We start from the raw sequence: 57,671 nt of genomic DNA, 5'->3' as shown, positions 1-57,671 counted from the left end.
GGCCGCAACGTCTTTCTCGAAATCCGCGCCGGTACCGGTGGTGACGAGGCGGCGATCTTCTCCGGCGACCTGTTTCGGATGTATTCACGTTATGCCGAGCGGCAGGGCTGGCGTGTCGAGATCCTGTCCGAGAGCCCTGGCGAGCACGGCGGCTATAAGGAAGTCATCTCGCGCGTCGAAGGCGACAACGTCTTTGCCAAGCTCAAGTTCGAATCTGGCGCGCATCGCGTGCAGCGCGTCCCGGAAACCGAATCCCAGGGGCGTATCCATACGTCGGCCTGCACCGTTGCGGTATTGCCGGAGCCGGATGAGCAGATCGCCATCGAGATCAACCCGGCCGACTTGCGCGTCGACACCTACCGGGCTTCCGGTGCCGGTGGCCAGCACATCAATAAAACCGACTCGGCGGTGCGCATAACCCACTTGCCCAGCGGCATCGTGGTGGAGTGCCAGGAAGAGCGCTCGCAACACAAGAACCGCGCTCGTGCCATGGCCTGGCTGGCCGCCAAGCTGCAGGACGTGCAGGACAGCGCGGCCCACAAGGAAATCTCCGATACGCGCAAGTTGCTGGTCGGCTCGGGCGATCGCTCCGAACGCATCCGTACCTACAATTTTCCGCAGGGGCGGGTCACCGATCACCGTATCAACCTGACCCTTTATTCGCTCAATGAAGTGATCGGAGGCGCAGTCGAGCAGGTGATCGAGCCGCTGCTGCAGGAATACCAGGCGGACCAGCTGGCGGCACTGGGGGATTGACCGGGGCTCGTGAGTGACGGTGCCGGGCCCCGTTCATCTCCCTCCGTTGACCATACTGACTTGATCCCGGCAGGCCGCATCTGCCGCCGCCGGGCCCCTACGGAAGCGCCATCATGGCCACCATCGAATCATTGCTTCGTACTGCCGTTCTGTCGGAGTCACCGTCCGCCAAGCTAGATGCCGAATGGCTCCTGGCGGCTGCGCTGGGCAAGCCGGCCAGCTATCTGCGTACCTGGCCTGAGCGGGAGGTGCCTGCAGAGTGCGAGGCGCGCTTCGTCGCTGACCTGGCGCGGCGTCGGCGCGGTGAACCGGTGGCCTACATACTGGGCCGCCAGGGCTTCTGGAGCCTTGAACTCGAGGTCGCCCCGCACACCTTGATCCCGAGGCCGGACACCGAGCTGCTGGTGGAAACCGCGTTACAGCTCTTGCCAGCGACACCGGCTGACATTCTGGATCTGGGGACCGGCACTGGCGCGATTGCCCTGGCACTGGCGCATGAACGTCCGGCCTGGCGAGTGACCGGCGTCGATCGCGTTGCCGAAGCGGTCGCGCTGGCGGCGCGCAACGCCCAGCGGTTGCATCTCGGTAACGCGGTGTTTTGCGAGAGTCGGTGGTTTTCAGCGCTGGATGGGCAGCGCTTTGCGCTCATTGTCAGTAATCCACCCTATATCCCGGCGCACGATCCACATCTTCACGAGGGGGACGTGCGCTTCGAGCCGAGCAGCGCGTTGGTGGCGGGTGATGACGGTCTGGACGATATTCGTCAGATCATCGCCTGCGCCCCGGAGCATCTGACCAGTGCCGGTTGGCTCTTGTTGGAGCACGGATACGACCAAGCCGCGGCGGTGCGAGAGCTGCTCGTCGCGAGCGGGTTTACCGATGTCCAGACTCGCACCGATCTTGGCGGCCACGAGCGTATCAGCCTCGGTTGCCGGCCATGATTTCATCATCCAGGAGAGCGACATGCTGAGCGATGACGAGCTGCTGCGTTACAGCCGGCAGATCTTGCTGAAACAGGTCGATATCGAGGGCCAGCTCAAGCTCAAGCAGAGCCGGGTGCTGATCGTCGGGCTGGGTGGGCTGGGCTCGCCGGTGGCGCTGTATCTGGCGGCGGCCGGCGTTGGTGAGCTGCACCTGGCGGACTTCGATACGGTCGACCTGACCAATCTGCAGCGGCAGGTGTTGCACGATTCAGCTTCGGTCGGCACGTCGAAAGTGGATTCGGCGATGGCTCGGCTGTCGCTGCTTAATCCTTCGATCACGCTCGTGCCGCATCGCTCGGCCATGGATGTCGATATCCTGGGTGCTGCGGTGGCCGCGGTGGATCTGGTCCTCGACTGCACGGATAACTTCGCCGTCCGTGAGGCCGTCAACGCGGCCTGCGTCGCTGCGCAAGTCCCCTTGGTGAGCGGTGCTGCGATACGCCTGGAGGGGCAGCTTTCGGTATTCGATCCGCGCGTCCCGACCAGCCCTTGCTATCACTGTCTGTACGGCCATGGCAGCGAGGCCGAACTGACGTGCAGCGAGGCGGGTGTGCTCGGGCCGGTCGTCGGTATGGTGGGTAGCCTGCAGGCGCTCGAAGCGCTGAAGTTGCTTGCCGGCTTCGGCGAGCCGCTGATCGGGCGTCTGCTTCTGGTCGACGCGCTGTCGACGCGTTTCCGCGAGCTCAGGGTCAAGCGGGACCCGGGCTGCACGGTCTGCGGTAGCAGCCATGGCTGACAATGCGCCGATCGGCGTCTTTGACTCCGGGGTCGGGGGGCTCTCCGTGCTGCGTGAGATTCGTGCGCGGCTACCCCGGGAGTCGTTGCTTTATCTGGCCGACAGCGGCCATGTTCCTTACGGCGAAAAAAGCCCGGAGTACATCCGCGCACGTTGTCGGACAATCGCCGGTTTCTTGTTGGGGCAGGGTGCCAAGGCACTCGTCCTGGCCTGCAACACGGCGACCGCCGCAGCGGTGGCCGAGCTTCGCGAACTGTATCCTGATGTCCCGCTGGTGGGGATGGAGCCCGCGGTGAAACCGGCAGCCCGGGCCACCCGCAGCGGCGTGGTGGGCGTGTTGGCCACGACAGGTACGTTGAAAAGCGCGAGGTTCGCGGCTTTGCTGGATCGTTTCGCCAGTGATGTGCGCGTCATCACCCAGCCGTGCCCTGGGCTTGTGGAGTGTGTCGAAGCGGGAGCGCTCGACACCGAAGCGACACGCACATTGCTACTCGGCTTTGTGCAGCCCCTGATCGATCAGGGCTGCGATACGCTGATCCTCGGCTGCACCCATTATCCGTTCCTCAAACCGCTACTGACCAAGTTACTGCCTTCGACGGTCACGCTGGTCGACACCGGAGCGGCGGTGGCGAGGCATCTCGAAACGGTTCTTGCGGCACGAGACCAGCTCGGCGAGGGCGCGATGACTGCGCACTTCTGGAGTAGCGGCGATCCCCGCCGATTAGCTGATGTATTGCCTATACTTTGGGGGGAAAACGGAGTGGTTGAAGCCTGTCCTGACTAGGAACTCCCCGCTGCGCCAGCTTTCTGTATTTGAGTCAATGCTCGAAAACAACAAGCGATGCCACCTTTCGATAAGGAAATTTGGAATGAAAAAACTGATCTCTCTCGCTGCCGTTCTGGCTGTTTCGCTGGGTCAGGTAGCGACCGCGCAGGCGCTGGATCTGACTGCGGCCGTGGGCCGGACTGGCGAGTCGACCATGACCTATCGCCTCGGCGCGCAATTCGATTTCAATCGCAGCTGGTTCGAGACCAGCGTCGGTCGGGTGACCGGTTACTGGGATGCCGGTTACACCTATTGGGAAGGTGACGAGACGTCCAGCAACCACAGCATCTCGCTGGCTCCGGTATTCGTGTACGAGTTCGCGGGCGACTCGGTGAAGCCCTATGTGGAGTTGGGCGTCGGTGTTGCAGCATTCGAAAACACTGAAATCGAGGGCAACGACCTGGGTTCGTCGTTCCAGTTCGAAGATCGCTTGGGCGCCGGGCTGCGATTCGCGGGTGGGCATGAGATCGGCATCCGCGCGATTCATTACTCCAACGCCGGACTCAAGAATCCCAACGATGGCATCGAGAGCTACGCGGTGCATTACCGGGCGTCGTTCTAAGCGATTGGCGCTATGGCTGACGGCGATCTACCGCCGTCAGCGTTCTTCCAGATAGGCTGTCGCCGAGCCCTTTCGCTCTTCCAGGCAGTCTTCCGAACCCAGCTCGAACTCCCGACAGATCAGCGGTCGCTGCGCGTAGATGGAACAGCGCATGCTGTCTCGATCGAGCGCTGCACACCAGCCATCGTCCAGGCGGCGCATGACTTGGCCACCCCAGGCGTCCTCGTCAATGAAACGCTTGGGTACGCCGGTGTCGGTGAGCAGGAGTACTTCGAGCCGGCAGCAGCAGGCCGCGCAGGTCGAGCAGCTGACGCGGTCGTTCGCTAGCTGATGGTGGGGGATCGCGGGGTAGGTCATTCCCGCAGTCTACGCGTCAGGGCCGGAGATGGCTGTAGCGCTTGCGTTATCGAGGGGTGAGCCGCCAGCACGAGCCGTGCTGGCGGTTACCGTCAGCTGTTCTCGTCGAGCTGCTTGTTCTTCCAGCCGTCGCCGCCCGGCAGCAGGAGGTTGAGCGTCAGCGCGATGATGGCGCACAGCGAGATGCCCGACAGGCTGAATTCACCGTAGCCGAAAGCCATGCCGCCGATCCCGAACACCAGCGTCACCGAGACGATGATCAGGTTGCGTGCCTCGGAGAGGTCCACCTGATGACGAATCAATGTGCTCAGGCCGACCACCGCGATCGAGCCGAACAGCAAGCACAGGATGCCGCCCATGACCGGCACTGGGATGCTCAGCAGGCCCGCGCCGAACTTGCCGATGAAGGCCAGGACGATGGCGAAGATTGCCGCCCAGGTCATGACCTTCGGGTTGTAATTCTTGGTCAGCATGACCGCGCCGGTCACCTCGGCGTAGGTGGTGTTGGGCGGGCCGCCAAACAGACCGGCGGCCGAGGTTGCCAGGCCATCGCCCAGCAGCGTGCGGTGCAAGCCGGGCTTCTTGATGAAGTTATTCCCCGTCACGCCACCGATGGCCACTACCCCGCCGATGTGCTCGATCGCAGGTGCCAGTGCCACCGGCACCATGAACAGGATGGCGCCCCAGTGGAACTCCGGCGCAACGAAGTTCGGTAGTGCCAGCCAGGGTGCTGCCACGATACCGGTGGTATCCACGACGCCAAACGCCAGCGACAGTCCGTATCCAACCGCAACGCCCGCGAGAATGGGAACCAGCCGGAACAGGCCTTTACCCAACACGGCGACGAGCAATGTCGTCAGCAGGGCGGGCATGGAGATCAGCATCGCCGTCGCGTACGGAACCAGCTGGGCACTGCCATCTCCCGCCTTGCCCATCGCCATGTTCACTGCCACCGGCGAAAGGGCCAGGCCGATGGAAATGATCACCGGCGCAATGACGACGGGTGGTAACAGCTTGTCGATGAACCCGGGGCCTTTAAGGCGAACCGCGAAGCCGAGCACCATGTAGACGATACCGGCCGCCATGACCCCGCCGAGTACGGCGGGTAGGCCGAATTCGCCCTTGGCGGCGATGATCGGTGCGATAAACGCAAAGCTGGACGCGAGGAAAACCGGTACCTGACGTTTGGTAACCAGCTGGAACAGCAGGGTGCCGAGGCCGGCGGTGAACAGCGCGACATTGGGGTCCATGCCCGTGATCAGCGGCATGAGCACCAGCGCGCCGAACGCCACGAACAGCATCTGTGCGCCGGCCAGTACCTGGCGCCCGAGCGGCTCCTCCATGGGTTGCGACATGCTCAGACGTCCTTCTGCTTGGTGCCGAAGATCTTGTCCCCGGCATCGCCCAGACCGGGCACGATGTAGCCGTTTTCATCAAGATGATCGTCGATCGATGCGGTGTAGATGATCACGTCCGGGTGGGCCTTCTCCACCGCCTGTATGCCTTCCGGGGCTGCAACCAGGACCAGCGCACGGATCTCCTTGCAGCCGGCTTTTTTCAGCATGTCGATCGCCGCCACCATGGAGCCGCCGGTCGCAAGCATCGGATCGATGATCATGGCCAGGCGCTGATCGAGATCGTCGACCAGTCGCTCGAGGTAGGTGTGTGCTTGCAGGGTTTCTTCATTGCGTGCAATACCCACCGCGCTGACCTTGGCGCCGGGTATCAGGCTGAGCACGCCATCCAGCATGCCGATGCCTGCCCGCAGGATGGGGACCACGGTAATCTTCTTGCCGGATATTTTCTCGACCTGCACTGGGCCGCACCAGCCGTCGATGCTGTAGTTTTCCAGCGGCAGGTCTCGCGTTGCTTCGTATGTCAGGATCGAGCCGACCTCTTGCGCCAGCTCGCGAAAATTCTTGGTGCTGATATCTGCGCGGCGCATCAGTCCAAGTTTGTGGCGAATCAGCGGATGGCGAATCTCTCTAACGGTCATGGACGGCTCCGGCGGTCGAATAAACCGGCGTAGATTAATGCATCGGGCTGAGAGCGGCTATTGAAGCGTCAAACGGGGCTTGCCCTGACAAGGGCTGCATCGGTATCGTCGCGCCCCTTATTTTGTGGGTAGCCCTACGAGCTGCTTGAATCATCACTCTGTTTGGAGCATCGCCATGTCCGTCGATCTCGCACATATCCGCCAGATCATGGCCGAAGCCGATTGTCTTTATGCCGAAGCCGAGGTCGAAGCGGCAATCGATGCGATGGCTGCAAAAATCAATGCGGACCTGGGGGAGCGCAATCCCGTCGTGTTCTGCGTCATGAACGGCGGGCTGATTTTTTCAGGCAAGCTGGTGCCAAAGCTGAACTTCCCGCTGGAGCTCTCCTATCTGCACGCTACCCGTTACCGTAACGAGACAAGCGGTGGTGAGCTGTTCTGGAAGGCCAAACCCGAGATTTCCTTCATTGATCGCGATGTGCTGATCATCGACGACATTCTGGATGAAGGGCACACGCTGGGCGCGATCATCGATTTCTGCCGGCACGCTGGTGCTGCCGCCGTGCATACAGCCGTATTGGTCGACAAGGATCATCAGCGCAAGGCCCGTCCGGACCTGAAGGCTGACTACGCAGGGCTCAGTTGCATCGATCGCTATGTGTTCGGCTATGGCATGGACTACAAGGGCTACTGGCGGAACGCCCCAGGCATCTACGCCGTTAAAGGCATGTAGCAAACACCTCATCTTCGCGGGCTTCGGGCTGATGCTGCTCGGCCCGCCGGCTTGACCGCGCGGCAACCCATCGCGCGGTCATTTCATTCTCGGTCGCTTGACTCGTCCTGGTTCGCCGCTCCGATCGCAGGGGCTCGGGAGCGCGCTCATGTCGCCGATCCAAGGCTTTAGGCCGCAGATAGCACGCCTTCCTCCGGAACTGTTTCGTTTCGTCTCACGTGAACCAACTCGGTAACGCCTCGTTTCCGTACGGTCGGCCCGCGCGTCGCAGTCGTCGAGTGGCTAGCGGCTGGCATTCGAGCTTGACGGCAGCCTTTGCGGTCCGTCTCCACCCAAATTATCGCCAACGGTGTCGCGGCGGCTCTATCTCGGGGGTTGCGCCAATCCTGTCGACGGCTAAGCTCTCCCGTAGCTTCGCTTCGGGGTTGCGGCGTGAACAATCTATGTTTGCCGCAGCCCAGTGGCGGGAAGGCTATTCATACTTAAGGATTACAAAACAAATCAAACCTTAGTGCGCTTAACCCTCTGCGGCCGTGTCGTTAGGGTGGAGCGTACTTCGAACCAACCAGGAGCGCCTCATGACAAAAACAACAAGGCAAGGAATCTTCCAGCCCAAGACATTGGCTCTCGCCATTGCACTGGGGTCTGTCGCACCGGCTTATGCGGTCACGTTCAATATCGGGGAAATTGAAGGCCAACTGGATTCGTCCATGTCGATCGGCGCTAGCTGGTCAACGACTGATCGGGACATGGATCTGGTGGGTAGCGCCAACGGCGGTACTGGCTACACCCAGACCGGGGACGATGGTCGTTTGAACTTCAAAAAAGGCGAGACATTCTCCAAGATTTTCAAGGGCATCCATGACCTCGAGCTGCGCTACGGCGACAGCGGTGCCTTCATTCGCGGCAAATACTGGTATGACTTCGAGCTGAAGGACGAGCATCGTCTGTTCAAGGACATCAGCGACAGCAATCGCAAGGAAGCTGCGCAGTCCTCCGGCGCGCAGATTCTCGATGCGTTTCTTTACCACAACTATTACCTGGGCGACCTGCCAGGCACTGTCCGACTTGGTAAGCAAGTGGTCAGTTGGGGTGAGAGTACCTTTATCGGCAACTCGATCAACTCGATCAACCCACTCGATGCGGCAGCCTTCCGCCGTCCCGGCGCTGAAATCAAGGAAGGTCTGATTCCGGTCAACATGCTTTATGTGTCTCAAAGCCTGACTGATCGCCTCAGCATGGAGGCCTTCTATCAGTTGGAGTGGGACCAGACCATCATCGACAACTGCGGAACGTTCTTCGCTAGTAACGACGTGGCCGCCGATGGTTGCGATGACAATTACACCGTGCTGTCGGCCGCGCAGCGTGACGGCATCCTCGGGGCTGGCGCTACGATCGAGCAATTGAATGCGATTCTTGGCCAGGATTACTACGCCGGCCTGGATGATCTGGGTATAACCATCGGGCCTGAAGGCGTGACCGTTCCTCGCGGTGGCGACCGGGATGCGCGCGACTCCGGTCAGTACGGCATGGCCTTCCGCTGGTTGGCCGATGCGGCTGAATACGGTCTGTATTTCATGAACTACCACAGCCGTACGCCGACCGTGGGTTATAAGAACGCATCGGCCGCTGAGATTGGCGCACTGCTGGGCTTGCTGGGCACGCCGTCGCCGGGTGGTCCGCTGCCCTCGGGCGCTGCTTTCGGTGCGCTGGCATCTCCTGCGCTGTTGAGCAACGGTGAGTACTTCCTTGAATACCCGGAAGACATCCGTCTGTACGGCGCCAGCTTCGCTACGACCCTGCCTACCGGTACGGCATGGTCCGGCGAAATCAGCTACAGACCCAACCTTCCCGTGTCGCTCAACTCGACCTACACCACGGGCTTGCTTGCAACCGGAATCGGTGCAGCGATCGGCGCGGGTGACATAGCCGGTGCAATCGGTCAGGCGGGTGCGGAGCACAAGGGCTACAACCGTAAGGAAGTGACTCAGATCCAGACGACCTTCACGCACTTCTTCGATCAGGTGCTTGGCGCTGGACGTGTCACGGTCGTCGGTGAGGTTGGCTTTGCTCACGTTGGCGGCCTCGAGAGCAAAAGCGACCTTCGCTACGGTCGTGATTCGATCTACGGTCTCGACACGCCGGAGTATGGGAATGACGGTTTTGTGACCGCCAACTCCTGGGGCTACCGTCTCCGCGCTCTGGCTGACTACAGCAACGTATTCGCCGGTGTGAACCTGACGCCAAACGTCTCCTTCTCCCACGACGTTCATGGCTATGGCCCGAACGGCTTGTTCAACGAAGGTTCCAAAGCTGTAAGCGTCGGCGTCGATGCCGTCTATCAGAACAGCTACACCGCCAGCCTGTCGTACACCGACTTCTTCGGTGGGGACTACAACACCCTGGTCGACCGTGACTTCCTCGCGCTGAGCGTAGGCGTGAACTTCTAAGGAGGCCGCATTAGAGGCGCTGTGCGGAGCCGGTGTGCTCCGCCGCGCGACAAGCTTCATGCGAGCCTGCGACCAAAACAAGATCAAGAGGAACTGGAAGCGTATGAAAACAACAAGAAAACTATTCAGCGTCTTGGCCCTTTCGCTGCTTGCAAGCAGCGTCATGGCTGCTGTGTCCCCGGAAGAAGCCGCCAAACTTGGCAATTCGTTGACTCCGCTGGGCGCCGAGAAAGCAGGAAACGCCGATGGCAGCATCCCTGAATGGACTGGCGGACTGTCCACCGATGCCGCACCGCTGAACGACGGCCATGTCACCAATCCGTTCAAGGCTGAGCAGCCCAAGTTTGTCATCACGGCCCAGAACGCCGACCAGTACAAGGACAAGTTGACCGCTGGGCAGCAGGCGATGTTCAAGCGCTATCCAGAGACGTACAAGATCAGGGTATTCCCGACACACCGCAGTGCGGCCGTGCCGGATCGGATTTACGAGGCCGCGAAGAAAAGCGCCTTGAATGTCGAGTTGGTGGGTGGGGGTAATGGCGTCGAAAACTTCGCCGACAGCCGCTACTACGCTTTCCCGATCCCGAAAAACGGTCTGGAGGTGATCTGGAACCACATCACCCGTTACCGTGGGGGCAACGTACGCCGTAACATCGTGCAGGCCACTCCGCAGACCAACGGCAGTTACACCCTCGTGCACTTCGAAGACGAAGTGGCCTTTCCGAGCGACATGACGGATCTGGATCCGGAACGCGCCAAGAACGCGCTACTGTTCTTCAAGCAGCGTGTAACGGCTCCCTCGCGTCTGGCCGGTAACGTACTGCTGGTGCATGACTCGCTGGATCAGGTGAAAGAGCCGCGTCAGGCCTGGATCTACAACGCCGGTCAGCGTCGCGTGCGTCGTGCTCCGCAAGTGGCATACGACGGTCCGGGCACCGCAGCAGATGGCATGCGCACGACCGACAACTTCGATATGTTCAGCGGAGCACCGGATCGTTACGACTGGAAGCTGGTGGGCAAGAAAGAGGTATACATCCCGTACAATAGCTTCGATATCAACTCCAGCGATGTGAAGTACAGCGATATCCTCAAGGCAGGTCATGTCAATCAGGATCTGGCTCGCTACGAACTGCACCGCGTATGGGAGATCGAAGCCAACCTGAAGGATGGTGAACGTAATATCTACGCCAAGCGTCGTTTCTATGTGGACGAGGATACCTGGCAGATCGCCGAATCCGAGCTATACGACGGACGTGGCCAGCTGTGGCGTGTAGGTGAGGCACATCTGCTGCAGTACTACCAGCACAAGGTCCCAGCCTATGCGTTCGAAGCGCTCTACGACGTGATTTCCGGTCGCTATATCGCAATCGGCATGAGCAACGAAGAGAAAGCCCACGAGTTCGGCTATAAGGCCTCGGCTCGGGACTTCACCCCCGCTGCGCTGCGTAACGCCGGGGTGCGTTGATCGACTGACATCCACTTGATGAATAAGGCGGCCAATTGGCCGCCTTTTTTTTTCGCCTGCCGCGCAGGATGATACTTTTTAGCCAGTAGGGGCGCCGGGTATCGGTTCTGGCGTGCTGAAGGCGTTGCAACAGTCGACAAACGCGGCGGCATCGTGCAGGTTGTGGTCGCGTACAGGTATCGGTACGGTTCAAGTTTGTGCATGGAGCGGGTTCACACCGCTGTGCTCAACGCGTTCTCGATGGATTGATACGAATAAGAGAAACCTCGCTATGTCCGTACGCTTCAACCCTGGTGTCCTCAGCACAGAAGCCGCCGCGCAGGTTCAGGTTGCCACGATTCCGCGTCTTCCCCCGTTGCACGTACCGCGGCCGCGACTCGTCGATGCCTTGCTCGAGGCCCGCTGTCGGCTGCGTTTGATCTGCGCTCCGGCGGGGTTCGGCAAGAGCGTGTTGATGAATGAGTGCGCACGTCTGGTACCGGCCGATACCCATCTCGTTTGGCTCGATCTGGGCGGCCGGTCCTATTCCGCCGAAGCGCTTTATTCACAGCTCAGCCGGCTGCTCAATACGGCGCCCGTCGCCAGTGGCGACGTTCAGCAAGATCTGGTCAACCTGCTGCATGAGTTCCCGCGGCCGCTTTGGATCATGCTGGACGACTATCCGAGAGAAACCGCTGCACACTTCGATGCATGCCTCGATTTGCTGCTCGAAAGAGGTCCCGAGACCGTCTGCTGGTGGGTGAGCAGTCGCCGGCAACCCGCCTGGAAGCTGCCTCGGCTGCTGCTGCAAGGGGATCTGTATGAGCTCGAGGCCGAGGCGCTGGCATTGACGGCCGGTGAGCTCAGCCAATTGCTCAAGGCTCATCGCCTCGAACTTGCCGACGATACGTTCAAGCAGTTGCTGGTCGGCAGTGAAGGTTGGCTGGCCGGTGTCAGTCTTCTGTTGCTGAACGCGAACGAGCAGGCGGTGCGTGAGCGCTTGGTGGCGGGGACGCCTTTGCTGCGCGATTACGTTCAGCGCGAAGTGCTCGAGGGACAGAGCGAAGAGGTGCGTCGCGCATTGTTCGCGTTGGCTCGCATGCCGCGCTTTTCAGCGCAGCTTTGCGAACATGTGCTCGATGGGATCGGAAACAACATCCTCGACGTGCTCAAGACGTTCCAGTTGTTCATCCGCCAGATCGATAACTGCGGGGAATGGTTTCGTCTATGGCATCCGCTGGCGTCGATGCTGCGACGGATGCCCGAAGCCATATCGCCCACACAGACCCATCTTCGTGCCTGTCAGTGGTTCGCCAACCGCGGTGAAATGCGCGAGGCGGTCGAGCATGCGTTGTGGGCAGGGCAGCCCGAGGTTGCAGCCAATTTCCTGCAGCGCTACGGGCAGGAGCAGTTGCTTATCGGCGATAACGTCTCTCACTTCATGAAATGGCGCAGCGAGTTACCGCAGGATCTATTCAACAGCACCACGCGCTTGATCGTTTTGCATGGCTGGGCGTTGATCATTTCAGCCCGGCTCGATGAAGCGGATGAATGCCTCGCGGGGCTGGCTAAATTCTTCCCGCAGCCCGATGCTCGACGCCAGGCGCAGCTACTTGCTCAATGGCAAGCCCTGCGCGGCTTTATCGCACGATTACGCGGAGAGCCGGAGGCGCGAAGCTACTGCCTTCAGGCGCTGGAGGTGCTGTCCGATCACGCCTGGGCACAACGGGTGCTGTGCTATCAGGCGCTGACTCAGCAGGCGATGGCCGAGAACCAGCTGGAACTGGCGCAGCGCTACAACAGCGAGGGCATGAAGCTGGCACGGCTCAAGGGCAGCGTGTTGTATGAGGCCATGCTGAACGTCGATCGCATTCAGTTGCTGGAGATCACCGGAGAATTCGAGCGCGCCGTTGGCGTGCTCGAAGAGTCGCTGCTGGTGTTACGCGACAGTGTTGCCCATAGCCCGATCATCGGCCGGCTGAAACTGCTGCGCGGGCATCTTCTGGCGTATCAGGGGCTCGACGAGCCGGCTCGGGAAGCCTACCAGCAGGGACGAGTCGAGACCGAGACCTGCGGCGATTCCTACATGTTCTTCGGCTATGCCGGCTTGGCAGAGCTGGCTGCCCGCAACCAGGAATTTCCGACGGCTTATCATTGGTTACGCGAAGCCGAGCGCCTGACGCAGTGGCGACATATGCCCGAGGCGCGGTTCCGCGGCATTCTGCAATTGATAACAGGGCTGACCTGGTTGCATCAGGGGCAACTGAAAAAAGCCAGGACCGTGTTCATACAGGTACTGGAGCTGTATGAGGGGCATACCTACCTGGCACCGTCGGGGTTTTACGAACTGCTTCCGCGGGTTCAGCGCTACCTCGCTGTGGTTGATCTACTCTCAGGCCGCTTTGCGTTGGCCATCGATACGCTGCGAGAACTGATCGAACAGAATCTCCGTTCGCAACGGTTGGGGCTGGCGTGTGAATGCCGCTTCACATTAGCCGAGGCCCTGCACATGGATGGCCGGCATGAGGAAGCTGAGCTGGAGTTGCGCAAGGCGCTTGGCGAGGCGGCACGGCAGCATCTGATCAAGCCGTTGTATGAATTGCAGCATCGCCAACCGCAATGGCTGGCCAGCGTCCTGCCTGCTGGCAAGGGGGAAAGCCTTCGCGATCGGCTGCACCACTTCGAACGTGAGCCCGACGAGTCGCTGAACGCGGCTGACGAGGTGATTCTGAGTAATCGCGAGCTCACGGTGCTGCGTCTTATCGCCCAGGGTTGTTCGAATCAGGAAATCGCCGAGCAGCTGTTCATTTCGTTGCACACGGTCAAGACCCATGCCCGCCGAATCAATACCAAACTGGGCGTGGCCAGGCGGACGCAGGCGGTAGCGCGTGCCAAGGCGCTGGCCTGGTTATGAACAGCTGGCGAGTCGCTGGAAAGGAGGCGCCACGTTGCAGCGAGGCGGAGCGAAGTGCAGGGCGCCTCGCAGCGATGGCGGACAGGGCGTGCTACCGGCCGTAGGCGTTGAAGCCACCGCTAGCAAGGCGAGTGGCTTCAGTGGATAGGGGAATGTGAGTGCTTGGTCAGCCGGTAAGTGCTGGCGTGCCCACCGCGTTCGATGGCGAGACTGAACTGCAGACTGGTAATCAACCGCTCTAGCTGCTGCTGGTCGCGCCATTGATTGGTGCTGATGAAGCGCTTTACCGCGACCCCTGTCGCATCGGTCAAGGTCAGCAGAATGCTGCCGTCAGGTTTCTCGATGCTGAAATTGACGTTGTACTCTGGCTGAAATACATCGCTGATCTTCTTGAATGGACTGTCCATCGCCGCGTACCTGATTGGTTGACCCAACCAATGGACCGGGTGGCGATTAACTAGTTTCGCCCGTTTGGCGCGCGCCCTGCGGCAAAACGAAGCAGGCCGCTCAGGAAGCTAGCGCGGCTCCGACGCTTCGCTCGAGAGCGGCAGTTCCGCCAGGGCTTCGGGGTTGTTCTTGAACGCTTTGGCAAACAGATCGCGGTGTCTGGCCATGAAAATACCCAGGTCATCGGCTTGTTGTTCACTCAGCGATGGGGCTGCCTTGTGCAGCGCTGAGGCCAACGCTTCCGCCAACTCCAGCATCTTGTCGTGACGATCGGCTTCGGCTTTATCCATGAACAAACGCTCCAGGTCCCGGCTGCTGCGGTATACCACTTCGACGGCCATCTACCACCTCGGCTCAATTGAATGAATACTGGTTGTTTATACAGCTTATGGTGTTCGAAGCTGAATGAAAAGCGCTATGTGTCAGTTGGCCACTTCAGTCAACGAAATGGCCCTGAAGCCGCTCGGCGCGAAACTCCAGGCTACTGCTGCGGTAGCCCGCACGCAGGGGCGGTAAGGGGGCGCAGGACTCCCAACGCTGACCGGGTTGCAGATCGCCGGGGCCCAGATACCGCGGCGCGTCGTAATTCGAGGTCACCAGATTCAGGCTGGACCCGGGCGAGTAGGCGGCGACGTCCCAGCGCAGACTCCGCAGAGCGCTCGAGCTGTGATTGACGAGCACAATGCGAAGTGGCTGCGCAGCCGGGCAAGCGGTGGGTGCGTAGGCCAGGCTGAGCTCAAGCCGAGCGAGCAGGTGTTCCTCGCGCTGTTCCTGCCAAGCCACCCAGGCAGCGACCAGTCCAAGCCCGAGCAGCGCACCCAGCGAAATCGGAACGGCTCGAAAGGGATAACGAATCACCAGGATTACCCAGCAGACGAGCAGCAAGGCTCCGATCAGCATGGCGAGTGGCCGCTTGAATGGGTAGGCATCGATACTTCGCTCCTCGGTGGGCTCGCTACCATCCTACTGTCCGCCCACACCGGTTGCATCCTCGACCGTCCGAAGCAGCGAGGGCGATCAGTGCTCGTCGGCAGGACGGGCATGCCGGGCGAGTCGTTCGAGCGCGGCCTTCAGTCTAGGGTCGGCGATGCCCTGTGCGGTTTCATGAAGGTTATCGGCCGCGCGCGCCGATAACGCCGGGGCCGGTCCGGGCTTGTGTCGCGGCGCCTCGGGGGGCTGCACCTTGAACTGGATCCGGGTCAGACCCCTGAATTCATCCATGGCCTGCAGCTGGCGTTGCAGCCTGCGTTGCTGATAGCGCAGGCGGGTTGCCCAGTGACCATCGGTAACGATCAGCAGCAGGGTGCCGTCGCGCCATGAAGCCACTCGGCAATACTCTCGCGCAGCGGGTTGCAGTTGGGTCTCGACCAGCTGCTGCAGCCGGTCGAGCCGCCGTGCTTCGCCGAACAGCGCCTTCAATGGTTTTGCCTCGCGCAGCAGCGAAGCAGGGGCTTTGGCTGGCAGGGGGCGCAACGACATGGTGGAAACCCGACTGAGTGATGAGTCGGTATGGTAGCAGATGCCCCCCTCTGCTCATGACGACGGCGCGGCCCAATGCATCCGACGGTTCATCGCGAAGCGGGCGTGCCATGGCGGCGAGTGGGGTGGCGATTTGATGGTGCGGGGCCCGAGGATGACTGCCGGGTCGGAACCGCCATCGCATCGCTGCCCGCCGTAGCTGCGCAGTAGGCACCTTTCCTCCCCGACGTTTCCGAGTAGAATGCCCCCTTTGCACGCAGCCGTGGTGGCCCTGCGGCCGTGCCTCCATCCCCAGCATGGAAGTCTTTGTCGATATGTTTGCGCCTTTAATGAAGAAGCTCTTTGGTAGCAAGAATGACCGCGAGGTCAAGCGCATGCTCAAGGCGGTACAGGCCGTCAATGCGCTCGAAGAGCAGATGCTGTCTCTCTCCGATGAGCAATTGCGGAGCAAGACCGAAGAGTTCAAGGCCCGCCTCGGCCAAGGCGAGACCCTCGACCAGATCCTCCCGGAAGCCTTCGCGGTATGTCGCGAAGCGGGTAAGCGTGTGATGGGTATGCGCCACTTCGACGTTCAGCTGATCGGCGGCATGACGCTGCACGAGGGCAAGATCGCCGAGATGCGCACCGGTGAGGGCAAGACGCTGGTAGCGACACTGGCGGTCTACCTCAACGCGCTGGCGGGCAAGGGCGTCCACGTGGTGACGGTCAACGACTACCTGGCGCGACGCGACGCCAACTGGATGCGCCCGCTGTACGAATTCCTCGGTCTGACGGTGGGCATCGTCACGCCGTTCCAGCCGCCGCAGGAGAAGCGCGAGGCTTATGCGGCCGACATCACCTACGGTACCAACAACGAGTTCGGCTTCGACTACCTGCGCGATAACATGGCGTTCAGTCTCGAGGAGAAGAACCAGCGTGAGCTGAATTTCGCAGTCATCGACGAAGTGGATTCGATCCTCATCGATGAGGCGCGGACACCGCTGATCATCTCTGGCCAGGCCGAAGACAGCTCCAAGCTCTATCAGCAGATCAACCAGCTGATTCCTCTGCTCAAACAGCACATCGAGGAGGAAGAGGGCGTCGTTACCCAGGAAGGGCATTTCACGGTCGATGAGAAGACTCGCCAGGTCGAATTGAACGAGGCTGGTCATCAGTTCGTCGAGGACATGCTGACCAAGGCGGGGCTGCTCGCAGAAGGCGAAAGCCTCTATTCCGCGCATAACCTCGGCTTGCTGACCCACGTCTATTCCAGCCTGCGCGCGCACAAGCTGTTCCACCGCAACGTCGAATACATTGTGCAGAACAACCAGGTACTGCTGATCGACGAGCACACCGGTCGTACCATGCCGGGCCGCCGGCTTTCCGAAGGCCTGCACCAGGCGATCGAGGCAAAGGAAGGCCTGCCTATCCAGCCGGAAAGCCAGACCCTGGCGTCGACCACCTTCCAGAATTACTTCCGTCTGTACAGCAAGCTTTCCGGTATGACCGGCACCGCCGATACCGAAGCCTTCGAGTTCATGCAGATCTACAACCTGCCGGTCATGGTGATCCCCACCAACAAGCCGCTGGCACGCAAGGACTACAACGACCTGGTCTATCTGACGCAGGAAGAGAAATTCGCCGCGATCATCGCCGACATCAAGGACTGCCAGAACAATGGCCGGCCGGTGCTGGTCGGTACCGCGACGATCGAGAGCTCCGAATATGTTTCTCAGCTGCTGCAGAAGGAAGGCATCGAGCACAAGGTGCTCAACGCCAAGCATCACGACAAGGAAGCCGAGATCATTGCCCAGGCCGGTCGCCCGGGCGCGGTGACCATTGCGACCAACATGGCCGGTCGCGGGACCGACATCCTGCTCGGCGGTAATTGGGAAGTCGAGGTTGCGGCGCTGGAAAACCCGACCGACGAACAGGTCGCTCAACTCAAGGCTGAGTGGCAGAAGCGCCATCAGGCAGTGCTCGAGGCTGGCGGTTTGCACGTGATCGCCTCCGAGCGGCACGAGTCGCGTCGTATCGACAACCAGCTGCGTGGCCGCGCCGGACGTCAGGGCGATGCCGGTTCGAGTCGCTTCTACTTGTCTCTGGAAGACAGCCTGATGCGCATCTTCGCCTCCGACCGGGTGAAGAACTTCATGAAGGCGCTGGGCATGGAGTCCGGCGAGGCCATCGAGCACCGCATGGTCACCAATGCCATCGAAAAGGCCCAGCGCAAGGTCGAAGGCCGCAACTTCGACATGCGCAAGCAGTTGCTCGAGTATGACGACGTGGCCAACGAGCAGCGCAAGGTGATCTACCACATGCGCAACAGCCTGCTGGCCGCCGAGGAGATCGGCGAGACCATTTCCGAGTTCCGCCGCGAGGCGCTCGATCATGCCATCAGCCAGCACATTCCGCCGCAATCGCTGCCGGAACAGTGGGATATCGCCGGTCTGGAAGCAGTGCTCTACAGCGATTTCGGTACGCGCCTGCCGGTCCAGCAATGGCTCGATGAAGACGAAAAACTGTATGAGGAAACGCTGCGCGAGCGCATCCTCGAGGCGTTGGTCGCGGCCTATCACGAGAAGGAAGATCTGGCCGGTGCCGAGGCGCTGAGGACCTTCGAGAAGCAGATCGTGCTGCGCGTGCTCGACGACCTGTGGAAGGATCATCTGTCGACGATGGACCATCTGCGTCACGGTATCCACCTGCGTGGCTACGCGCAGAAGAACCCGAAGCAGGAATACAAGCGCGAGTCCTTTGCCCTGTTCCAGGACCTGCTCGAATCCATCAAGCGCGACAGCATCCGCGTTCTGTCCCATGTGCAGGTCCGCCGTGAAGATCCTGCCGAAGAGGAGCAACGCCTGCGTCGTGAAGCCGAGGAACTGGCGCAGCGCATGCAATTCCAGCATGCCGAAGTGTCGGCGCTGGAGCAGGACGAGCAGGAACCGGAAGCCGAGGGCGGGGTCGCCACGGCGGCTGCGCCCGCGCGTGCCGAGCAGAAGATCGGGCGTAACGAACCCTGTCCTTGCGGCTCCGGCAAGAAGTACAAACACTGTCACGGGCAGGTTCAATAACCTGAGCCGCCCGATACGCCCCACGCCGCGACCGGCTTAGCCGCTCGCGGCGTTTTTCTCCCCGTTTTTTGGTGGCCGAAGGCCATCCAGTCGTCCTCAAGGAGTGCATCAATGGCTGTCGGTCTTGGTCCCTTACCTACTCTGCATCCTGTCCCCGGTTTCGAACTCGGCATCGCTTCGGCCGGCATCAAGCGGCCGGGGCGCAAGGATGTCGTGGTGATGCGCTGTGCCGAAGGCTCGACCGTTGCCGGCGTATTCACTCTGAATGCGTTTTGCGCCGCTCCGGTGATCTTGGCCAAGCAGCGGGCCCAGGGCACGGTTCGCTATTTGCTGACCAACACGGGCAATGCCAACGCCGGTACCGGTGAACCGGGCATGCAGGCGGCCACGCGCAGTTGCGCCAGTCTCGCAAAACTGGTCGGTTGCGACGAAAGCGCCGTCCTGCCGTTCTCCACCGGCGTGATCGGTGAGCTGCTGCCGGTCGAGAAGATCGAGGCCGCGCTGCCTGCGGCCGTAGCGGACCTGGATGAGAACCACTGGGCCGAAGCGGCAACCGGCATCATGACTACCGATACGCTGCCCAAGGGTGCGAGCCGCCAGTTCCAGCACGACGGTGTCACGGTAACCGTGACCGGTATTTCCAAAGGCGCGGGCATGATTCGCCCGAACATGGCCACGATGCTCGGCTATATCGCCACGGATGCCAAGGTGGCCCAGCCGGTCCTGCAGGATCTGTTGCGTGATGCGGCGAACAAGTCGTTCAACCGCATCACCATCGACGGTGATACCTCCACCAACGACTGCTGCATGCTGGTCGCTACCGGCAAGGCGGCACTCGCTGAAATCACCGAGGCCAGCGGCGAGCTGTTCGAAAAGCTCAAGCAGGCCGTGTTCGAGGTCAGCATGGAGGTGGCGCAGTCCATCGTTCGCGACGGCGAGGGCGCGACCAAGTTCGTCACCGTCATGGTCAACGGCGGCAAGAATCATCAGGAGTGCCTCGATGTGGCCTATGCCGTTGCGCACTCGCCCCTGATCAAGACCGCGCTGTTCGCCTCTGACCCGAACTGGGGGCGGATCCTGGCCGCAGTGGGTCGCGCGGGTGTGCCCGAGCTCGATGTCGGCTTGATCGATGTCTATCTGGGCGAGGTGTGCATCGCCAGCCGGGGCGGTCGATCGCCCAGCTACACGGAAGAACAGGGCGCCGCGGTGATGGCCCGCGAGGAAATCGGTATCCGTATCGAACTGGGACGCGGCGATTGCAGCGAGACCATTTGGACCACTGATCTGTCGCATGAGTACGTGCGGATCAATGCCGAATATCGCACCTGAGAAACTGCTCGACGAGCGACGCTGAATAACCGGAAATGGCCGACCAGCGTCGCCGGAACTCGCCTTCAGCTCTAGGACCCATCCTTGACTCGAATCCACGTCGCCGCCGCCGTTATCCGCTCTGCTGAGGGGCTCGTCCTGATCGCCAAGCGACCGCTCGACAAGCACCAGGGCGGGTTGTGGGAATTCCCGGGCGGCAAGGTGGAAGAGGGCGAGGCGGTCGAGGTCGCGCTCGCCCGGGAGTTGCGCGAAGAGCTCGGTATCGAGGTGACGACTGCGCGGCCGCTGATCCAGGTGCGCCACGATTACCCGGACAAGCACGTCCTGCTGGATGTCTGGGAGGTGCTGGCATTCTCCGGCGAGCCACACGGCGCCGAAGGCCAACCGCTGGCCTGGGTCGCGTCGGAACAGTTGCCAACGTACCGCTTCCCGGCGGCGAATCGGCCGATCGTCGCCGCGGCGCGCCTGCCGGATCGCTATCTGATCACACCCGATGGGGCTTCCCCGCGGCAGATTCTGAACGGGCTGACGCAAGCGCTGGACGTCGGTATCCGCCTGGTCCAGCTGCGCGCATCGTCACTGTCGCAGGCTGACTATCGAGCGCTGGCGGCTGACACCCTGGCCTTATGCGCCGGGCGGGCTCGGCTCATGCTCAAGGGGCCGTTGGATTGGGCGGACGATTTTCCGGCTGCGGGCTGGCACCTGACGTCCGGGCAATTGCGGCAGCATGCCGAGCTGGATCGCCCATTGCCGGCCAAGCGATGGCTCGCAGCGTCCTGTCACGATGCCGAAGAACTGGCCATGGCCACGGCGTTGGGAGTAGATTTCGTCACATTGTCGCCGGTCCTGCCGACCCCGACGCACCCTGAAGCCTCTCCGCTGGGGTGGTCGCGGGTGACGGAACTGCTGCGGGGATTCAACCAACCGGCTTTCTTGCTCGGTGGAATGACCCCAGCGCATCTGCCCGCGGCGCGTCAGGCGGGTGCACAGGGCGTGGCGGCGATAAGGGCGCTATGGCCTGCTGAACCTGCGTGACGAATGCCGGTCGATGGCACAGGTCGCTCGCGATGTAAGGCTTCGATAGAGAAAACTAATTTTCCCTATTCCCTTAATCAATTAACCGCATGCGGCCAGCTGCGTTATCGTAGGCCCCGTTAAATTTCTGAACCCCTGAAGGAGCTAGCAGATGTCTCTGATCAACACCCAAATCCAGCCGTTCAAGGTCAACGCTTTCCACAACGGCAAGTTCATCGAAGTCACCGAAGAATCCCTGAAGGGCAAGTGGTCGGTACTGATCTTCATGCCGGCAGCCTTCACCTTCAACTGCCCGACCGAAATCGAAGACGCGGCCAACAACTACGCCGAGTTCCAGAAGGCCGGCGCCGAAGTGTACATCGTCACCACCGACACTCACTTCTCGCACAAGGTCTGGCACGAAACCTCGCCGGCTGTCGGCAAGGCCCAGTTCCCGCTGATCGGTGATCCGACTCATCAGCTGACCAACGCGTTCGGCGTACACATCGCCGAAGAAGGCCTGGCGCTGCGCGGTACCTTCATCATCAACCCGGAAGGCCAGATCAAGACCCTGGAAATCCACTCCAACGAAATCGCGCGTGACGTCGGCGAGACCCTGCGCAAGCTGAAAGCTGCTCAGTACACCGCCGCGCATCCGGGCGAAGTCTGCCCGGCGAAGTGGAAAGAAGGCGAGAAGACCCTGGCTCCGTCGCTGGACCTGGTCGGCAAGATCTAAAACGGCCGGAAAGCGACTCGCTCGCTAATGCTGCGTTGAGATCAGGCTCGGGCTCGTCATGTACAGCTCGTAAAGGCTTCGGCCTCGCCTGATCTCGCCTTGTTTGGCGTCGCTCGTGACGCTTTCTGATCCGTTTTGTAGTGTCGGTAAGCCAGCGATTGGCTTTCGACCGCCAAACGCCCGGGCGCGAACCGTCCGGGCGTTTTATTAACCGAATTTTGCAAGTTGGGAGTCGCTGCTCATGTTGGACACCAATCTCAAAGCGCAACTGAAAACCTACCTGGAAAAGGTCACCCAGCCGTTCGAGATCGTCGCGTCCCTCGGTGAGGGCGAAAAATCCCAGGAAATGCTCGAGCTGCTGGAAGAAATTACCAGCCTCAGCGACAAGATCACCCTACGCACCGACGGCAATGACGTACGCAAACCGTCGTTCGCGCTCAACCGCATCGGCGGCAACATCGACCTGCGTTTCGCCGGCATTCCGATGGGCCATGAGTTCACCTCGCTGGTCCTGGCCCTGCTGCAGGTTGGCGGGCATCCGTCGAAGGCGGCGCCGGAGATCATCGAGCAGATCAGAAACCTCGACGGCGAGTACCGCTTCGAGACCTACTTCTCGCTGTCGTGCCAGAACTGTCCTGACGTGGTCCAGGCGCTGAACCTGATGGCCGTGCTCAACCCGAACATCCACCACGTCGCCATCGACGGTGCGCTGTTTCAGGAAGAAGTCACGATTCGCCAGGTCATGTCCGTGCCGAGCATCTACCTCAACGGTGAGCTGTTCGGCCAGGGCCGCATGGGTGAAGAAGAGATTCTCGCCAAGCTCGACACCGGCGCTTCGGCGCGCGACGCCGAGAAGCTCAGCGCCAAGGAGCCGTTCGACGTGCTGGTGGTGGGCGGTGGCCCGGCTGGCGCTGCGGCGGCTATCTATGCGGCGCGTAAGGGGATTCGTACTGGCGTCGCGGCTGAGCGCTTCGGCGGTCAGGTGCTGGACACCATGGCCATCGAGAACTTCATCTCGGTGAACGAAACCGAAGGCCCGAAACTGGCCCGCGCCTTGGAAAACCACGTGCGCGAATACGACGTCGACATCATGAACCTGCAGCGTGCCGCCCAGCTGATTCCAGCCTCGGGTCAAGGCGGTCTGTATGAGATCAAGCTGGAGAACGGCGCTTCGCTGAAGGCCAAGACGTTGATCCTTGCCACCGGTGCCCGTTGGCGTGAAATGAACGTGCCGGGCGAGCAGCAATACCGTGGCCGTGGCGTCGCCTACTGCCCGCACTGCGATGGCCCGCTGTTCAAGGGCAAGCGTGTGGCGGTGATCGGCGGGGGCAACTCCGGTGTCGAAGCGGCCATCGACCTGGCCGGTATCGTTGCCCAGGTCACGCTGCTGGAGTTCGATGGCCAGCTGCGCGCCGATGCCGTGCTGCAGAAGAAGCTCCACAGCCTGCCGAACGTCACCGTCATCACCAGCGCGCTGACCAGCGAAGTGCACGGCGACGGCCAGAAGGTCACCGGGCTGACCTACAAGGACCGCACCTCCAGCGAGTTCCACAGCCTGGAGCTGGAAGGCATCTTCGTGCAGATCGGCCTGCTGCCGAACTCCGACTGGCTCAAGGGCACGGTAGAACTGACCTCGCGCGGCGAGATCATCGTCGATGCGCGTGGCGAGACTTCGCTGCCGGGCATCTTCGCCGCCGGAGACGTCACGACGGTACCGTACAAGCAGATCGTCATCGCGGTCGGCGAAGGGGCCAAGGCCTCGCTGAGCGCCTTCGATCACCTGATCCGCAGTTCGGTCGTCGACTGAAGCGCGGGTGAATAAAAAGGGGGAGTCGACGCAGGTCGGCTCCCCCTTTTTCGTTCCGGTGGTTTGGCGCTGGGCAGCGGCGAGCCGGGTTGCGGAAGGATAGATAGCGTAAATCAGGGGTCTATCCGATACACCGGATCCGCTTTGGTCGGGTGGCAACGAGCGAAGAGCGCGTCGACACCGCTTCGTCGTGCAAGTACCAGCAGTCCATGGAGCGAGTCCACCTATGAAGAGTGCGGATACGCCGCAGGATACCCGAGGGGCCGTCGTCACCCTTGGCAACCGATCCAACGAGCCGCAACACGAGAGGGCGGTGCACGAGCAGCTCGCCAAGCGTCTGGCTGCCCTGCAAGGACTGGCCTTCCTCGGTGAGTATGACGGCGGCATCAGCTACCCGCGGCAGCTCTACTTCGTCCCTTCCGGAACCGTTGTCGGAGCGGACGTGGCGCGTCGACTCGGCGTGGAAAGCGAGCGGGATCTGTTTGGCGGCGTGGTGCCCCAGGCTTTCATCGAAACCAAGGCGATCACTCATCCGCTGGTGCGTCCAGATGCGGATTCGCCCATCGGTTGGTCGCGCGATTTCGGTCGTCGTGTCACGGGCAGCGTCTTGCCCGGCTACAGTGTTTTTTCCTTGGCAGACGCGCGCGAAGCGGGGCGACGCTTGCTGAACGAGGGCGCGTTACGCGTCAAACCGGTACGCGCCACCGGTGGACGCGGCCAGGAAAGGGTGGACACGGTTCAGGCGCTCGACCGTGCACTGGGAAAGGTCGATGAAGCCGAGCTGGCGCAGTACGGGCTTGTCCTCGAAGCGAACCTGGAGCACGTAACGACCTTCAGCGTGGGGCAGATCCGGGTCGCAGGGCGAACGTTGAGCTATCACGGCACCCAGCGACTGACGCAGGACAACAGGGGCGAAACTGTCTACGGCGGTTCGGATCTCCTGCTCGTCGAAGGCGATTTCGACGCGTTGCTGGGGCTGGATCTGCCCGAGAGGACGCGCCTCGCCATTTCTCAGGCGCAGATCTACGACGACGCGGCGTCGACCTGTTTTCGCAACTTCTTCGCGTCGCGGCGCAATTACGACATTGCTCAAGGCATCGATGACAAAGGGCGCGCTTGCTCCGGCGTGTTGGAGCAGTCCTGGCGAATCGGCGGCGCCAGCAGTGCCGAGGTGGCGGCGCTGGAGGCGTTCGCCCGAGGGACGGCTGGGCCCGTCATCCGCGCTTCATCGATCGAGCTCTACGGCCAGGTGCAGGTGCCTGACGGCGCAACGGTACTGTTTCGCGGCGACGACGCCGACGTCGGTTTCATAACCAAATACGCAATGGTGGAGGACCATGGCAACCCACAGTGAAAGCGTAGACATCCTCGTGGATGACGAACACATCGCCGGCACGTTCCTGTCGCCGCCGACCAAGCTGCCAGGCGTGCTCTTCGTGCACGGCTGGGGCGGTAGCCAGGAGCGCGACCTGGCGCGCGCTCGCGGGATCGCCGGGCTAGGCTGCATCTGCCTGTCGTTCGATTTGCGTGGCCACGCCCTGACGCTGGCGCAACAGCAGACCGTCACGCGGGAGCAGAACCTGCGCGACTTGATGGCCGCTTATGACTTGCTGGTGCAACACCCGAACATCGATCCTTCGGCGATCGCGGTGGTCGGAACCAGCTACGGTGGGTATCTGGCTGCGCTGCTCACGACGCTGCGGCCGATCAGATGGCTCGCTCTACGGGTACCCGCGCTCTACGGCGATGAGGATTGGGACGTACCCAAGCGACAGCTCGATCGGGACACGCTCAATCAGCTGCGCGGGCGCCGGGTGAGCCCCGAAGAGAACCGAGCACTGGCCGCCTGTGCCGCGTTTCGCGGGGATGTGCTGATCGTCGAGTCGGAGCACGATCATCTGGTCCCACACAGCACGATCATGAGTTACCGAGCGGCCTTTCACCAGACGCACTCGTTGACCCATCGCATCATCCTCGGCGCCGATCATGCCTTGACTCACGAACCCTGTCAGAAGGCCTATACGGACATTCTGGTCAACTGGGCGACCGAGATGGTTGTCGGTGCGCGGATCGATCAGCAGCACGGTGCGGCCGCGGCGGGCTCCCCCTAGGCCTCGTGATTTCCGCCACGGTATCAGCCGGGCGGTGCGGGTGGCTCGATTGGCCCGACGAAGCGGCTCCAGCGCCGATCGAGCACCTGTTGTTTGAGCACTTCGATAACGTCGACCAGCAGCTCTTCCAGGGCCAGATCGGTGTTTTCGTCCTGGTACACCCAGGCCTCGAAGCATTCGTCGGCCAGACTGCGGGCCAGTCGTTGAAACTGAGCGCCCTGCAGTCCGTCGATCGCACCCTGCAGCAGGCGTGCCGCAATATCCGTGAGCGCCTCGTCCAGGGTACTGGCGACCCGGTCGCCCAGCGGCAGGCGGCGCAGGCGGTTGACCTCGGGGTTGTTGGCCAGCGCCTGGTGAATCAAGCTGCCGACGTAGCCCTCGATGGCGCCACGGTTGTCCCGATAGCCGCTTTCGAGCATGCCCTGCAGGCGACGGGAAAGGTCGTTGAGCAGCCGCTCCTTGCGCGGCTTCACCACGTCCTGCAGCAGTCTTCGCGACAGATCATCGCTAGCGCCAATCTCCTGCTGCATGCGGCTGAACAGCCGAACCATGACTCGATCGGAGAGTTCTTCGAGCAAGAGCGAATAGTACCGATGGAGTACGCCGAAAAGCGCCCATTGACGAACGTCGATCAGCCCCAGCCGTTGCAGCCGAAACAGCAAACTGCTGATCCGCAATACCCGTAGCCAGCGAAAACCGCTCAGCGGGATGCAGCCGAGCACGTCGTACCAATGCGCGAAGGGGTAATAGAACCAGCGTGCGTAGCGCCGTTCGAACAGCGCGACGGTCCAGCCAAGCATGACGTCGAAGATGAATATCGCAACGAAACCGAGGTCGATCAGCTGGAAGTTGCGATGAATCAGCGCCTCGTAACGCTGGTGCAGGTCGGGCAGCCAGCTGGCGATCGCCTGGTTGATGGGCGGCACGATGAACAGGCTGTCGAACAGGATCAGCGCCAGGTTGATGCACACCAGCACGACGATGAATACATCCCAGGCGGCGTGCAGCCCGTCAAGGATGGTGTCGCGCCGGTCGGTGCGCTGTTCAGGCATTGGCGTCGGGCGCATCGGCGGCGTGCCAGAGGATCTCGGCGCAGCCCTGACGGCGTGCGATCAGACGGGCTACGACGAAAAACAGATCCGACAGACGATTGAGATAGGCCAGGCCCACCGGCCTTAGCGGTTCGCTGGCATTGAGCTGCTGACAGCGTCGCTCGGCGGTGCGGGCCATGCTGCGGCACAGATGGGCGAGGGCGATCAGGCGCGTACCGCCGGGCATGATGAAGTCTTCGAGCGGCCCGAGTTCCTGGTTCCAGTGATCGATTGCCGCCTCCAGGCGCGCCACTTCGGTATCGGCCAAGGCCTGATAATCGGGCATCGCCAGTTCCCCGCCGAGATCGAACAGGCGGTGTTGGCAAGGGCTCAGCACCTCGATCAGCTCGGCCAGTTGCGGCCAGCGAGCCTGCGCTTCGGCCAGTTCGGCCAACAACAGTCCCAGCTGGCTATTGAGCGTATCGATCTCGCCCATGGCCTCGATCCGCGGATGATCCTTCGGGACGCGGCGGCCGTCCGCCAGCCCCGTCTGCCCAGCGTCTCCGGTACGGGTGTAGATCTTCGATAAACGATTGCCCATCGGTGGTTCCTGCTTGTGCGTCAGTTGGCGTCGGTGGCCGATGTCAGCGGCAGGCGCAGGGTGAAGGTGGTTCCCTGGTCCGGTCGGCTGTGAACTTCCATCTGGCCCTTGTGATTGTTGGTGATGATGAAATACGAAACGGAAAGACCCAGGCCGGTTCCCTGACCCACCTCCTTGGTGGTGAAAAAGGGCTCGAAGATACGCTTGCGGACCGGCTCGGGCATACCGGCGCCATTGTCTTCCACCTGTATCTCTGCCCAGGGCGGGTTCAGTCGAGTGCGCAGGATGATCTGACCACGGCCTCGCGCCGGTTTCTGGTGGATGGCCTGCGCGGCGTTCTTCAGCAGATTGAGCAGAACCTGCTCCAGCTCGTTGCCGATGCAGGGCACGCGGTCTACCTGCGGGTCGAAGTCGCGGACGATCTCGATGGAGCGGAAGTCGAAGCCCTCCATCAAGGCAAAGTCGCTCCCCGCGATCTCGAGCGCCTGATCGATCAGTACGGTGAGCTGGCAGTCGGCCAACTGCCGGTTGCTGAGGCGGCTGAAGCTCAACATGTGACTGACGATCTTCGCCGCGCGCGAGCCTGCCTGCTGAATGCCGTCGAGCAGTTGTGGGATCTCCCGTCGCTGAAGGTACTGATTCACGGCCTCCAGTCGGACGCCGGTTTCATCGGCGGCCTCGCGGTTGCGCTCCAGGTCCGGCGACAGCCGACGGCGAATGTTCTGCGCGTTATGCAAGATGGCGCCCAGCGGGTTGTTGATCTCGTGGGCCATGCCGGCGGCAAGACTGCCCACCGAGAGCATCTTCTCCGATTGCACCATGATCTCCTCCATGTTGATGCGCTCGGTAATGTCGTCGATGCGAATCACCACGCCGCGTCCGCCCGCACCCATCAGCGGGTAGAGCGTCAAGGCGTAGTGCCGGGGCTCCTCGTTGACGATCCAGGTAACCCGCTCGACCTTCTCGACCTGATGGCGCTCGGATGCGCGGCGAATCTGCGTCAGGAACGGCTTGAGCGGCTCGAAGGCGATGAACACCGGCTGATTCAGCGCATCGTCGATGGACGTGCCGGAGAGGGCGCTGGCCTGCTGGTTCCACTGGGTCACGTAAAGCTGTTCGTCCAAGGCGATAAGCACCGATGGCATCGAGTCGATGATGCTGTTCAGGTAGTTCTGGAAGCCGGTGAGCTTTTTCTCGATCTTGCTACGAACCTGGACCTCCAGCTCGAGCTTACGGTTGGAGTGCCGGGTTTCCTCCGCCAGCCCCTGGGCATGGTCGAACGCGTCCTGCGCGTCGTCGCGGGCGCGCTTGAGCTGCTGCTCCCGCGCTTCCATGCGTGACAGCATGGTGTTGAACGCATCGGCCAGGCGCCCGATTTCGTCCTGGTTCCTCGACGTCGCCCGCAACGAGTAGTTTTCTTCGCGCGTGACCTGACGGGAGAGCGCTTCGAGATCGCGGATAGGGTGTGTGATCAGCCGGCGTATCTGCCTGGCGACCAGCACCCACAACAGCAGGCTGACCAGCAGAATGGCAAGGCTGGCGGTCAGGGTGCCGGTGTAGAAGGCACCGGGCAGTTCGCTGCTGGCGATGATCAGCAAATGGCCGGGCGGACCCGCGGTTCGTGGCAGGTCGACCAGTACATTGGCGCGCATTTCGGTCTTTTGCCAAAGCGGCAGATCGCTGACCCGTTGCGGCAGATCCAGTGGGGCGCCGCGGTACAGTTGCGCCAGGCGGCGTCCGTCGTGGTCATAGATCACCGCGGCGCGCAACGGGGCGTAGTCGTTCAGCTTCTGCAGCAATTCGTTGGCTGCGGCTTCGGATGCCAGGGCGCGGCTGCTCAGCTCGGGGGTTGCCAGCAGTGCGCCGAGCGTGTGCATGGCCTGCGGCGCGACACTCTGGCGCGAAATCCAGTAGGCCGCGCTGATGAAGGCGAGATTGGAGACCAGCAGCACCGCCGCAAGCAGTACCAACAGAGCGATCAGCAGCTTGCGGCCGACCGGAAGGTTTTCGAGGCGCTGGCGCAGGGTCATGGCGACTACAGGCGAAGGGGTGTTTCAGCAGGGTAGCGGCGCCTCAGTCCTCGGGCAATCCGCGCTGGCGCAGCAGCGCCTGCAGTTGGTCCAGCAACGCGTTCAGTTTCGGTACGTCCAGGCCCTGTGCTTGTGCGGTGCGGCACGCTTGCCCGAGCAGGAAACCGACTTCGGTCCGGCGCCCGCTGCGTACATCCTGATGCATCGAGCAATAGTTGTTGGCCGTCGCCTCGATTACTCGAAACACTTCCTCTGCCAGTCCCTCGGCCGCGGCGCCCTGGTCGCAGGCCCGGAGCACGGCATTGAGCTCGGCGCAAATCTCGAGCAATTCGGCGCGATGAGCCAGCAAGGCGCCGTTGCGGCAGTCATACAGGACGCTCAACGGATTGATGGCGCAATTAATTGCCAACTTACGCCACAACTTGCTCATGATCGCGTCGGTCCAGGCAAACGGAATGCCGGCCGCGTCGAGATCCGCGAGCCATGCCGGCGCGTGGTCATGGCCCAGCGTGCCCAACCAGTTCTGCCCTTGTCCCGCATGAACGATCCGCCAGCCCGCTTGGCGGTACGCGCCTTCGGTGCTGGAGACCAATACGCAATGGCTGTCCGGCCAACGAGCCGCGACGGCCTGTTGGCTGCCCAGGCCATTCTGTAGCAAGAGGATTTCCGCGCCTTCGACCAGTCGCGGCGCCACCTCGGCAATGGCGGCTTGGGCGTCATAGGCTTTGCAGGCGACAAGCAACCGGGCAATCGGCGCCGCCGCGTCAGGCCGCTCGGCGGGCACGGGATACAGGATGCTCCCCTGGTTCTCGACCAGCGTCAGGCCGCCGGCGCCCTGGTAGTCCGCGAGTCGCTCCTGGTTGCGCAGAATGATCCGCAGCGGTATGCCCGCCCGATACAGTCGCGCGGCCCACAGCCCACCGAGGCTGCCCGCGCCCAGGATGTGCCAGGTCCGGCCCATCAGGCGGGTTCCCGGTAACGCAGGGGCACGATACGTCCGGTGGTGTAGGCGTCGGCCAGCAAGGATTCGGCGCGCTCGACGATGCGTCGCGGCTCGACCGGCATGGTTCCGGCGTCGACACTGATCAGGCCGATGCCCGCCTTGATCGTGACGAACCCTTCGCTGGTCCTGAAGGCCTTGAGATTGAGCCCCTCGTGCAGCCGCTTGAAGCTGCTCGGCGAGCAGCTGCGCAGGTCGTCGACCAGGGTCAGCAGCCCGAAGTGCCCATCATCCAGACGGGTCAGTACGTCGAGCGGGCGCACCAGCTGCTGCAGACGTCTGGCCACTCCGCGAAGCAATTCTTCGTGAAATTGCCTGCCGTGGCGTTCCCGTTGGGTCGCCAGGTCCGGCAGGCCGATCACCAGATAGCACAGCGCGCCGCCGCGGCTCTCGATCTGGCGCAGGCTGTCGCCGAGCCGCTGATGCAGGTAGCGCGCGTTGCCGAGTCCGGTGACCGGGTCGATCAGGTTGCGTTCTTCCAGGCTGGCGATGTTCTCGGTCAGCAGGCGGTTTTCCCGTATGAGTCGCTGCAGAGAGCCGCAGAGCCGGTCGGCGGCATACACGCGTGGCACCAGCTGATCGTTCATCACCGACTTGCCGATGAAGTCGTCCACGCCCTGATCGAAGGCCTTGTTGAGCACGTCCTGGCCGTCGCGGCCGGTCAGCAAGATGATGTAGGTGTAGTGATCGGACATCTCGTCCTGCTGGCGAACCTGTCCGGTCAGCTCCAGCCCGTCCATTTCCGGCATCAGCCAGTCGGCGAGCAGAACGTTTGCCGGACGCTGTTCGAGCATCTCCAATGCGGCACCGGCGCTGTTGGCGAAGCGGATGTCTTCATAGCCGGCCTTGGACAGGGCGCGACCGATCATGACGCTGGAAAACTTGGCGTCGTCGACCACCAGGATGCTGAGTTGAGGGTTGGGCATTGATGTGCTCAGAGAAAGGAGATCGCCTTCGCGCCGGCTGGCCGGGCGCTATTGGCCTGAACAGTTATAATGATGGCCCATTTGAACCGTCAAGCTAAGCGCGCTGGGTCACACCATGGCGCCGTTTTTATAGGAGCAAGCCCATGCCCTCGTTCGACGTGGTGTCCGAACTGGACAAGCACGAAGTCACCAACGCCGTCGACAATGCCATCAAGGAGCTGGACCGCCGTTACGACCTGCGTGGTAAAGGCACCTTCGAGCTCAAGGAGCTCACGGTCCATCTAACTGCCGATGCCGATTTTCAATTGGAGCAGATGCTGGAAATCCTCAAGTTGAGTCTGGTCAAGCGCAAGATCGATATCCAGTGTCTCGAGTTCAAGGATCCGTACCCGTCCGGCAAAACCGTCAAGCAGGACGTGGTGATGCGTGAAGGCATCGACAAGGAGCTGGCCAAGAAGATCGTCGCGCACATCAAGGACGCCAAGCTCAAGGTGCAGGCGGCGATCCAGGGGGAGCAGGTCAGGGTCACCGGCAAGAAGCGCGATGATCTGCAGGAAGCCATTGCCCTGCTACGGGCCAAGGATTTCGGCATGCCGTTGCAGTTCAACAACTTCCGCGACTGATTCGCCGGCACCTGCCCGTGCCGTCCCGTTTTTTTCGAGCGGCCCCTGTTGGCCGCTCTGTGTTTTCAAGGAGACATTAACCGATGGATTTCAGCGTCGATTACCTGGTCGGTCTATCCGAGGCGTGGTTGCCGGTCGTACTGCAATACGGTGCCCAATTACTGTTGGCATTAGCCACCTTCCTGATCGGCTGGTGGCTGATCAACACCCTGGTCAGCAAGGTCGGCGGGCTGCTTCAGCGGCGCCAGGTGGACCCGTCCCTGCATGGTTTCATCGAGAGCCTGTCGAGCATCGTCCTGAAGGTGCTGCTGCTGGTGAGCGTGGCCTCGATGATCGGGGTGGAAACGACCTCCTTCATCGCCGTGATCGGTGCCGCGGGCTTGGCCATCGGCCTGGCGTTGCAGGGCAGCCTGGGCAATTTCGCCGGTGGGGTACTGATTCTGCTGTTCCGCCCGATCCGCGTCGGCGAATGGATCGAGGCCCAGGGCGTGGCCGGAACGGTGCATTCGATCCAGATCTTCCATACCGTCCTCAAGTCGGGCGACAACAAGACGATCGTGGTGCCCAACGGCAGCCTGTCCAATGGCCATATCACCAATTATTCCCGCGAGCCGCGTCGTCGTGCCGATATCAACATCGGCATCGACTACAGCGCGGACATCAAGCTGGCGCGCAAGATCCTGCTGGAGATTGCCCAGGACGAACGTGTCTTGCGTGATCCCGAGCCGGTGGTGTTCGTGACCGGGCTGGGCGACAGTGCGGTCAACCTGTCGCTGCGGGTCTGGGTGGCAACCGGCGACTTCTGGCCGGTGACGTTCAGTTTCACCGAGCGGGTGAAGGAGCGCTTCGACGAGGCGGGCATCGGTATTCCGTTTCCGCAACGCGTGGTCCATCTGGTGCAGAGCTGATTAGTGTCTGATACACGAAAGAGCCGGCGCATGCCGGCTCTTTTCGTTCAGCTGCGCTCGGTCGTCGGCAGCGGGGCCGGCGTGTCCGGTTGTCGACGGCTGCGTGACCATTGCCAGAGGATCAACACCAGGGTCGGTACGCCGAGCAGTGCGGTCACCAGGAAGAAGTCGCTGTAGCCCAGATGCTCGACCATGACGCCTGAATAGCCTCCGAGCAGACGTGGCAACAGCAGCATCAGTGAGCTCAACAGGGCGTACTGGGTGGCCGAGAATTTCAGGTTGGTAAGGCTCGACAGGTAGGCGACGAAGGCGGTCGAGGCCAGGCCTCCGCTGAAGTTGTCGCAGGAAATGGTGACGATCAGCATGTTCAGGTTCGCGCCCATCTCCACCAGCAGCATGAACATCAGGTTGGTCGCAGCCGAAGCGGCGCCGCCGAGGAAGAGGATCGGCAGGATGTTGAAGCGCACAATCAGCAGCCCGCCGAACGCCGCGCCGAGCAAGGTCATGATCAGGCCGAACAGCTTGCTGACGCTGGCGATCTGGTCCTTGGAAAAACCCTGGTCGATGTAGAACACGTTCGCCATGACGCCCATCACGGTGTCGGACATCCGGTAGGTGGCGATCAGCCCCAGCAGCAGCAATGCCTGCCAGCGATAACGCAGGATGAAATCGGTGATGGGAGTCAGCACCGGGCCCATCAGAATTCGCCCGGGGGCGGACAGGCAGCCCCAGCAAATCAGCAGGTACATGGTGCCGCGCGGCCAGTAGCCGCCCCAGTACGACTGGAACATCCCGGTCGTCGAGACCATCAGGATGATCAGCACTATCACCGAGACAGCCTGGTGAACGAAGTCGAAGCGTGGCGGACGTTGCCGTTGCCCAGCCTGATGCAGCATCTGTCGAACCGGGACCAAAAGCGAGCGGCCCCAGGGCGATAGCGAGCCGAGGATGAACAGGCCGTACAGGGTGGCACGCGGCCAGGCCTGCGCAATCAGCGCATTGATCATCGCCGGCACGGAGATCAGCAGTACCAGCAGCAAGCCGACGCCGGCCAGTTGATGGTTGAAACTGTACTGCGAGGGTTCGTTGGGTAGCGGCGCCGCGCCCTCCGGTTCGGGAATCAGCAGGCTGGTGATCAGTCCGGGCAGGATCAGCAAGGCGAACACGATATAAGTAGTGGCCCAGGCGGTCTGGCTGTAATCGAGGTTGGACGAGCCCAGCCATTCGGCAAGAAACAGCGCGCCGGCGCTGGCCAGCAGCATGGCGATGCGATAGCCGGTCATGTAGCTCGCCGCCAATGTTGCCTGCAACTTGTCCTCGGCGATCTCCAGGCGATAGGCGTCGATGGCGATGTCTTGCGTGGCCGAGGCGAAAGCCACGGCGACCGCCAGCGCGATCAGCAAGGTCAGGTTGTTCTGTGGGTTGCACAGCGCCATGCCGATCAGCCCGAGGGCGATGACCGCTTGCGACAGCACCAGCCAGGAACGCCGCCTGCCCAGTCCACCGATCCAGGGCAGCCGCCATTGGTCGAGCATCGGCGACCAGACCCACTTGAACGCATAGGCCAGGCTGATCCAGCTGGCAAAACCGATGGTTTCGCGCGAAACCCCCGCCTCACGTAGCCACACTGAAAGCGTGGAAAACACCAGAATGGCTGGCAGGCCCGCGGCGAAGCCGAGCACCAGCAGTGTCAGCGAGGCGGGGCTGGCATAGGCGGCAATTGCGGCACGCCAGGTTTCACGGGACATAGAGCAGATCAGAGCCAGAACATGAAGGGCGCACTCTACCCGCTGTGCTCCGCCGAATGCCAGCCGTACCGACGTATGTCGACCCGGTCATTGATGATGGTGATTCCCTCTGCGCGCAGGCGCATGCGCTGCTCATGGCCGGCAGCGCTGCCGGCCGGAAGACTGAGCCGTCCGCCGGCGCCGATCACCCTGTGCCAGGGCAGGCTGGTGCCCTCCGGCAGTTGCGACATCAGCCGGCCGACCCAGCGCGCCGCACGACCGAGCCCGGCCATGGCGGCCACTTCTCCATAACTGATCACTTTCCCCGACGGGATCTGCGCCATCACCAGATAGACCGCCGAACGTCGGGATTCGGTATCGGCACCGGGCGGCAGCAGGGGCGGTTGATCGATCATGCAGGGGCTTTCCTGTGTGCAGTTAGGCTCAGCTGGGGAGGCCGCTGAACTCGCCGCCCATTCGGCGGTCAGTGCTTGCTGTAGCCAATCGCATAGGGATAATGCCTGCCTTTTTAACCGCTTCTGCGCAGAATTTCAGCCCTTATGTTTTCCAGAACCCTGCTTTGCCTGTCTCTTTCCATGGCCACGCTGCCGGCCTTCGCCGATACCGTCTGGCTCAAAAACGGCGACCGTCTGACCGGCAAGATCAGTGTGCTTGACGGCGGTAAGCTGCTTATCGAAACCGAGTACGGCGGCTCGATTCCCGTGAAGTGGAAGCAAGTCGCGACGCTGGAGAGCGATCAGCAACTGTTGATCAGGCAGGACGACATGACCGGGGACGTGGCCAAGTCGCTGCAGGCAGCCGACGATGGCAAGGTCGTCCTGAGCAACGGCGGTGCACCGCGTACGGTCGAGCTGGCCAGCATCACACAGATCATCCATCCCAAGCCGCTGATCCAGGACCTGACCTGGAAGGGCAATGTGGACGTCGCGGTGGATTACAAACGCGCTGAAACCGACACCGACGACTACGACCTTTCCTTCGACACCTCGGCCCGTCATGGCCTTTGGCGCCACAACGCAACGGCCAACTACAACCGTGAGTACCGTGACGGCGTAACCGCGACGGACAACTGGGACGCCGAATACGCCCTCGATCGATTCCTCGACGAGCATTGGTTCTGGCAGGGACGGTTGGAATACAAGCGCGACAAGATCGAAGACGTTCGCCGCCAGCGCACCCTGGGTACCGGTCCGGGTTACCAGTTCTGGGACAACGAACTCGGCGCCTTCTCGTTGGCCTCGCTGCTCAACCGCAGCGATTACGAATTCGCCAACGGGGACAAAGAAGACTTCTATTCGCTGGCGATGAAGTGGCGGTACAACCGCTACCTCGTGGGCAAGACCTTCGAGTTGTTCAGCAACGGCGAGATCGGCAAGCCCCTGGAGAACGTCGCCGACTATGAACTCGATGCCGAGGTGGGCTTGCGTTACAAGGTGACCGACTGGGCTTCGCTGAACATGAAAGCCGAGAAGGACATCGTCAGCGGCGCGGAAAGCGAACTGGATGAGACGCGCTACAGCATCGGCTTTGGCATCGGCTGGTAAGCCAGGCGCTGTTGCAGACCGGGCGCTCAGGCGCCCGGTTTCGTTTCAATCCTTACAACCGCAGTCCACCGTCCAGCTCGAGCACGCGCCCGGTGAAGTAGTCGTTTTCGAAGATGTAGGCTACCGAGTGAGCGATCTCCATGGGCTTACCCAGACGCTTGAGCGGTATGCCGGCGGTCATTTTTTCCAGTGCCTCGGGTTTCATGCTGGCGACCATCTCGGTCTCGATGAAGCCCGGCGCAACGCCCGCCACGCGGATGCCATAACGGGCCAGCTCCTTGGCCCAAACGACAGTATCGGCCGCGACACCGGCCTTGGCGGCCGAATAGTTGGCCTGGCCCATGTTCCCGGCGCGGGAAATCGAGGAGATGTTGACGATCGCGCCCTGGCGCTTGAGCTCGATCATCTTCGCCGCCACCTCGCGAGTACAGAGAAACACGCCCGTAAGGTTCACATCGATGACCGCCTGCCACTGGGCAAGGCTCATCTTTGACAGCTCGCCGTCCTTGACCTTGATGGTCAGGCCGTCGCGCAGGATGCCCGCGTTGTTGACCAGCCCATCCAGCGCGCCGAAATCCGCGCTCACCTGGGCGACCATGTGGTTGACCTGTTCTTCGTTGGCCACGTTACACAGGTAGGCGCGGGCTTCGCCGCCGGCACTTTCGCACGCGACCACCGCCTCGTTCAGGCGATCCTGGTTGAGATCGACCAGAGCCAATTTTGCGCCCTTGCCGGCGAGGTATTCGCCCATGGCCCGCCCGAGGCCCTGACCGCCGCCGGTGATGATAATGACCTTGTCTTTGAGCTGCATGCCCACCTCCTGGAATGCGCGCGGTGCCGTAAACGACGCCTGCCGATGAAAACGTTATGCTGTGCTCCCCGTCGAACCGAACGAGCCTCGAGGAGCCGCCGTGAGCGCCGAAGCCGCCAAGCATGCCCGACAACTACTGCTCAAGGAATACCGCGCCGTGCTCTCGACGCACTCGAAGAGCATGCCCGGATTTCCGTTCGGCTCGGCGGTGCCTTATTGCCTGAGCGAGGAGGGCTGGCCGCTGATTCTGATCAGTCGAATTGCTCAGCACACGAAAAACCTCCAGGCCGATGCACGATGCTCGCTGCTGGTTGCCGAGCGTGGCGCCGAATACGTGCAGGCCAAGGGGCGGCTGACCCTGCTGGCCGAGGCGCGAATGCTCAGTGAACCCCGCCTGGTCGAGGCGGCAGCCGCACGTTATTACCGCTATTTTCCGGAGTCTCGTGATTACCATCGCGTGCACGACTTCGATTTCTGGGTGCTGCAGCCGGTGCGCTGGCGCTATATCGGAGGCTTCGGCGCGATCCATTGGCTGGACGAAGTCGCCCTGGCCAACCCGTTCGCCGCAGCCGATGGCGGCGAGGGCGGGATGCTCGAGCACATGAATAGCGACCACGCCGCGGCGATCGCCCATTACGTCGAGCGGACAGGCCTGCCAGCCGAACCTGAGGCCACTATGGTCGGGATAGACACCGAAGGTTTTCATCTGCGCATCGGTCAAACCATTCACTGGCTGGCGTTTCCAGCGCCCTGCGACAACCCGGGTGCAGTGCGGCAGGCCCTGGTGGCGATGGCGCGGAACTGATTCAGCCTGCCTTAAGCGCAGGGGTGAATAATCCAGTTACAGGCTGCCGCTCCAATGGGTTGAATTCGGTTCAGGCTGCCGTCATCTACACGAAATCGGAAGCCGTTCTTCCACCAAGGACTATCGATGCGAATTTTCTTACTGCTGTTCCTCCTGTTTCCGCTGGCCGAGCTGGCATTGCTGATCAAGGTCGGCAGCTCGATCGGCGTATTGCCAACCATCCTGCTGCTGATCATCAGTGGCATGGCGGGAATCCTTCTGATGCGTCTGGCAGGCTTTGCCACCGCCTGGCGTGCGCGCGAGCGGCTGGCGCGCGGCGAGCTGCCGGAGCAGGAAATGCTGCAGGGACTGATGATGGCCGTCGCCGGCGGCCTGCTGTTCCTGCCGGGGTTTCTCAGCGACATCGTCGCGCTGCTGGTGCTGTTTCCGCCCACCCGCAAGCTGTTCCTCGACTTTGTCGGCCGCCGTATCGAGGCTCAAGCCCAGCGCCGTCGGGCCTTCGCCGACGACCTGCGCCAGCAACAGGAGCGTCACTCCGGGTCACAACGGCCGAACGTAATCGAGGGCGAGTGGGAGCGCCGCGACAAGTGAGGTATCCCGCTCAGGCAGAAGGCATGCTCAGGCATGCCTTTTTCATTTTCTCGTGCAAAAAAATCAACGCAGTGCCCTTGAAATCATTTTTGCCGCCCGCATGTAGCGGTCACCGCAAGGTCGCTGTCGTGATTTGACAGTCCGTCTTCTGCGGCTCGCATTGCGGGCCGCAACCGGCACCGCCGGATTTGCCCAACCCGCCGATGCATGAGCATCGGCATGGAAACCACTGTACTAGGAGAGATCGACAATGAAGCTTCGTCCTCTGCATGACCGCGTCGTGATTCGTCGCAGCGAAGAAGAAACCAAGACCGCAGGCGGCATCGTCCTGCCGGGCTCCGCTGCCGAAAAGCCGAACCGTGGCGAAGTCGTCGCTGTTGGCACTGGCCGCGTTCTGGACAACGGCGAAGTACGCGCCCTGGCCGTCAAGGTCGGTGACAAGGTCGTGTTTGGCCCTTACTCCGGCAGCAATACCGTCAAGGTCGACGGTGAAGACCTGCTGGTGATGAGCGAGAACGAAATCCTCGCCGTCGTCGAAGCCTGATCAGCGCTCGCTCTGTAGCGACTGCGTTCCATCAACAGAATTTGAGGAAGAATCAACATGGCTGCTAAAGAAGTTAAGTTCGGCGACTCCGCTCGCAAGAAGATGCTCACCGGTGTCAACGTCCTGGCTGACGCGGTGAAAGCCACCCTCGGCCCGAAAGGCCGTAACGTGGTGCTGGAAAAGAGCTTCGGCGCTCCGACCATCACCAAGGACGGCGTTTCCGTTGCCAAGGAAATCGAGCTGAAGGATCGCTTCGAAAACATGGGCGCGCAGCTGGTCAAGGACGTTGCGTCCAAGGCCAACGACGAGGCCGGTGACGGCACCACCACCGCTACCGTTCTGGCTCAAGCCATCGTCAACGAAGGCCTGAAGGCTGTCGCTGCTGGCATGAACCCGATGGACCTCAAGCGCGGCATCGACAAGGCGACCATCGCCATCGTCAATGAGCTGAAGAGCCTGTCCAAGCCGTGCGCTGACTTCAAGGCAATCGCCCAGGTCGGCACCATCTCTGCCAACTCCGACAGCTCCATCGGCGCGATCATTGCCGAAGCCATGGAAAAGGTCGGTAAAGAAGGCGTGATCACCGTTGAAGAAGGCTCGGGCCTGGAGAACGAACTGTCCGTCGTAGAAGGCATGCAGTTCGACCGCGGCTACCTGTCGCCGTACTTCATCAACAAGCCGGACACCATGGTTGCCGAGCTGGACAGCCCGATGCTGCTGCTGGTCGACAAGAAGATCTCCAACATCCGCGAACTGCTGCCGGTGCTGGAAGGCGTTGCCAAGGCGGGTCGTCCGCTGCTGATCGTGGCTGAGGACGTCGAAGGCGAAGCGCTGGCGACCCTGGTCGTCAACAACATGCGCGGCATCGTCAAGGTCGCGGCTGTCAAGGCGCCTGGCTTCGGCGACCGCCGCAAGGCCATGCTGCAGGACATCGCCATCCTGACTGGCGGTACCGTGATTTCCGAAGAAGTCGGCCTGAGCCTGGAAACCGCTACCCTGGAGCACCTGGGTAACGCCAAGCGCGTCGTGCTGAACAAGGAAAACACCACCATCATCGACGGCGCTGGTCAGCAGGTCGACATCGAAGCCCGCGTTGCGCAGATCCGCAAGCAGGTCGAAGACACCACCTCCGACTACGACAAAGAGAAGCTGCAAGAGCGTCTGGCCAAGCTGGCTGGCGGTGTTGCCGTGATCAAGGTCGGTGCCGGCACCGAAGTCGAGATGAAAGAGAAGAAGGCTCGCGTCGAAGACGCCCTGCACGCCACTCGTGCAGCCGTCGAAGAAGGCGTGGTACCTGGCGGCGGTGTTGCCCTGGTGCGCGCGCTGCAGGCCATCTCCGAGCTCAAGGGCGAGAACGAAGACCAGAACGTCGGTATCACGCTGCTGCGTCGTGCTGTCGAAGCACCGCTGCGCCAGATCGTCGCCAATGCCGGTGGCGAGCCGAGCGTTGTGGTCGACAAGGTCAAGCAGGGTTCGGGCAACTACGGCTTCAACGCGTCGACCGACGAGTACGGCGACATGATCGAAATGGGTATTCTCGACCCGGCCAAGGTCACCCGTTCTGCTCTGCAGGCTGCGGCGTCCATTGGCGGTCTGATGATCACCACCGAAGCCATGATCGCTGAGATCGTAGAAGACAAGCCTGCTCCGGCCATGCCGGACATGGGCGGCATGGGTGGTATGGGCGGCATGATGTAAGCCGACCAGCCCTCAGCTGAAAGAAGCCCCGCCTCGTGCGGGGCTTTTTTTTGGCTAATGCTTGGTCGCTGCGTGTGGCGAGGTGGCGATCCGCCGCAGCGAACGCCTCTGGCCCTAGGTCTACTTGACTTGTGCTGATCAAAAAATGACCATTGGTCACGTTTTTCGGCACGGCTTGAATTTGTCGACTATCGTGAGCTTCTCGACTCCATCAATAACAAGAGCTTGCGTGATGAAGCTTGAAATTGCCCGAGGTATGTTTCTGGCCGCTTCGCTGGGTGTGGCTTCGCTCTGTGCGGCTGCATGGAGCGAGCCTGACGCCAAACTGGTTGCGCGCAGCGACGTCAGCGAACATTGCCCGCTGCCGCGTATCGCTCAGGCGGCGGCGCCTCAGGCACGCCCTGATCGGGACCTGCTGTTATTCATGTATGGGCTGTCGCAGAGTCTGGTAGGCCGAGGGTAGCCACACCTGCCTGCATCCGCCCCGTGCTGCGAGCAGATGCAGTGCGGTAATGGCAGGCTATACGGCAGCTTCGCGATCCGGCGCGCGATCCGGGCTCGCCAACAGGGTATAGACGGCCGGCAGGACGAGTAAGGTGAACAGGGTGCCTACCGTCATGCCCGTCGCGATCACCATCCCGATATCGAAGCGACTCACCGCGCCTGCGCCGCTGGCCAGGATCAGCGGCACCATGCCAAACACCGTCGCCGCCGTGGTCATCAGCACCGGCCGCAATCGAATTGCCGCGGCTTCCTCGACCGCTTCGCGACGACTCAGCCCCCGTTCCCGACGCAGTTGATTGGCGAACTCGACGATCATGATGCCGTGCTTGCTGATCAATCCGATCAGCGTCACCAACCCGACCTGGGTATAGATGTTCATGCTAGACAGGCCGAGGAACAGCGGAATCAACGCGCCACAGATCGACAGCGGTACGGTGACCAGTATCACCAGCGGATCGCGAAAGCTTTCGAACTGCGCTGCCAACACTAGGAAGATGACCGCCAGCGCGAGCGCGAAGGTCGTGTACAGCGCGGTACCTTCCTGAATGTACTGGCGTGACGCCCCTGCATAGTCGAAGGTGAATCCCTGTGGCGCCTCTTGCTGGGCGATGCTGCGCAGCGTGTCGATGGCTTCACCCATGCTGACGATCGGAAAACCCTGGATGGTCGCGGCGTTGAGCTGCTGGAACTGGCTCAGCTGGGTCGGCCGAGCACGATCGTGAACCTGGATCAGCGTGGACAAGGGCAGCATCTCGCCCCGGTCGTTCTTCACGTAGTAGTTACTCAGCCAGCCCGGATTGTCCCTATAGGCCTGTTCGACCTGGGCGATCACCTTGTAGCTGCGACCTTCGATGGTGAAGCGGTTGATTTCGCTTTCGCCCAGGAGCGTCGCCAGAGTCACGCCGAGGTCCTCCATCGAGACGCCCATTTGCGCCGCCTTCTCGCGGTCGATGTCGACGACGATCTCCGGTTTGTCGAAGGCCAGATCGATATCGAGGAAGGCAAACTTGCCGGACGCCTCGGCCTTCTCCTTGATACGTTCAGTCACCTGCAGCAGCGACTCGTAGTCGTTTGCCGTATTGATGACGAACTGGAACGGCAGGCCTTCGCCGGTGCCGGGCAAGGAGGGCAGGTTGAAGCCGAACACTTGCAGGCCGGGGATGCGATCGATCTTCGCCTGCACCAGGGGGAGTACTTCCATCTGGGTGCGCTCGCGCTCGTCCCAGGGCTTCATCAGGAAGCCACCGATGCCGCTCTGTACGCCATTGAAGCCGTTGATCTGGAACCAGGAGTAGTACTCGGGAAACGACTTGAAGATCTCCAGGAACTGATCGGTGTAAGCGTTCAGGTAGTCGAGGTTGGCCGTTTGCGGTGCGCTGGCCATCATGAAGATGATGCCCTGGTCCTCCTCAGGCGCCAGCTCGCTCTCGGTGAACTTGAGCAGGACCGGAATCAACCCGAGCACGATGACCGCAAACACGAGCACCACCGGACGGGTGTTGAGGGTGCCATGCAGGGCTCGCTGGTAGCGCACCTTCAAACGATCGAAGAGCACGTCCAGGCGATGGGCCAGCCCGGTCGGGTTCTCTTCGTGGCGCAGCAGGCGCGAGCACATCATCGGCGAAAGCGTCAGCGCCACCACGCCGGAGATCAGCACCGCACCGGCCAAGGTCAGCGCAAACTCCTGAAACAGCGCGCCGGTCAGGCCCTGGAGAAAGCCGATCGGCGCGTAGACCGCGGCCAGTGTGATGGTCATGGTGACCACTGGCATGGCAATCTCGCGCGCGCCGTCGATTGCCGCCTGGAACGGCGTCTTGCCTTCCTCGATGTGGCGATGGATGTTCTCCACCACCACGATCGCGTCATCCACCACCAGCCCGATCGCCAGCACCATGGCCAGCAGCGTCAGCAGATTGATCGAGTAACCCATGGCCTGCATGAAGAACATCACGCCAATCATCGACAGCGGGATGGTCACCACCGGAATCAGTACGGAGCGCAACGAGCCGAGGAACAGGAACACCACCACGATGACGATCACCACGGCCTCGGCAAGCGTCTTCACCACCTCGTCGATGGACGCCTGAATGAAGCGAGTGGCGTCATAGGCGATGGTGACCTTCAGGCTGGGCGGCAGCTGCGATTCGATCTGCGGCATGATCGCGCGCACTTCTCTGATCACATCCAGCGGGTTGGCGGTCGGCGTGCCCTTGACGCCGATATAGACCGACGGAATCCCATCGAAGGAGCTGATGGCGTTGTAGCTCTCGGCGCCCATTTCGACCCGTGCCACATCGCCGAGCAGCACGCGGCTGTCGCCTTCGGTCTTCAGTGGGATAGCGGCGAAGGCTTCGGGCGTTTTCAGTTCCGTATCGGCATTGATACTGGTGAGGACATATTGCCCCTTCACCTCACCGGCCGCGGCGAGATAGTTGTACTTGCGTACCGCTTCGTTCACGTCGCTCGCCGACAAACCATAGGCGGCCAGCTTGATCGGGTCCAGCCAGAGCCGCATGGCGAACACCTGATTGCCGAGAATCTCGGCCTCGGCCATACCGGGCAGGGTCGCCAGCTTTGGCTGAATGACACGCGACAGGTAATCGGTGATCTGCGGGTTGGTCAGTTGCTCGCTGTAGAAGCTGATGTACATCAGCGCAGTGGAGTCCGCCGCTTGCTTGTTCAGCACCGGGTCTTCGGCCGCCTGCGGCAGCTGGTTCTTCACCGAGTTGGCCTGGCTGAGCAGCTCGGTGTAGAGCCGGTCGGTATCGGCACCGATACGCGCGTACACGGAAATGACCGACAGGTTCTGCTGGCTCACCGAGGTCATGTAGTCCACGCCTTCGGCGCTGGCCAGGCTCTGTTGCAGCGGCTGGGTGATGTAGCCCTGGATGGTTTCGGCGTTGGCCCCGGGGTAGGCGGTGGTCACGGTGATCAGCGCGCTTTCCATCTGGGGGTACTGGCGAATCACCAGGCTGTTGAACGCCTGAAAGCCCAGCAGCACGATCAGCAAGCTGACCACGCTGGAAAGCACCGGACGGCGTATGAAGGGGTCGGTAAAAGCCATGACGGTCTATGTCCCTGTGGTCGACACCTCAGCGGGCATCGGACTCGCTGTTTGGCTCGACTTCGAGCGTGCGCTTATCGGCAATGGAAACGTGGGCGCCGCTGTCCAGCTTGAGCTGGCCGGCGATGACGACCTGTTCGCCATCGTCGAGCCCCTCGAGGATCACCACGCGGCCCTCGCGTCGCTCGCCGGTCTTCACGAAACGCCGCTCCACCACCAGGTAAGGTTCGCTGGTTGGGGGCGCTTCGCTGCCTTCCTCGGGTTCGGGTGCCTGGCCTTCCTTCACCACCAGCACCGAGTTGCCGTACAGGGTGTAGGTGATGGCCGTTTCCGGCAGCACGATACGCTGCTCCTCGCTCGGCAGGATCACTTGCAGATCGGCGAACATGCCGGGCAACAGCCGCTCGCCAGGGTTGGCCAGTTCAGCACGGACCTGGACATTGCGGGTGGTGGTTTCCACCTTGGGGTTCACTGCCACGATTCGGCCGTCGAAGTGCTCATCGGGAAAAGCGGCGACCTGAATCCGTACGGGCTGCCCAATGGCCAGCAACGGTACCTGCTGCTCGGCCAGATAGAAGTCGACGAACAGCGTGGAGAGATCCTGCAGCGTGGCGATGGGGGTACCGGCTGCGACGAAGTCGCCCACATCCACCTGGCGGATTCCGATGGTGCCCGAGAACGGCGCGAGGATGCGTTTCTTCGCGAGGCTGGCCTTCAACTGCGCGACCGTGGCCGCGGCTTTCTGCGACTCGGCATTGAGCCGATCGAACTCGCTGCGCGAGATCGCTTGACGGTCGATCAGGCTGCGGGCGCGCTCGAACTCCACCTTGGCCAGATGCAACTCGGCCTCGGCGGCGGCCAGGCTTGCCTGCTCGATCTCGCTGTCGAGCAGAACGATGGGCTGGCCCTTGCTCACTTTCTCGCCCGAGCGGAACTGCACATCGCTGATGGTGCCAGCGATTTCCACCGACAGATCGATACCCTGTGACGCGGTGAGCGTCCCGATGGCCGGGAGCCGCGACTGCCAGGGCTCACGGCTGGCCTTGTCGACCTCCACGGCAATGGGTGGCTTGGGAGCCTTGAATTGCTGGATTTGCGAATAGATGGAATTGAACTTCAGCGCAGCGAGGATCAGTACCACGACGATCACCGCACCGAGCATGAACAGCATACGGCGCAACATTTTCCATATTCCTTGGAGAGATGAGCCGGCTGACTACTGCCATTGAAATGAGGCAGCCGTTCGAGTGCACGCAAGCGACCGATGGCCGGCCTGTCTGGCGCATCGATCTGACTTGTTCCGGCAATGCGCCGGGGAAACAGCGAAAGTAGCCTCGAATAACGCGCCTGTAAAGGGACAGCGAAGGAAGTGTTCGGCGCGCTGTAACACAATGCGCGAGTGGCGGACTAGAGCCCGGCAAGGTAGGTGCGCAGACGTCGCAACGGCTTCGCGAAGGAGCCGTTGCGCTTGCGCTGCGGCCTGTCAGCCGGCGAGGCGGTGCGTCACTTCGCTGAGTTGCGCTGACAGCCCATGCAGGTTCTGGCTGGCTTTCTCCGTACGCTCGACATTGTCCTGGTTGGTGGTGGCGATGGCGGTTATCTCGGTCAGGTTGCGCGAGATGTCCTCGGCTACCGACGTCTGCTCTTCGGCGGCGGTGGCGATCTGCCGGTTCATGTCGCGGATCGCTTCGACCTCTTCAGTGATACGCCGAAGCATGCCGCCTGCTTCGGTCACCTGTTCGACGCCTTCGTCGCTGCGATTGCGACCACTCTCGATCGCCCGCACCGCATCCACCGCGCCGGTCTGCACCGTGTCGATGATCTGATGGATCTCGGCGGTGGAGTCGGCGGTACGCCTGGCCAGCGTACGGACCTCATCGGCCACGACTGCAAATCCGCGACCGGCATCACCGGCTCGGGCGGCCTCGATGGCGGCGTTGAGCGCCAGCAGGTTGGTCTGGTCGGCAATGCCGCGTATGACTTCCAGCACCTTGCCGATCCGACCGCTGTCTGCCTCCAGACGGCGTATGACCTCGGCCGTGTTGACGATTTCGCCGCGCATGTGGGTTATCGTCTGGATGGTCGAGCGCATCATGTCTTCGCCCTGCTGCGCCGAGCGATCGGCAGTATCGGCGGCGCGTGCGGCTTCGGCGGCGTGTCGGGCGACTTCTTGCGCCGTGGCCGACATTTCATGCATGGCGGTGGCGACTTGGTCCGTACGCGAGAATTGCTCACGAGTGCCTTGGCCCATCAACGTCGCGATGGCGTTCAATTCGCCGCTGGCGCTGTCGAGGTCCGAAGTGCTGCGCTGCAAACGGGCGAATGTATCGGCAAGGAAGTCGCGCAGGATGTTGGCAGCGACTGCGAGGCGGCCCAGTTCGTCGGCTCGAGAGGTGTCGACCCGTTCGGCAAAATTACCCTGGCTGAGCTTGGCGATGTGCTCGATCAGAAGGCTGATAGGCCTGATCAGGTTCCGGTTGAGCAGCCAGAAACTGAGGCCAGCGACCAGCAGGCCCGCGACAAGCATGATCAGCGCGCCAGCGAAGATGGTGCGGTCAGCGGCGCGGCTGATCTCGTCGGAGCTGTGCAGGGCAGATCCGCGCAACTGCATGACCAGCGCGCTTAGTTGATCGCTGGTGGCCCGATCGATTCCCTGTACAGCCTTGTCTCCGGCGACCGGATCGCTCCCAGCAGCGACATAAGCATCGCGCCCTGCACGGTAGGCGGTGCCCAGGCTCAGGTGCGCTGACTTCAGTTCGTGCAGTTGCTTCGACAGCACCGGGTCCTGCGCGCTTCGTTCGATGAGCGTCGCCAGGATGGCTTGGACCTTGTGTTCCTGTTCCTCGAAGCTTTGCCAGTACTTGTTCATCGCCTCCGGCGCCTTGCCGCGCAGCAGCACGTTCTTCCATTCCTGCACCTGCAGCTTGAACTCGACGTTGGCTTCCTCGATCAGGCGCGAGGTTTCGATCGGACCTTTGAGCAATGTCTTGTATGCGGAGATGTCGCCGGATAGCGACGAAAAGCTGCCGAGGGCGATCAGCAGCATGGCCAACAGGCTGCCGCCAATCAGGGCGAGCAGCTGAGCCCGTAGGGATTTTTTCAACATGGATGCGTCTCGTGGAAGGGGGACGCCCTGCGAGCACCGCAGGGATGAGGCGAGCGTCCACGTCGGGAATGCTCAGCCAGCTCTATTTCGGCGAGCCGCATCGATACTTGATAGGGTTCAGACTAGACGCATATGGTTGTCCCAACGCCCCGCCGGCAGTTGCAGCGGGGTGCTGACGAAGCGCTTGCCGCTGCAATCGATGGCGCGGCAACGGCCCTGGCCCGAGCTGACGACGAACCCTTGAGCCGTTGCCGCGACGCCTGCGCAGTCGGGTAGGTGGATTTCCTCGCGCAGCGCGGTGCTATCCAGATCCCAGATGAATACCTTGTTACCGCGCGGAGCCGTTACGGCCAGCAGCCGCAGCCGGTCGTGGATCGCCAGGCTCGCGGTGTACTGATTCATGGTCTGGCGTTGCGCCTCGGCCACGGGGAATGCCTGGAAAGGCTGGCCGGGCCGTTTGATCGCCAGCAGCGGTACCCGGTCGACGGGGTCACCTTCGTATTGCTGGCCAGACACCACCGTGCCATCTGCCGCAACGGCCAGATGGCGTACGCTGTTCATCTGCTCGGGCAATTGCTCCTTGCTGATCAACGTGCCGTCGCGACCCAGCAACACCAGACTCGGCTCCATGGCGTCGAGATTCATCATCTTGCGGCTGTCGGCCTCGGTACGGATGCCGCCGTTGGCAATGACCAGCGTCTCGCCATCGGGCATCCAGAGCAATTGATGGGGGCCGATGCCGTGAGTCGCATGCTCATCGGTGCGCACCAGCCGACGTTCCTCTACGCGATAGACACCGAGGACGCCACGGCCAGCCTCGGCGGTATCGTTCTCGGTGGTGTAGAACCAGTCGCCGCTGGCATGAAATACCCCATGACCGTAGAAATGCCGATCGGGCGGGGAGGCCAACACCTGCAACAGCGTGCCGTCGCGGCTGTCGATCAGATAGCTCTCGCGGCTTGGTCGGCGCCCGACGAATACTGCCAGCGGCAGATGCGGGTGGGCGTAGACGTCGTGGCAGCGTTCGTTGACCGGGGTGGCGAACACGCGCGTGCCGTCGAGGCGATAGCCCACCGCATAGTGACGGCCATCGGCGTCGTCACGCGCCGAGAGCAGCATGGGCTGCTCGACGCCTTGGGTAAGCGTCCAGCCGCCCACCGCGGATGCTGCCGCCAAGACCCCGCCCAGACCGAGAAAGACACGACGCTTCATCATCAATCTCCGTCGTGAGCGTTGAAGCCGATCTGCACGCCCAGCGCGCGGGCCAGGTCGCTCTGATGCAGACGGTGCAGTGCATCGATCTGCTGATACAGCTCATCCAGCCGGGCACGTCCGGCTTCGTCGGTGATCAGCTCGCTGAACGGCACCATGATGTCGGCGATCTGCTTGCGCGTGGTGGCGTAGGCGACGTCGATCCGCTTGACCAGCTCGGCCTGCTGCGCCGGGACCAGCTGCTTGAGGCCGTTGTCATCATTGCCTTGCCAGAGCCGTTGGGCGCCGGCAAGCGCGGCGTCGATGCTGCCGAGCGTGGCGTCGCTGCGCCAGGCTTCGGCCTGGAACGGCTGTGGGATGCCTTTGCTCTGCCGGCCAAGCGGCGCCCCGAGCTTCTTTTTCAATCCATCCAGTGCGGTGACCTGCACCCGGAGCAGGTCGGCGATGGCTTCCTGGGAATCGGCGTAACGCTCATTGGGAAATTCGCTCAGCTGGGCGACCATCCCGTCCTTGCCTTCCCACTGCTGCAGTATGTCGGCGGTCAGCTTTTGCTGGTGCTCACCGACGGCCTCCAGCAAGCGGCAGTAGCGTGCCTTGGTCTGGCTGTCGTTGAGGTCGACCGCCTTGTCATACAGCACGTACTCGTAGGCTGAAAGGCCCTGCAGAACGACGCTGCCGTTCTCCAGGTCGGCCTGGGTCAGTTCAGGTTTGTTTTTCAGCAGCGCCGTCACCTGGCGCCCGACCAGGTTTTTCTTGTCGGGCCAGAATTGGACCTGCCAGGCCCGGTTGCCTTCGCCCATCGGCCCGATCAGCATCGGTTGCAGGCCCGCCCAGGCGAACTGCGCCTGCAGGAAGGCTTCGCGGGCATCACTGAGTTCCTCGTTGCCCGCACAGAACGCGATGCTGCTGGCGGCCATGCGACGGTTGGTTTCGGCCCACTGGGTGTAGGTTGGATGCAGGACCTCATCGACCAGTGTCTTGCTGGTTTCGGCAAAGGGATCGGACGGTGCGCAGGCGCTGAGCAGCAGCCCCAGCGCGGTAAGGGTGCAAGCGGAGATCAAGCGGTTGGGGTACATGTTGCTCCTCGGCAAGGTCGGACCGTCCCGACGCTAGAGTGATTCGAGAAAAGTCAGCAAGGCGTTGCGCTGCTCATGATCGAGGCCGAGCACGTACTGCTTGGCCTGCTCAGCTTCACCGCCATGCCAGAGTACGGCTTCGAGCAGGTTGCGCGCGCGCCCGTCATGCAGGAACTGGGTATGTCCGCTAACCGTTTCGGTCATCCCGATGCCCCACAGCGGCGGCGTGCGCCATTCGCTGCCGCTGGCCTCGAACTCGGGGCGGTGATCGGCAAGCCCGTCGCCCATATCGTGCAGCAGCAGGTCGGTATAGGGACGGATGACCTGATGGGATTGTTCCGGTTCGGCGGCTTCGCCGGTGGTGAATGTCGGCACGTGGCAGTTCTGACAGCCGGCGCGGTGGAACAATGTCTTGCCTTCCAGCACCTGGGGATCATTGACATTGCGTCGTGCCGGTACGCCGAGGTTTCGGGTGTAGAACAGCACCAGCCCGAGAATGTGGTCGCTGACCTCAGGCTCGCCACCATGGGGCATCGCCCGGCATTCCGGTTGTCGTTCCGTGCAGCTGCTGCCACTGAAGAGGCGGGTGGACAGCCCCATGTCGTTGAAGAAGGCGTCGGCGTTCTGTTGGTTCAGATTCGGCTGCCCGGCCTTCCAGCCGAAGCGGCCGATCGCCGTCTCACCTGAGTGTTGGTCGAAAACGCGATTGGGGCGGCCGGAAATACCGTTGCCGTCACGGTCGTCCGGATCGGCGTTGGCCAGCAGTGCCGACTCGGGAATGGCTTCCAGCAAGCCAAGGCCGATCATGGCCGGTGCGACCCGCACCGAGAACTGTGTTTGCGGATGCATCGGCCCGTAGCCCAACTCGGTGATCTCGAGCTGCGGGACGCGCAGTTCGACTTCGAAACCATCGGCGAATCGCTCGGTGCGGCTGCTATACCGGAGCCGAACCTTGCCTTCGGGCGCCACGCCGGGGATCGCCATGTCCTGCAGTTGGCCGCCGTAGGTGGGTTCGGGGGCGATGCCACGCTGCCGGAGAACGTCGCTGTGCTCAGCCTCGGCCGGGATCGACAGCCGCACCAGCATGGAGACCACGTTGCCTTCTGCCTGGGGCGGACGGCCACGACCATCCTTGATGTGACAGTTCTGGCAGGCATTGGTATTGATCAGCGGACCGAGCCCGTCGCGCGCGGTGGTCGACGAAGGGGCAATCACCCACGGGTTGCGAAAGAAACTATTGCCGACGCTGAAGTCCAGGCGTCGCAGTGGCGTCAGGTTGGCGGAGGGCAGCGAGAAGCTGTTGTGATCGAACCGCGTCACGGTGGCCTCACCGGCCGATAGTGCCTCGCCTGCCTCGGCTTGGGTGAAACGTGGCGTCTGCTCGTTGCAACCAACCAGGACGAAGGCCAGAAGCAGGGGAGTGGCAGCGCGAAAAAACGGGTGCATCGAAGGTACCAGCGCCTGACGGGGGCGCAATCTTAGCAGGCTACTGGAGCTTGAATAATAGCAATTTGCATTTGGCCGCGCTCTCGTCGAGGCAAAACGGACCGTGGCAGTAGAACGGGCGGCATCGAGCCGCCCGTTCCGTTAACGCCTGCCGATCAGAACTGATGATCGGCTGTATCCGGATTCAGATCACCGATGCCCAGGGAGGCCGCGGCTTTCTCGATGGAGCCAGTCTGCTGAACCAGCGCGGCGATGGCAGCGCGTACCTTGGCCTGCCCCTCGCTGTTGTCTGGTCCGATCAACTGGTCGAAGGCTTCGCCTTGCTCGGCGCTGGTGACCAGCGCCTGCAGCTTGGCTTCGGTCGTTTCCAGGTCGGTCTTCAGGGTGCTGTTCAGTTGCGGATCGGTGCCTTCGACCAGCGAGGCGAGGCTCGGGCCGCTGAGCGTGCTGCCATCCACGCGACGGTACTCGCCCAGGTAGACGTTACGGATGCCCTTGGCGTTGTAGAAGTGCGAGTTATGCGTGTTGTCGCTGAAGCAATCGTGCTCGTCTTCCGGCGAGTTGGCTTCCAGAGCCACCTTCATGCGCTCCCCGGCCAGCTCGCCGAGCGAGAGGCTGCCCATGCCGAAGAACATCTTGCGCAGGCCGTTCTCGGCCGATTCTTTTTCCAGGCTGGCGCGATAGTTGTCGGCGACGCCGGCTTTCCATTCGTTGACCATTTCGTCGAGATCGCTGACCAGCAGCTCGGTGGCTGCTTTCAGGTAGGCACGACGGCGATCGCAATTACCGCCTGTGCAGCCTTCGCCGTCGATGTAATCACTCACCGGGCGATTGCCCGCGCCAGCGTTGGTGCCGTTGAGGTCCTGGCCCCAGAGCAGGAATTCGATAGCGTGGTACCCGGTGGCAACGTTGGCTTCGGAACCAGCCAGCTCGTTCAGGCTGGCCAGTTTTTCGCCAGTGATCTCGCTGACATCGATCTTGTCTTCGCCGACCTGCAGTTCCTTGTTGGCGATGATGTTGGCCGTGGCGCCGGGGTTGCCCAGCGCATGCTGGTAGTCGCCCTCGACGTAGTCGATCAGGCCTTCATCCAGCGGCCAGGCGTTGAGCTGGCCTTCCCACTCATCGACCACCGGGTTGCCGAAGCGGAACACCTCGCTCTGCATGTAGGGGACGCGAGCGGCCAGCCAGGCCTGCTTGGCGGCTTGCAGTGTCTCGTCGGTCGGGTTGGCGAGCAACGCGTCTACCGCTTTTTGCAGTTCTACCGCGGTGCTGTGCGCATCGCTGAAGACGGCATGTGCGATGTCCGCATAGTGCTTGACCACTGCTTGCGCGGCCTCATCGTTCAGGGTCTCTTGTGCGGGAGCGCTCGTAGCCGGCTCGCTTTGCGCGGCTTGCGGAGCGGCGGCCTGTTCGGCTGGCGCTTTGTCTTCGCCGCAACCGGCGAGTGAAATAGCGACGGCCAAGAGGCTGGCGGTGGCCCAGACGGGGGTGCGTAGCATGGCGGGTTCCTTTGCTTACAGTTGATTGAGACGGGCGTCGGCTCGCAGCAGTCCGATGGCCCGATGCGGGTCATAATGCGAAAGATTTGCATTTTGTGCAAAGGAATTGCGTGCACCGGGACGCGCTCGCGGTGCCGGGTGCCGCTGGAATGTCATCTCTGCGGATACAGCCAGTGGGGGATTGAGTCGGAGCGCGCCGCAGTGCGCGAGGGGAGGCGACTAAAGGTCCTGGGCATCGATGGCCGGTTCGACGACCGCATCCTCGCGCGGTGCGGTTCTCGCGTGTCCGTCGGCGGCTTGGCTCGATTTCTCGCGATACATCGATGCATCGGCGTGGTTGAGCAGCGAGGCTTCATCGGTTCCGTGTGCGGGAAAATGTGCGATGCCGATGCTCGGCTGAATGGCCAGACTCAGGCCGGCAAGCTCTACCGGCGCCTGCATGGCGGCGCGAATGTTCGCCACCACGACCGCCGTATCCGCTTCCGAGGGGCTGTTTTCCAGCAACACGACGAACTCGTCGCCGCCCATTCGGGCCACGGTGTCGGCTTCCCGGGTGTGCTGGCTCAGGCGGCTGGCGAAGGCTTGCAGCAGCAGGTCACCGGTGCCATGGCCGTGGCGGTCGTTGACCTGCTTGAAGTTGTTCAGGTCCAGATAGAGCAACGACAGCCGTTCGCCGTTGCGACGCGCGCGCGCCAGTGCGGTCTTGAGCGTGGCGAAGAGGAACGCACGGTTGGGCAGGCCGGTCAGCTCGTCGTATTGGGCCATTCGCTCCAGGCGTGCATACAGCTGTTTGCGTTCTATCGCCGTGGCGACCTGGTTGGCGACGAATTGCAGCAAGTCCCTGTCCTGCTCGCGGTAAATCGAGTTCTGTGCCGAATCGTTGAGTAGCACGGCGCCGATGCTGCCTTGTCGGCTGGGCAGCGGTGCGGCCAACCAGCAATACCGCTCGGTATCGGCGATCGTCTTCAGATGGCCGCACAGATCGTCGCGGTGCTTGGACAGCAGCAGCGCCTGCCCGGTGCGGGTAACCTCCGCGCACAGCGCCGCCACCGATTCGAGCGGGAACGGTGCCTGCCCGCTGGTCTTGTAGTACGGGAAGCTAGGGCGTCCGAGACCGGGTGCGTTCAGGGCGACGAAAAAATTCGTCGCCGGGATCAGCTTGCTGACGATCAGGTGGATCTGCTCGAACAGCGCGGTGAGATCGGCGGTGTTGTGCGCCGCCTCGGAGAGCGCGTAAACCGCCGCCTGCAGCGACTCGGAGTGCTTGCGCTGCGTGATGTCGCGGGCGACGCCGACGCGCAGTTGATCGTCCTCGGACCAGCGTGCAGACCACATGATGTCGACCCGCTCGCCGTCCTTGCGGATATAGCGGTTCTCGAAGTGCAGGCTGGGTTGACCGGACATCACCAGCTTTGCCGCTTGCAGGGTGCGTTCGTGATCCTCCGGCGCGACCATGTCCATCATCGAGCGGCCAATCATCTCGTCCGGCGTGTAGCCGAAGATGCGTTCGCATGCGGCGCTGACGTAAACGAAGCGGCCACTTGCGTCGACGACGCAAACCGCATCGAGCATCAGGTCAAGTACCGTGGCCAGGGCTGGCCGATTCTCTACTTTCATCGTGCGTACTACTGAGTCCTTGCGAACCAACATCCGGCACACGCCGATTTGAGTGTAGCGGAGCCCGTGGCACGGTGATGCAGAAGTTTGATAGCTAAGTGCTATCTTTTCGTTATCGATGAACAGCCGCAGCTGCGCTTTTCGATCAAAGAGTGGATTGGCCGATGTTCGTCACGGGCGAACGACTGCACCTCCTCCAAGCAAAATCCCGTTCACGGCGTGGAGAGGAGGGTCGCCCGGCACAGGCAGGGCCCGGTGTCGGGCGATTCTGGGCAGACAGTGCGCGCTAGCGTGTCTTGTGTGCCAGGCTTGCGCGCGTTCGCCAGCGGGTTGTTGATTCTAGGTCGGACAGGCCGCATGCGCCGTCTCGCTGGGCCTCAGTGGTTGCCAAGCGTCATAACGGCTGTGAGTCGAGTCGATCGACACGCAGGGATTGGCGCAGCAGAGGGGCCAATTCGGTCGCTGGTACGGGCTTGCTGTAATAGTAGCCCTGGCCTTCATTACAGCCTTCGTCGATGAGGTAGCGCTCCTGCTCGGCGGTCTCCACGCCCTCGGCGATCACCAGCATGCCGAGACTCTTGCCCAGCTGGATGATGGCCCTGACGATGGTGGTGTCGCCTTCATCCGCGGCCATGTCGCGCACGAAGCTCTTGTCGATCTTGATCTTGTCCAGCGGCAGGCTCTTGAGGTAGCTGAGCGAAGAATACCCGGTGCCGAAATCATCGATCGCGATCAGCGCGCCGGAGCGACGCAAGCTGTGCAGGTTGTGGGTCGCGGCGGCGATGTCTTCCATCAGGCCGGTTTCGGTGACTTCCAGCTCCAGGGTTTCGGGCGGAAGCTGATGGGTGCGCAGCAGGTTGCTGATCATGTCCGGTAGCTCGGCGTGGTGCAGCTGCACCGTGGACAGGTTGACCGCCATGCGCAGACCGCCGAAGCCTTGGCGATGCCATTCGCTCAACTGACGGCAGGCCTCGTTCAGCACCCATTCGCCGATGCCGAGAATGCTGCCGTTCTGCTCGGCCAGGGGAATGAAAATATCCGGCGGTACCAGCTTGCCGCTCGGATGCATCCAGCGCAGCAGTGCTTCTACGCCAGTAATGCGCTTGAGGCGGTAATCGATCTGCGGTTGGTAGACCAGGTGGAACTCACCGCGCTTCACCGCTTCTGCCAGGTCGTTCTGCAGGTCCCGGCGCGCCCGCATCTCGCTGTCGATGCTGGCGACGTAGAACTGATAACGGTTGCGCGAGCGGCTTTTGGCCAGGGTCATGGTCTGCTCGGCCTTCTGCAGCAGCTTTTCGGTGCTGTCGCCGTCTTCCGGATACAGCGTGATGCCGATCGTGGCGCGCAGGCGTACGGATTGGTCATCGAGAGCGACCGGTCGCTCCAGGTCGTCCAGCACCTTCTGCGCCAACTCTGCTGCTTCGTAGGGTTCCTCGAAACCGAACAGGACCAGCACGAACTGGTCGCCGCCCAGACGAGCCAGCGCCCCGACACGCCCGCTCAGGGCACGTAAGCGGTCCGCTAGTGCGATCAGCATCCGGTCGCCGTTCTGGTAGCTGTATTGCTCGTTCAGGCCCTTGAAGTCGTCCAGGCCGAGGCAGAGCACCGCCACTCGGCGTTGGGTCCGCGCCGCTTCGCCGAGAAGATTGTCGAGCTGCTGCTGCAACTGCTGGCGGTTGGGAAGGCCGGTCAGCGAGTCGTACTGGGTCATGCGTTGCAAGCTGTTTTCCGCCGCGTAGCGCAACTGCATGTTGTGTTCGATGGCGGCGAGCAGGCCGTTGGCTGTGTCTACCCACAGCCCCAGTTCGTTTCGCTCGTGTCCCTTGGGCATGGGCAGGGAATGTTCGCCGGGACGGCCCGGGTTGATGCGCGACATATGCTCGATCAGCCTGGTCAGCGGCCGCGTCAGCAGCCACTCGTAGATCAGGTAGAGCAACAGCCCCAGGACCAGGGCACGGAGGATACCGACGACGAAGATCACCGCCGAATTGCTGATGAAATCCTCTCCGTAGCGGGCCGTATCCAGGGTGATGTTCAGGTCGCCGTAATACTCGTTGTAGGGCGGGCGGCCGATCAAGGGGATGGAAAAGTCCTGATCACGACCGAGGATCGGGTCGGTCAGCCAGCGTGTGGGAAGTGACAGCAAGGGGCGCGATTTAAATGCCAGCGGCTCGTCGCCCGGGTGCCCGATCGACGCCTTGCGAATCGATTCATGCTGGAACAGGCCCTCCATCACTTGCGCGCCCATTTCGCGGTCCAGGCTGTAGATGGCCTGGGTCGAGGGGTCGCGGGTCATGCGCAGGATTCGCTGCGCCTCGGCGCTGATCAACTGGCGGGTCTTGTAGGCATCGAAGACGATCTGTGCGCAGCTCAACACCAGCCCAACGCCCAGGGCGGACAGCAGGACGACACGAAGCAGCTTTCTCGACAGGCTGTTGCGCGATGCGGTCAAAAGAATTTCCTTTTTCCAAACCGGGGACCAGCGCAAGTATTGGTCGTCATAGATGGGGCGTCAAAGGTCGGGCATGGTTATAAGCGCGACGTTACCAAAAGCTGTGCGGCGCTGCAGATCCTTCCGTCGAACGCCGTCTCGCCAGCCCTAGTGTGCTCTAAAACAAGGCATCGCGCCGGTGCGCGGCGTCTGTGCCGGGTCAGCTCGCGACGGCCGCTTCCTTCACCTCGCAACCCTTGATGACCATGCGGATGATCGTCTCCGCGGCCGCTTCGTAATCGGCATCCTCGAGCTTGGTTTTGCCCGTGACCGTGGAAATCTGCCAGTCGAAATCGGCATAGGTCTGGGTGGCGGCCCAGATGCTGAACATCAGGTGATTGGGGTCCACCTTGGCCATCAGGCCCTGATCGATCCAACCCTGTATTCGGGCAACGTTGTGGCTAGCCTGTGCGTTCAGCTGCTCGGCGCGCTCGGCAGGCAGGTGAGGCGCTCCGTGCATGATTTCACTGGCGAACACTTTGGATGCGCAGGCGTGCTCGCGCGAAATACGGATCTTGGTGCGGATGTAGGCGCGCAGCACATCGGCTGGTTCGCCAGGCTGGTTGAACGGGGCAGAGGCCCGCAGCAGCGGCTCGACGATGCTGTCGAGCACCTCACGATAGAGGTTTTCCTTGCTCTTGAAGTAATAGTAGACGTTGGGCTTGGGCAACCCCGCGCGGTTGGCGATATCGCTGGTCTTGCTGGCGGCGAAGCCCTTCTCGGCGAACTCTTCGCTGGCAGCGCGCAGGATCAGTTCTTTGTTGCGCTCGCGGATACTGGACATAGGGCCTGTTCATTTCGTGGCCACCCAGCCGGGTGGCTTGCGCCGCATCCTAGCATCGGGCTTCGAGGCGTCTCAAGGCAGCCTTGAGTTTAGTAATTTGTGAACTGTAAAGCGTAATTTTGTATACAGTCATAGTGGCCCGTTTGCTACTGTGCCGTTGCGCTGTGCTGTTAGAGCCGGTTCGGTCTTGGCAGTCGCGCTGGTCGAAGACAAGGAGCCGCACCCATGAAGACCCTCATCGCATCGATTGCCCTGACATTCGTGACGACCGCATTGGCG

50 protein-coding genes (2 of these 50 cut by a window edge) are annotated in these 57,671 nt (G+C 62.0%); 25 read left to right on the top strand and 25 right to left on the bottom strand.

What is annotated here, in order from left to right:
- The 5 genes from prfA to KVO92_RS07920 all read left to right on the top strand — a co-directional run.
- Positions 1-756, top strand: partial view of a peptide chain release factor 1 gene (gene prfA, locus KVO92_RS07940; RefSeq protein ID WP_217475055.1) — the 3' portion only. The gene continues 327 nt to the left of window position 1, outside the view; 756 of the gene's 1,083 nt are visible here — the last part of the coding sequence; its start codon lies beyond the left edge, outside the window; the stop codon is at positions 754-756.
- 113 nt (positions 757-869) lie between these two features.
- A complete protein-coding gene (gene prmC / locus KVO92_RS07935; protein ID WP_217475054.1) occupies positions 870-1,697 on the top strand; it encodes a peptide chain release factor N(5)-glutamine methyltransferase in 828 nt (275 codons plus the stop codon).
- 22 nt (positions 1,698-1,719) lie between these two features.
- Entirely contained in the window at positions 1,720-2,475 is a 756-nt protein-coding gene (locus KVO92_RS07930) for a molybdopterin-synthase adenylyltransferase MoeB (protein ID WP_217475053.1), read from the top strand.
- Positions 2,468-3,259 carry a glutamate racemase gene (gene murI / locus KVO92_RS07925; protein WP_217475052.1) on the top strand — a complete coding sequence of 264 codons (792 nt, stop codon included), beginning with the start codon at positions 2,468-2,470 and terminating at the stop codon, positions 3,257-3,259. Before KVO92_RS07930 ends, murI begins: the two co-directional genes overlap by 8 nt.
- A gap of 85 nt (positions 3,260-3,344) precedes the next feature.
- Positions 3,345-3,863 carry an acyloxyacyl hydrolase gene (locus KVO92_RS07920; protein ID WP_217475051.1) on the top strand — a complete coding sequence of 173 codons (519 nt, stop codon included), beginning with the start codon at positions 3,345-3,347 and terminating at the stop codon, positions 3,861-3,863.
- Between the two features lie 36 nt (positions 3,864-3,899).
- Here KVO92_RS07920 and KVO92_RS07915 read toward each other — a convergent pair whose 3' ends face one another.
- The 3 genes from KVO92_RS07915 to upp all read right to left on the bottom strand — a co-directional run bounded on the left by KVO92_RS07915 (position 3,900) and on the right by upp (position 6,216).
- Positions 3,900-4,220: a YkgJ family cysteine cluster protein gene (locus tag KVO92_RS07915; RefSeq protein WP_217475050.1), complete on the bottom strand. Its 321-nt coding sequence runs from the start codon at positions 4,218-4,220 to the stop codon at positions 3,900-3,902.
- A gap of 92 nt (positions 4,221-4,312) precedes the next feature.
- Positions 4,313-5,575: a uracil-xanthine permease family protein gene (locus KVO92_RS07910; protein WP_217475049.1), complete on the bottom strand. Its 1,263-nt coding sequence runs from the start codon at positions 5,573-5,575 to the stop codon at positions 4,313-4,315.
- A gap of 2 nt (positions 5,576-5,577) precedes the next feature.
- The gene (gene upp, locus KVO92_RS07905) at positions 5,578-6,216 is read right to left on the bottom strand and encodes a uracil phosphoribosyltransferase (protein ID WP_217475048.1); all 639 of its coding nucleotides are present in this window, start codon (positions 6,214-6,216) and stop codon (positions 5,578-5,580) included.
- A gap of 175 nt (positions 6,217-6,391) precedes the next feature.
- On the opposite strand from upp, the gene KVO92_RS07900 reads away from it, so the two are divergent.
- The 4 genes from KVO92_RS07900 to KVO92_RS07885 all read left to right on the top strand — a co-directional run bounded on the left by KVO92_RS07900 (position 6,392) and on the right by KVO92_RS07885 (position 13,757).
- On the top strand, positions 6,392-6,949 hold the full coding sequence (locus tag KVO92_RS07900) for a hypoxanthine-guanine phosphoribosyltransferase (RefSeq protein WP_217475047.1): 558 nt from the start codon (positions 6,392-6,394) through the stop codon (positions 6,947-6,949).
- A gap of 578 nt (positions 6,950-7,527) precedes the next feature.
- Positions 7,528-9,399: a DUF1302 domain-containing protein gene (locus tag KVO92_RS07895; RefSeq protein WP_217475046.1), complete on the top strand. Its 1,872-nt coding sequence runs from the start codon at positions 7,528-7,530 to the stop codon at positions 9,397-9,399.
- Positions 9,400-9,502: 103 nt separating this feature from the next.
- Positions 9,503-10,864: a DUF1329 domain-containing protein gene (locus tag KVO92_RS07890; protein WP_217475045.1), complete on the top strand. Its 1,362-nt coding sequence runs from the start codon at positions 9,503-9,505 to the stop codon at positions 10,862-10,864.
- A gap of 271 nt (positions 10,865-11,135) precedes the next feature.
- On the top strand, positions 11,136-13,757 hold the full coding sequence (locus tag KVO92_RS07885; protein WP_217475044.1) for a LuxR C-terminal-related transcriptional regulator: 2,622 nt from the start codon (positions 11,136-11,138) through the stop codon (positions 13,755-13,757).
- A 137-nt stretch (positions 13,758-13,894) separates the two neighbouring features.
- Here the strand turns inward: KVO92_RS07885 and KVO92_RS07880 are convergent, their stop codons facing one another.
- The 4 genes from KVO92_RS07880 to KVO92_RS07865 form a co-directional block, all read right to left on the bottom strand.
- Positions 13,895-14,164, bottom strand: a complete 270-nt coding sequence (locus tag KVO92_RS07880) for a DUF3509 domain-containing protein (RefSeq protein ID WP_217475043.1) — start codon at positions 14,162-14,164, stop codon at positions 13,895-13,897.
- A 108-nt stretch (positions 14,165-14,272) separates the two neighbouring features.
- The gene (locus KVO92_RS07875) at positions 14,273-14,545 is read right to left on the bottom strand and encodes a YebG family protein (protein ID WP_217475042.1); all 273 of its coding nucleotides are present in this window, start codon (positions 14,543-14,545) and stop codon (positions 14,273-14,275) included.
- Between the two features lie 94 nt (positions 14,546-14,639).
- A complete protein-coding gene (locus KVO92_RS07870; RefSeq protein ID WP_217475041.1) occupies positions 14,640-15,104 on the bottom strand; it encodes a multidrug transporter in 465 nt (154 codons plus the stop codon).
- A gap of 117 nt (positions 15,105-15,221) precedes the next feature.
- A complete protein-coding gene (locus KVO92_RS07865; protein WP_217475040.1) occupies positions 15,222-15,683 on the bottom strand; it encodes a DUF721 domain-containing protein in 462 nt (153 codons plus the stop codon).
- Positions 15,684-15,997: 314 nt separating this feature from the next.
- Here KVO92_RS07865 and secA point away from each other — a divergent pair, with 314 nt between their 5' ends.
- The 7 genes from secA (at position 15,998) to KVO92_RS07830 (ending at position 25,733) form a co-directional block, all read left to right on the top strand.
- Entirely contained in the window at positions 15,998-18,736 is a 2,739-nt protein-coding gene (gene secA, locus KVO92_RS07860; RefSeq protein ID WP_217475039.1) for a preprotein translocase subunit SecA, read from the top strand.
- A gap of 111 nt (positions 18,737-18,847) precedes the next feature.
- Positions 18,848-20,065, top strand: a complete 1,218-nt coding sequence (argJ, locus tag KVO92_RS07855; protein ID WP_217475038.1) for a bifunctional glutamate N-acetyltransferase/amino-acid acetyltransferase ArgJ — start codon at positions 18,848-18,850, stop codon at positions 20,063-20,065.
- 84 nt (positions 20,066-20,149) lie between these two features.
- On the top strand, positions 20,150-21,100 hold the full coding sequence (locus KVO92_RS07850) for a Nudix family hydrolase (RefSeq protein ID WP_217475037.1): 951 nt from the start codon (positions 20,150-20,152) through the stop codon (positions 21,098-21,100).
- Positions 21,101-21,251: 151 nt separating this feature from the next.
- Positions 21,252-21,815 carry an alkyl hydroperoxide reductase subunit C gene (ahpC, locus tag KVO92_RS07845; protein ID WP_217475036.1) on the top strand — a complete coding sequence of 188 codons (564 nt, stop codon included), beginning with the start codon at positions 21,252-21,254 and terminating at the stop codon, positions 21,813-21,815.
- Positions 21,816-22,056: 241 nt separating this feature from the next.
- Positions 22,057-23,622, top strand: coding sequence for an alkyl hydroperoxide reductase subunit F (gene ahpF / locus KVO92_RS07840; protein WP_217475035.1), 1,566 nt, complete (start codon positions 22,057-22,059; stop codon positions 23,620-23,622).
- Positions 23,623-23,848: 226 nt separating this feature from the next.
- Positions 23,849-24,976, top strand: a complete 1,128-nt coding sequence (locus KVO92_RS07835; RefSeq protein WP_217475034.1) for a DUF3182 family protein — start codon at positions 23,849-23,851, stop codon at positions 24,974-24,976.
- Positions 24,960-25,733 (top strand): alpha/beta hydrolase family protein, encoded by a 774-nt coding sequence (locus KVO92_RS07830; protein WP_217475033.1) that lies wholly within the window; start codon positions 24,960-24,962, stop codon positions 25,731-25,733. Before KVO92_RS07835 ends, KVO92_RS07830 begins: the two co-directional genes overlap by 17 nt.
- Positions 25,734-25,756: 23 nt before the next feature.
- On the opposite strand, the gene KVO92_RS07825 is transcribed toward KVO92_RS07830, so the two are convergent.
- From KVO92_RS07825 to KVO92_RS07805, 5 genes are read right to left on the bottom strand one after another with little or no spacing between them, the layout of a single operon-like run.
- A complete protein-coding gene (locus KVO92_RS07825; RefSeq protein ID WP_217475032.1) occupies positions 25,757-26,785 on the bottom strand; it encodes an ion transporter in 1,029 nt (342 codons plus the stop codon).
- On the bottom strand, positions 26,778-27,365 hold the full coding sequence (locus tag KVO92_RS07820; protein WP_217475031.1) for a cob(I)yrinic acid a,c-diamide adenosyltransferase: 588 nt from the start codon (positions 27,363-27,365) through the stop codon (positions 26,778-26,780). Before KVO92_RS07820 ends, KVO92_RS07825 begins: the two co-directional genes overlap by 8 nt.
- A 20-nt stretch (positions 27,366-27,385) precedes the next feature.
- A complete protein-coding gene (locus tag KVO92_RS07815; protein WP_217475030.1) occupies positions 27,386-29,395 on the bottom strand; it encodes an ATP-binding protein in 2,010 nt (669 codons plus the stop codon).
- A gap of 43 nt (positions 29,396-29,438) precedes the next feature.
- The gene (locus KVO92_RS07810; protein WP_217475029.1) at positions 29,439-30,356 is read right to left on the bottom strand and encodes a putative 2-dehydropantoate 2-reductase; all 918 of its coding nucleotides are present in this window, start codon (positions 30,354-30,356) and stop codon (positions 29,439-29,441) included.
- Entirely contained in the window at positions 30,356-31,321 is a 966-nt protein-coding gene (locus KVO92_RS07805) for a GGDEF domain-containing response regulator (protein ID WP_217475028.1), read from the bottom strand. Before KVO92_RS07805 ends, KVO92_RS07810 begins: the two co-directional genes overlap by 1 nt.
- Positions 31,322-31,464: 143 nt before the next feature.
- On the opposite strand from KVO92_RS07805, the gene KVO92_RS07800 reads away from it, so the two are divergent.
- Positions 31,465-31,944 carry a YajQ family cyclic di-GMP-binding protein gene (locus KVO92_RS07800; RefSeq protein WP_217475027.1) on the top strand — a complete coding sequence of 160 codons (480 nt, stop codon included), beginning with the start codon at positions 31,465-31,467 and terminating at the stop codon, positions 31,942-31,944.
- Positions 31,945-32,027: 83 nt separating this feature from the next.
- Positions 32,028-32,852 carry a mechanosensitive ion channel family protein gene (locus tag KVO92_RS07795; protein WP_217475026.1) on the top strand — a complete coding sequence of 275 codons (825 nt, stop codon included), beginning with the start codon at positions 32,028-32,030 and terminating at the stop codon, positions 32,850-32,852.
- 47 nt (positions 32,853-32,899) lie between these two features.
- Here the strand turns inward: KVO92_RS07795 and KVO92_RS07790 are convergent, their stop codons facing one another.
- Complete coding sequence (locus tag KVO92_RS07790; protein ID WP_217475025.1) at positions 32,900-34,600, bottom strand: AmpG family muropeptide MFS transporter; 1,701 nt, start codon at positions 34,598-34,600, stop codon at positions 32,900-32,902.
- Positions 34,601-34,635: 35 nt separating this feature from the next.
- On the bottom strand, positions 34,636-34,995 hold the full coding sequence (locus KVO92_RS07785) for an MGMT family protein (RefSeq protein WP_217475024.1): 360 nt from the start codon (positions 34,993-34,995) through the stop codon (positions 34,636-34,638).
- 144 nt (positions 34,996-35,139) lie between these two features.
- Between KVO92_RS07785 and KVO92_RS07780 the strand changes: the two genes are divergently transcribed.
- Positions 35,140-36,144, top strand: coding sequence for a DUF481 domain-containing protein (locus KVO92_RS07780; protein WP_217475023.1), 1,005 nt, complete (start codon positions 35,140-35,142; stop codon positions 36,142-36,144).
- A gap of 52 nt (positions 36,145-36,196) precedes the next feature.
- On the opposite strand, the gene KVO92_RS07775 is transcribed toward KVO92_RS07780, so the two are convergent.
- On the bottom strand, positions 36,197-36,955 hold the full coding sequence (locus KVO92_RS07775; RefSeq protein ID WP_217475022.1) for an SDR family oxidoreductase: 759 nt from the start codon (positions 36,953-36,955) through the stop codon (positions 36,197-36,199).
- Positions 36,956-37,055: 100 nt separating this feature from the next.
- Between KVO92_RS07775 and KVO92_RS07770 the strand changes: the two genes are divergently transcribed.
- From KVO92_RS07770 to KVO92_RS07750, 5 genes are all read left to right on the top strand, one after another.
- On the top strand, positions 37,056-37,760 hold the full coding sequence (locus tag KVO92_RS07770) for a HugZ family protein (RefSeq protein ID WP_217475021.1): 705 nt from the start codon (positions 37,056-37,058) through the stop codon (positions 37,758-37,760).
- A gap of 126 nt (positions 37,761-37,886) precedes the next feature.
- The gene (locus KVO92_RS07765; RefSeq protein WP_217475020.1) at positions 37,887-38,351 is read left to right on the top strand and encodes an FxsA family protein; all 465 of its coding nucleotides are present in this window, start codon (positions 37,887-37,889) and stop codon (positions 38,349-38,351) included.
- Between the two features lie 250 nt (positions 38,352-38,601).
- On the top strand, positions 38,602-38,895 hold the full coding sequence (locus tag KVO92_RS07760) for a co-chaperone GroES (RefSeq protein ID WP_003294630.1): 294 nt from the start codon (positions 38,602-38,604) through the stop codon (positions 38,893-38,895).
- A gap of 57 nt (positions 38,896-38,952) precedes the next feature.
- The gene (gene groL, locus KVO92_RS07755; RefSeq protein WP_217475019.1) at positions 38,953-40,593 is read left to right on the top strand and encodes a chaperonin GroEL; all 1,641 of its coding nucleotides are present in this window, start codon (positions 38,953-38,955) and stop codon (positions 40,591-40,593) included.
- 232 nt (positions 40,594-40,825) lie between these two features.
- Positions 40,826-41,056: a hypothetical protein gene (locus KVO92_RS07750; protein ID WP_217475018.1), complete on the top strand. Its 231-nt coding sequence runs from the start codon at positions 40,826-40,828 to the stop codon at positions 41,054-41,056.
- A 57-nt stretch (positions 41,057-41,113) separates the two neighbouring features.
- Here KVO92_RS07750 and KVO92_RS07745 read toward each other — a convergent pair whose 3' ends face one another.
- The 10 genes from KVO92_RS07745 to KVO92_RS07700 all read right to left on the bottom strand — a co-directional run bounded on the left by KVO92_RS07745 (position 41,114) and on the right by KVO92_RS07700 (position 57,392).
- Positions 41,114-44,161: a multidrug efflux RND transporter permease subunit gene (locus KVO92_RS07745; RefSeq protein ID WP_217475017.1), complete on the bottom strand. Its 3,048-nt coding sequence runs from the start codon at positions 44,159-44,161 to the stop codon at positions 41,114-41,116.
- Positions 44,162-44,189: 28 nt separating this feature from the next.
- The gene (locus KVO92_RS07740; protein WP_217475016.1) at positions 44,190-45,344 is read right to left on the bottom strand and encodes an efflux RND transporter periplasmic adaptor subunit; all 1,155 of its coding nucleotides are present in this window, start codon (positions 45,342-45,344) and stop codon (positions 44,190-44,192) included.
- Positions 45,345-45,644: 300 nt separating this feature from the next.
- On the bottom strand, positions 45,645-47,267 hold the full coding sequence (locus KVO92_RS07735; protein ID WP_217475015.1) for a methyl-accepting chemotaxis protein: 1,623 nt from the start codon (positions 47,265-47,267) through the stop codon (positions 45,645-45,647).
- Between the two features lie 117 nt (positions 47,268-47,384).
- Positions 47,385-48,479, bottom strand: a complete 1,095-nt coding sequence (locus KVO92_RS07730; RefSeq protein ID WP_217475014.1) for a DUF1513 domain-containing protein — start codon at positions 48,477-48,479, stop codon at positions 47,385-47,387.
- A gap of 2 nt (positions 48,480-48,481) precedes the next feature.
- Positions 48,482-49,555: an imelysin family protein gene (locus KVO92_RS07725; RefSeq protein WP_217475013.1), complete on the bottom strand. Its 1,074-nt coding sequence runs from the start codon at positions 49,553-49,555 to the stop codon at positions 48,482-48,484.
- Positions 49,556-49,588: 33 nt separating this feature from the next.
- Positions 49,589-51,001, bottom strand: coding sequence for a di-heme oxidoredictase family protein (locus tag KVO92_RS07720; RefSeq protein WP_217475012.1), 1,413 nt, complete (start codon positions 50,999-51,001; stop codon positions 49,589-49,591).
- Positions 51,002-51,156: 155 nt separating this feature from the next.
- Positions 51,157-52,500, bottom strand: a complete 1,344-nt coding sequence (locus tag KVO92_RS07715) for an imelysin family protein (protein WP_217475011.1) — start codon at positions 52,498-52,500, stop codon at positions 51,157-51,159.
- Between the two features lie 219 nt (positions 52,501-52,719).
- Complete coding sequence (locus KVO92_RS07710) at positions 52,720-54,117, bottom strand: sensor domain-containing protein (RefSeq protein WP_217475010.1); 1,398 nt, start codon at positions 54,115-54,117, stop codon at positions 52,720-52,722.
- A 394-nt stretch (positions 54,118-54,511) separates the two neighbouring features.
- Positions 54,512-56,569 carry a putative bifunctional diguanylate cyclase/phosphodiesterase gene (locus tag KVO92_RS07705; protein WP_254621309.1) on the bottom strand — a complete coding sequence of 686 codons (2,058 nt, stop codon included), beginning with the start codon at positions 56,567-56,569 and terminating at the stop codon, positions 54,512-54,514.
- A 199-nt stretch (positions 56,570-56,768) separates the two neighbouring features.
- Positions 56,769-57,392: a TetR/AcrR family transcriptional regulator gene (locus KVO92_RS07700; protein WP_217475009.1), complete on the bottom strand. Its 624-nt coding sequence runs from the start codon at positions 57,390-57,392 to the stop codon at positions 56,769-56,771.
- 225 nt (positions 57,393-57,617) lie between these two features.
- Here KVO92_RS07700 and KVO92_RS07695 point away from each other — a divergent pair, with 225 nt between their 5' ends.
- Positions 57,618-57,671: the 5' portion of a substrate-binding periplasmic protein gene (locus KVO92_RS07695; protein WP_217475008.1), read on the top strand. 765 nt of this gene lie beyond the right edge of the window; the window shows 54 of its 819 coding nt (coding positions 1-54); the start codon lies at positions 57,618-57,620; the stop codon falls past the right edge of the window.

This window comes from Stutzerimonas stutzeri (assembly GCF_019090095.1).
In the GTDB taxonomy this organism is placed as follows: domain Bacteria; phylum Pseudomonadota; class Gammaproteobacteria; order Pseudomonadales; family Pseudomonadaceae; genus Stutzerimonas; species Stutzerimonas stutzeri_AN.
The sequence above is the reverse complement of the archived record's forward strand: the minus strand, read 5'-3'. Positions and strand labels throughout refer to the sequence as shown.

Coding starts and splice junctions, on each gene's coding strand:
- groL (WP_217475019.1), top strand. CDS start 38,953: ATGGCTGCTAAAGAAGTTAAGTTCGGCGACTCCGCTCGCAAGAAGATG.
- KVO92_RS07775 (WP_217475022.1), bottom strand. CDS start 36,955: ATGCAGCTCAAAGACAAGGTCATTATCATCACCGGCGGCGGTCAGGGC.
- KVO92_RS07800 (WP_217475027.1), top strand. CDS start 31,465: ATGCCCTCGTTCGACGTGGTGTCCGAACTGGACAAGCACGAAGTCACC.
- KVO92_RS07760 (WP_003294630.1), top strand. CDS start 38,602: ATGAAGCTTCGTCCTCTGCATGACCGCGTCGTGATTCGTCGCAGCGAA.
- KVO92_RS07825 (WP_217475032.1), bottom strand. CDS start 26,785: ATGCCTGAACAGCGCACCGACCGGCGCGACACCATCCTTGACGGGCTG.
- KVO92_RS07735 (WP_217475015.1), bottom strand. CDS start 47,267: ATGTTGAAAAAATCCCTACGGGCTCAGCTGCTCGCCCTGATTGGCGGC.
- KVO92_RS07715 (WP_217475011.1), bottom strand. CDS start 52,500: ATGCTACGCACCCCCGTCTGGGCCACCGCCAGCCTCTTGGCCGTCGCT.
- KVO92_RS07795 (WP_217475026.1), top strand. CDS start 32,028: ATGGATTTCAGCGTCGATTACCTGGTCGGTCTATCCGAGGCGTGGTTG.
- KVO92_RS07780 (WP_217475023.1), top strand. CDS start 35,140: ATGTTTTCCAGAACCCTGCTTTGCCTGTCTCTTTCCATGGCCACGCTG.
- murI (WP_217475052.1), top strand. CDS start 2,468: ATGGCTGACAATGCGCCGATCGGCGTCTTTGACTCCGGGGTCGGGGGG.
- KVO92_RS07785 (WP_217475024.1), bottom strand. CDS start 34,995: ATGATCGATCAACCGCCCCTGCTGCCGCCCGGTGCCGATACCGAATCC.
- KVO92_RS07820 (WP_217475031.1), bottom strand. CDS start 27,365: ATGGGCAATCGTTTATCGAAGATCTACACCCGTACCGGAGACGCTGGG.
- KVO92_RS07745 (WP_217475017.1), bottom strand. CDS start 44,161: ATGGCTTTTACCGACCCCTTCATACGCCGTCCGGTGCTTTCCAGCGTG.
- KVO92_RS07765 (WP_217475020.1), top strand. CDS start 37,887: ATGCGAATTTTCTTACTGCTGTTCCTCCTGTTTCCGCTGGCCGAGCTG.
- KVO92_RS07870 (WP_217475041.1), bottom strand. CDS start 15,104: ATGCTGATCGGAGCCTTGCTGCTCGTCTGCTGGGTAATCCTGGTGATT.
- KVO92_RS07700 (WP_217475009.1), bottom strand. CDS start 57,392: ATGTCCAGTATCCGCGAGCGCAACAAAGAACTGATCCTGCGCGCTGCC.
- KVO92_RS07920 (WP_217475051.1), top strand. CDS start 3,345: ATGAAAAAACTGATCTCTCTCGCTGCCGTTCTGGCTGTTTCGCTGGGT.
- KVO92_RS07790 (WP_217475025.1), bottom strand. CDS start 34,600: ATGTCCCGTGAAACCTGGCGTGCCGCAATTGCCGCCTATGCCAGCCCC.
- KVO92_RS07875 (WP_217475042.1), bottom strand. CDS start 14,545: ATGGCCGTCGAAGTGGTATACCGCAGCAGCCGGGACCTGGAGCGTTTG.
- KVO92_RS07910 (WP_217475049.1), bottom strand. CDS start 5,575: ATGTCGCAACCCATGGAGGAGCCGCTCGGGCGCCAGGTACTGGCCGGC.
- KVO92_RS07720 (WP_217475012.1), bottom strand. CDS start 51,001: ATGCACCCGTTTTTTCGCGCTGCCACTCCCCTGCTTCTGGCCTTCGTC.
- KVO92_RS07900 (WP_217475047.1), top strand. CDS start 6,392: ATGTCCGTCGATCTCGCACATATCCGCCAGATCATGGCCGAAGCCGAT.
- ahpF (WP_217475035.1), top strand. CDS start 22,057: ATGTTGGACACCAATCTCAAAGCGCAACTGAAAACCTACCTGGAAAAG.
- ahpC (WP_217475036.1), top strand. CDS start 21,252: ATGTCTCTGATCAACACCCAAATCCAGCCGTTCAAGGTCAACGCTTTC.
- KVO92_RS07815 (WP_217475030.1), bottom strand. CDS start 29,395: ATGACCCTGCGCCAGCGCCTCGAAAACCTTCCGGTCGGCCGCAAGCTG.
- KVO92_RS07895 (WP_217475046.1), top strand. CDS start 7,528: ATGACAAAAACAACAAGGCAAGGAATCTTCCAGCCCAAGACATTGGCT.
- secA (WP_217475039.1), top strand. CDS start 15,998: ATGTTTGCGCCTTTAATGAAGAAGCTCTTTGGTAGCAAGAATGACCGC.
- KVO92_RS07880 (WP_217475043.1), bottom strand. CDS start 14,164: ATGGACAGTCCATTCAAGAAGATCAGCGATGTATTTCAGCCAGAGTAC.
- KVO92_RS07930 (WP_217475053.1), top strand. CDS start 1,720: ATGCTGAGCGATGACGAGCTGCTGCGTTACAGCCGGCAGATCTTGCTG.
- KVO92_RS07805 (WP_217475028.1), bottom strand. CDS start 31,321: ATGCCCAACCCTCAACTCAGCATCCTGGTGGTCGACGACGCCAAGTTT.
- KVO92_RS07750 (WP_217475018.1), top strand. CDS start 40,826: ATGAAGCTTGAAATTGCCCGAGGTATGTTTCTGGCCGCTTCGCTGGGT.
- KVO92_RS07865 (WP_217475040.1), bottom strand. CDS start 15,683: ATGTCGTTGCGCCCCCTGCCAGCCAAAGCCCCTGCTTCGCTGCTGCGC.
- KVO92_RS07885 (WP_217475044.1), top strand. CDS start 11,136: ATGTCCGTACGCTTCAACCCTGGTGTCCTCAGCACAGAAGCCGCCGCG.
- argJ (WP_217475038.1), top strand. CDS start 18,848: ATGGCTGTCGGTCTTGGTCCCTTACCTACTCTGCATCCTGTCCCCGGT.
- KVO92_RS07890 (WP_217475045.1), top strand. CDS start 9,503: ATGAAAACAACAAGAAAACTATTCAGCGTCTTGGCCCTTTCGCTGCTT.
- KVO92_RS07710 (WP_217475010.1), bottom strand. CDS start 54,117: ATGAAAGTAGAGAATCGGCCAGCCCTGGCCACGGTACTTGACCTGATG.
- KVO92_RS07810 (WP_217475029.1), bottom strand. CDS start 30,356: ATGGGCCGGACCTGGCACATCCTGGGCGCGGGCAGCCTCGGTGGGCTG.
- KVO92_RS07730 (WP_217475014.1), bottom strand. CDS start 48,479: ATGAAGCGTCGTGTCTTTCTCGGTCTGGGCGGGGTCTTGGCGGCAGCA.
- KVO92_RS07835 (WP_217475034.1), top strand. CDS start 23,849: ATGAAGAGTGCGGATACGCCGCAGGATACCCGAGGGGCCGTCGTCACC.
- KVO92_RS07915 (WP_217475050.1), bottom strand. CDS start 4,220: ATGACCTACCCCGCGATCCCCCACCATCAGCTAGCGAACGACCGCGTC.
- KVO92_RS07740 (WP_217475016.1), bottom strand. CDS start 45,344: ATGTTGCGCCGTATGCTGTTCATGCTCGGTGCGGTGATCGTCGTGGTA.
- KVO92_RS07830 (WP_217475033.1), top strand. CDS start 24,960: ATGGCAACCCACAGTGAAAGCGTAGACATCCTCGTGGATGACGAACAC.
- upp (WP_217475048.1), bottom strand. CDS start 6,216: ATGACCGTTAGAGAGATTCGCCATCCGCTGATTCGCCACAAACTTGGA.
- prmC (WP_217475054.1), top strand. CDS start 870: ATGGCCACCATCGAATCATTGCTTCGTACTGCCGTTCTGTCGGAGTCA.
- KVO92_RS07725 (WP_217475013.1), bottom strand. CDS start 49,555: ATGTACCCCAACCGCTTGATCTCCGCTTGCACCCTTACCGCGCTGGGG.